The 57,671-nt window shown below is 38.3% G+C and carries 54 protein-coding genes and 8 tRNA genes; 19 read left to right on the top strand and 43 right to left on the bottom strand.

Annotated elements, in window-relative coordinates; translation table 11 throughout:
* Positions 1-152 precede the first annotated feature (152 nt).
* From I2E21_RS06395 to I2E21_RS06345, 11 genes are all read right to left on the bottom strand, one after another.
* Entirely contained in the window at positions 153-479 is a 327-nt protein-coding gene (locus I2E21_RS06395) for a rhodanese-like domain-containing protein (protein WP_195410749.1), read from the bottom strand.
* 6 nt (positions 480-485) lie between these two features.
* Positions 486-1,751 (bottom strand): phosphoribosylamine--glycine ligase, encoded by a 1,266-nt coding sequence (gene purD / locus I2E21_RS06390; RefSeq protein WP_022234220.1) that lies wholly within the window; start codon positions 1,749-1,751, stop codon positions 486-488.
* A 16-nt stretch (positions 1,752-1,767) separates the two neighbouring features.
* Entirely contained in the window at positions 1,768-2,943 is a 1,176-nt protein-coding gene (locus tag I2E21_RS06385; RefSeq protein ID WP_022234219.1) for a phosphoribosylaminoimidazolecarboxamide formyltransferase, read from the bottom strand.
* A gap of 25 nt (positions 2,944-2,968) precedes the next feature.
* Positions 2,969-3,685 carry an IMP cyclohydrolase gene (locus I2E21_RS06380; RefSeq protein ID WP_022234218.1) on the bottom strand — a complete coding sequence of 239 codons (717 nt, stop codon included), beginning with the start codon at positions 3,683-3,685 and terminating at the stop codon, positions 2,969-2,971.
* A 14-nt stretch (positions 3,686-3,699) separates the two neighbouring features.
* On the bottom strand, positions 3,700-4,326 hold the full coding sequence (purN, locus tag I2E21_RS06375) for a phosphoribosylglycinamide formyltransferase (RefSeq protein WP_022234217.1): 627 nt from the start codon (positions 4,324-4,326) through the stop codon (positions 3,700-3,702).
* The gene (gene purM, locus I2E21_RS06370) at positions 4,326-5,360 is read right to left on the bottom strand and encodes a phosphoribosylformylglycinamidine cyclo-ligase (protein WP_195410748.1); all 1,035 of its coding nucleotides are present in this window, start codon (positions 5,358-5,360) and stop codon (positions 4,326-4,328) included. The genes purN and purM overlap by 1 nt, the downstream gene beginning before the upstream one ends.
* Positions 5,361-5,376: 16 nt before the next feature.
* Positions 5,377-6,828, bottom strand: a complete 1,452-nt coding sequence (gene purF, locus I2E21_RS06365) for an amidophosphoribosyltransferase (RefSeq protein WP_178587339.1) — start codon at positions 6,826-6,828, stop codon at positions 5,377-5,379.
* Positions 6,825-7,322 carry a 5-(carboxyamino)imidazole ribonucleotide mutase gene (gene purE, locus I2E21_RS06360; RefSeq protein WP_022234214.1) on the bottom strand — a complete coding sequence of 166 codons (498 nt, stop codon included), beginning with the start codon at positions 7,320-7,322 and terminating at the stop codon, positions 6,825-6,827. The genes purF and purE overlap by 4 nt, the downstream gene beginning before the upstream one ends.
* 333 nt (positions 7,323-7,655) lie before the next feature.
* The gene (locus tag I2E21_RS06355; RefSeq protein ID WP_195410747.1) at positions 7,656-9,050 is read right to left on the bottom strand and encodes a putative ABC transporter permease; all 1,395 of its coding nucleotides are present in this window, start codon (positions 9,048-9,050) and stop codon (positions 7,656-7,658) included.
* Between the two features lie 85 nt (positions 9,051-9,135).
* Complete coding sequence (locus I2E21_RS06350; protein WP_186935246.1) at positions 9,136-10,041, bottom strand: SPFH domain-containing protein; 906 nt, start codon at positions 10,039-10,041, stop codon at positions 9,136-9,138.
* A gap of 21 nt (positions 10,042-10,062) precedes the next feature.
* The gene (locus I2E21_RS06345; RefSeq protein WP_117705451.1) at positions 10,063-10,509 is read right to left on the bottom strand and encodes an NfeD family protein; all 447 of its coding nucleotides are present in this window, start codon (positions 10,507-10,509) and stop codon (positions 10,063-10,065) included.
* Between the two features lie 345 nt (positions 10,510-10,854).
* Between I2E21_RS06345 and I2E21_RS06340 the strand changes: the two genes are divergently transcribed.
* Complete coding sequence (locus I2E21_RS06340; protein ID WP_022234210.1) at positions 10,855-11,448, top strand: DUF4364 family protein; 594 nt, start codon at positions 10,855-10,857, stop codon at positions 11,446-11,448.
* A gap of 333 nt (positions 11,449-11,781) precedes the next feature.
* Here I2E21_RS06340 and I2E21_RS06335 read toward each other — a convergent pair whose 3' ends face one another.
* From I2E21_RS06335 to pyrE, 7 genes are all read right to left on the bottom strand, one after another.
* Positions 11,782-12,042, bottom strand: coding sequence for a pro-sigmaK processing inhibitor BofA family protein (locus tag I2E21_RS06335; protein ID WP_186935249.1), 261 nt, complete (start codon positions 12,040-12,042; stop codon positions 11,782-11,784).
* A 249-nt stretch (positions 12,043-12,291) separates the two neighbouring features.
* Positions 12,292-12,549: a preprotein translocase subunit SecG gene (gene secG, locus I2E21_RS06330; protein WP_022234208.1), complete on the bottom strand. Its 258-nt coding sequence runs from the start codon at positions 12,547-12,549 to the stop codon at positions 12,292-12,294.
* A gap of 151 nt (positions 12,550-12,700) precedes the next feature.
* Entirely contained in the window at positions 12,701-14,938 is a 2,238-nt protein-coding gene (locus I2E21_RS06325) for a DNA gyrase subunit A (protein ID WP_195410746.1), read from the bottom strand.
* Positions 14,939-14,954: 16 nt separating this feature from the next.
* A complete protein-coding gene (locus I2E21_RS06320; protein ID WP_195410745.1) occupies positions 14,955-16,940 on the bottom strand; it encodes a toprim domain-containing protein in 1,986 nt (661 codons plus the stop codon).
* Positions 16,941-16,951: 11 nt separating this feature from the next.
* A complete protein-coding gene (gene uvrB / locus I2E21_RS06315) occupies positions 16,952-18,910 on the bottom strand; it encodes an excinuclease ABC subunit UvrB (protein WP_195410744.1) in 1,959 nt (652 codons plus the stop codon).
* 14 nt (positions 18,911-18,924) lie between these two features.
* Entirely contained in the window at positions 18,925-19,614 is a 690-nt protein-coding gene (locus I2E21_RS12545) for a JAB domain-containing protein (protein WP_117705464.1), read from the bottom strand.
* A 32-nt stretch (positions 19,615-19,646) separates the two neighbouring features.
* The gene (pyrE, locus tag I2E21_RS06305; protein WP_195410743.1) at positions 19,647-20,324 is read right to left on the bottom strand and encodes an orotate phosphoribosyltransferase; all 678 of its coding nucleotides are present in this window, start codon (positions 20,322-20,324) and stop codon (positions 19,647-19,649) included.
* Positions 20,325-20,715: 391 nt separating this feature from the next.
* Between pyrE and I2E21_RS12255 the strand changes: the two genes are divergently transcribed.
* From I2E21_RS12255 to I2E21_RS06250, 11 genes are all read left to right on the top strand, one after another.
* A complete protein-coding gene (locus tag I2E21_RS12255; RefSeq protein WP_243240600.1) occupies positions 20,716-21,279 on the top strand; it encodes a prepilin-type N-terminal cleavage/methylation domain-containing protein in 564 nt (187 codons plus the stop codon).
* Positions 21,280-21,495: 216 nt separating this feature from the next.
* Positions 21,496-21,987: a prepilin-type N-terminal cleavage/methylation domain-containing protein gene (locus tag I2E21_RS06295; RefSeq protein WP_195410742.1), complete on the top strand. Its 492-nt coding sequence runs from the start codon at positions 21,496-21,498 to the stop codon at positions 21,985-21,987.
* A gap of 288 nt (positions 21,988-22,275) precedes the next feature.
* Positions 22,276-24,009, top strand: coding sequence for a hypothetical protein (locus I2E21_RS06290; RefSeq protein WP_195410741.1), 1,734 nt, complete (start codon positions 22,276-22,278; stop codon positions 24,007-24,009).
* Between the two features lie 14 nt (positions 24,010-24,023).
* Complete coding sequence (locus tag I2E21_RS06285) at positions 24,024-24,623, top strand: hypothetical protein (protein ID WP_022234200.1); 600 nt, start codon at positions 24,024-24,026, stop codon at positions 24,621-24,623.
* A gap of 16 nt (positions 24,624-24,639) precedes the next feature.
* The gene (locus tag I2E21_RS06280; protein WP_195410740.1) at positions 24,640-25,425 is read left to right on the top strand and encodes an A24 family peptidase; all 786 of its coding nucleotides are present in this window, start codon (positions 24,640-24,642) and stop codon (positions 25,423-25,425) included.
* 32 nt (positions 25,426-25,457) lie between these two features.
* Positions 25,458-27,164 carry a GspE/PulE family protein gene (locus I2E21_RS06275; protein WP_195410739.1) on the top strand — a complete coding sequence of 569 codons (1,707 nt, stop codon included), beginning with the start codon at positions 25,458-25,460 and terminating at the stop codon, positions 27,162-27,164.
* A 12-nt stretch (positions 27,165-27,176) separates the two neighbouring features.
* Positions 27,177-28,358: a PilT/PilU family type 4a pilus ATPase gene (locus I2E21_RS06270; protein WP_195410738.1), complete on the top strand. Its 1,182-nt coding sequence runs from the start codon at positions 27,177-27,179 to the stop codon at positions 28,356-28,358.
* Between the two features lie 5 nt (positions 28,359-28,363).
* Complete coding sequence (locus I2E21_RS06265; protein WP_022234196.1) at positions 28,364-29,605, top strand: type II secretion system F family protein; 1,242 nt, start codon at positions 28,364-28,366, stop codon at positions 29,603-29,605.
* Between the two features lie 32 nt (positions 29,606-29,637).
* On the top strand, positions 29,638-32,250 hold the full coding sequence (locus tag I2E21_RS06260) for a hypothetical protein (protein WP_195410737.1): 2,613 nt from the start codon (positions 29,638-29,640) through the stop codon (positions 32,248-32,250).
* On the top strand, positions 32,251-32,832 hold the full coding sequence (locus I2E21_RS06255; protein ID WP_195410736.1) for a type II secretion system protein: 582 nt from the start codon (positions 32,251-32,253) through the stop codon (positions 32,830-32,832).
* Between the two features lie 12 nt (positions 32,833-32,844).
* The gene (locus tag I2E21_RS06250) at positions 32,845-33,600 is read left to right on the top strand and encodes a hypothetical protein (RefSeq protein ID WP_195410735.1); all 756 of its coding nucleotides are present in this window, start codon (positions 32,845-32,847) and stop codon (positions 33,598-33,600) included.
* Positions 33,601-34,059: 459 nt separating this feature from the next.
* On the opposite strand, the gene I2E21_RS06245 is transcribed toward I2E21_RS06250, so the two are convergent.
* The 6 genes from I2E21_RS06245 to I2E21_RS06220 all read right to left on the bottom strand — a co-directional run bounded on the left by I2E21_RS06245 (position 34,060) and on the right by I2E21_RS06220 (position 40,304).
* Entirely contained in the window at positions 34,060-34,734 is a 675-nt protein-coding gene (locus I2E21_RS06245) for a TIGR00266 family protein (protein WP_195410734.1), read from the bottom strand.
* 120 nt (positions 34,735-34,854) lie between these two features.
* Entirely contained in the window at positions 34,855-35,406 is a 552-nt protein-coding gene (locus tag I2E21_RS06240; protein ID WP_207735312.1) for a prolyl-tRNA synthetase associated domain-containing protein, read from the bottom strand.
* 96 nt (positions 35,407-35,502) lie between these two features.
* The gene (locus I2E21_RS06235; protein ID WP_195410732.1) at positions 35,503-37,689 is read right to left on the bottom strand and encodes an ABC transporter permease; all 2,187 of its coding nucleotides are present in this window, start codon (positions 37,687-37,689) and stop codon (positions 35,503-35,505) included.
* Complete coding sequence (locus I2E21_RS06230; protein ID WP_022234189.1) at positions 37,667-38,566, bottom strand: ABC transporter ATP-binding protein; 900 nt, start codon at positions 38,564-38,566, stop codon at positions 37,667-37,669. The genes I2E21_RS06235 and I2E21_RS06230 overlap by 23 nt, the downstream gene beginning before the upstream one ends.
* Positions 38,559-38,936 (bottom strand): GntR family transcriptional regulator, encoded by a 378-nt coding sequence (locus I2E21_RS06225; RefSeq protein WP_186935263.1) that lies wholly within the window; start codon positions 38,934-38,936, stop codon positions 38,559-38,561. The genes I2E21_RS06230 and I2E21_RS06225 overlap by 8 nt, the downstream gene beginning before the upstream one ends.
* Before the next feature lie 429 nt (positions 38,937-39,365).
* On the bottom strand, positions 39,366-40,304 hold the full coding sequence (locus tag I2E21_RS06220) for an AEC family transporter (protein ID WP_022234187.1): 939 nt from the start codon (positions 40,302-40,304) through the stop codon (positions 39,366-39,368).
* Positions 40,305-40,429: 125 nt separating this feature from the next.
* Here I2E21_RS06220 and I2E21_RS06215 point away from each other — a divergent pair, with 125 nt between their 5' ends.
* The 4 genes from I2E21_RS06215 (at position 40,430) to I2E21_RS06200 (ending at position 41,853) form a co-directional block, all read left to right on the top strand.
* A complete protein-coding gene (locus tag I2E21_RS06215; RefSeq protein ID WP_195410731.1) occupies positions 40,430-40,801 on the top strand; it encodes a type II toxin-antitoxin system RelE/ParE family toxin in 372 nt (123 codons plus the stop codon).
* On the top strand, positions 40,801-41,076 hold the full coding sequence (locus tag I2E21_RS06210) for a helix-turn-helix transcriptional regulator (RefSeq protein ID WP_195410730.1): 276 nt from the start codon (positions 40,801-40,803) through the stop codon (positions 41,074-41,076). Before I2E21_RS06215 ends, I2E21_RS06210 begins: the two co-directional genes overlap by 1 nt.
* 101 nt (positions 41,077-41,177) lie before the next feature.
* Entirely contained in the window at positions 41,178-41,570 is a 393-nt protein-coding gene (locus I2E21_RS06205) for a hypothetical protein (RefSeq protein WP_022234186.1), read from the top strand.
* Positions 41,571-41,631: 61 nt separating this feature from the next.
* Positions 41,632-41,853, top strand: a complete 222-nt coding sequence (locus I2E21_RS06200) for a DUF378 domain-containing protein (protein WP_022234185.1) — start codon at positions 41,632-41,634, stop codon at positions 41,851-41,853.
* Between the two features lie 56 nt (positions 41,854-41,909).
* On the opposite strand, the gene I2E21_RS06195 is transcribed toward I2E21_RS06200, so the two are convergent.
* Positions 41,910-43,118: an acetate kinase gene (locus I2E21_RS06195; RefSeq protein WP_022234184.1), complete on the bottom strand. Its 1,209-nt coding sequence runs from the start codon at positions 43,116-43,118 to the stop codon at positions 41,910-41,912.
* A 180-nt stretch (positions 43,119-43,298) separates the two neighbouring features.
* Between I2E21_RS06195 and I2E21_RS06190 the strand changes: the two genes are divergently transcribed.
* The gene (locus tag I2E21_RS06190; protein ID WP_195410729.1) at positions 43,299-44,432 is read left to right on the top strand and encodes a nucleotidyltransferase family protein; all 1,134 of its coding nucleotides are present in this window, start codon (positions 43,299-43,301) and stop codon (positions 44,430-44,432) included.
* Positions 44,433-44,977: 545 nt separating this feature from the next.
* On the opposite strand, the gene I2E21_RS06185 is transcribed toward I2E21_RS06190, so the two are convergent.
* The 12 genes from I2E21_RS06185 to gap form a co-directional block, all read right to left on the bottom strand.
* A tRNA-Gly gene (locus I2E21_RS06185) sits at positions 44,978-45,053 on the bottom strand.
* A 5-nt stretch (positions 45,054-45,058) separates the two neighbouring features.
* A tRNA-Phe gene (locus tag I2E21_RS06180) sits at positions 45,059-45,134 on the bottom strand.
* A 7-nt stretch (positions 45,135-45,141) separates the two neighbouring features.
* Positions 45,142-45,218, bottom strand: a tRNA-Asp gene (locus I2E21_RS06175).
* A 5-nt stretch (positions 45,219-45,223) separates the two neighbouring features.
* A tRNA-Val gene (locus tag I2E21_RS06170) sits at positions 45,224-45,299 on the bottom strand.
* Positions 45,300-45,405: 106 nt separating this feature from the next.
* Positions 45,406-45,481: transfer RNA gene (locus tag I2E21_RS06165), tRNA-Gly, on the bottom strand.
* Positions 45,482-45,487: 6 nt separating this feature from the next.
* Positions 45,488-45,563, bottom strand: a tRNA-Phe gene (locus I2E21_RS06160).
* Between the two features lie 6 nt (positions 45,564-45,569).
* Positions 45,570-45,646: transfer RNA gene (locus I2E21_RS06155), tRNA-Asp, on the bottom strand.
* A 3-nt stretch (positions 45,647-45,649) separates the two neighbouring features.
* Positions 45,650-45,725, bottom strand: a tRNA-Val gene (locus I2E21_RS06150).
* A gap of 146 nt (positions 45,726-45,871) precedes the next feature.
* Positions 45,872-46,792: an Hsp33 family molecular chaperone HslO gene (gene hslO / locus I2E21_RS06145; RefSeq protein ID WP_022233852.1), complete on the bottom strand. Its 921-nt coding sequence runs from the start codon at positions 46,790-46,792 to the stop codon at positions 45,872-45,874.
* A 12-nt stretch (positions 46,793-46,804) separates the two neighbouring features.
* The gene (locus tag I2E21_RS06140; protein ID WP_195410728.1) at positions 46,805-47,563 is read right to left on the bottom strand and encodes a methyltransferase domain-containing protein; all 759 of its coding nucleotides are present in this window, start codon (positions 47,561-47,563) and stop codon (positions 46,805-46,807) included.
* Positions 47,560-47,862 (bottom strand): YerC/YecD family TrpR-related protein, encoded by a 303-nt coding sequence (locus I2E21_RS06135; RefSeq protein WP_022233850.1) that lies wholly within the window; start codon positions 47,860-47,862, stop codon positions 47,560-47,562. The genes I2E21_RS06140 and I2E21_RS06135 overlap by 4 nt, the downstream gene beginning before the upstream one ends.
* Before the next feature lie 164 nt (positions 47,863-48,026).
* Positions 48,027-49,064: a type I glyceraldehyde-3-phosphate dehydrogenase gene (gap, locus tag I2E21_RS06130; protein WP_022233849.1), complete on the bottom strand. Its 1,038-nt coding sequence runs from the start codon at positions 49,062-49,064 to the stop codon at positions 48,027-48,029.
* A gap of 542 nt (positions 49,065-49,606) precedes the next feature.
* Between gap and rny the strand changes: the two genes are divergently transcribed.
* A complete protein-coding gene (gene rny, locus I2E21_RS06125) occupies positions 49,607-51,157 on the top strand; it encodes a ribonuclease Y (protein WP_022234350.1) in 1,551 nt (516 codons plus the stop codon).
* A gap of 424 nt (positions 51,158-51,581) precedes the next feature.
* Complete coding sequence (gene sigG, locus I2E21_RS06120; RefSeq protein WP_186935268.1) at positions 51,582-52,367, top strand: RNA polymerase sporulation sigma factor SigG; 786 nt, start codon at positions 51,582-51,584, stop codon at positions 52,365-52,367.
* Between the two features lie 113 nt (positions 52,368-52,480).
* Here the strand turns inward: sigG and I2E21_RS06115 are convergent, their stop codons facing one another.
* The 6 genes from I2E21_RS06115 to I2E21_RS06090 all read right to left on the bottom strand — a co-directional run bounded on the left by I2E21_RS06115 (position 52,481) and on the right by I2E21_RS06090 (position 57,352).
* Positions 52,481-53,224 carry a hypothetical protein gene (locus I2E21_RS06115; RefSeq protein ID WP_207735311.1) on the bottom strand — a complete coding sequence of 248 codons (744 nt, stop codon included), beginning with the start codon at positions 53,222-53,224 and terminating at the stop codon, positions 52,481-52,483.
* Positions 53,225-53,403: 179 nt separating this feature from the next.
* A complete protein-coding gene (locus tag I2E21_RS06110; RefSeq protein ID WP_195410726.1) occupies positions 53,404-53,958 on the bottom strand; it encodes a hypothetical protein in 555 nt (184 codons plus the stop codon).
* 64 nt (positions 53,959-54,022) lie between these two features.
* Positions 54,023-54,508, bottom strand: a complete 486-nt coding sequence (locus I2E21_RS06105; protein ID WP_195410725.1) for a hypothetical protein — start codon at positions 54,506-54,508, stop codon at positions 54,023-54,025.
* 79 nt (positions 54,509-54,587) lie between these two features.
* Positions 54,588-55,094 (bottom strand): hypothetical protein, encoded by a 507-nt coding sequence (locus I2E21_RS06100; RefSeq protein WP_195410724.1) that lies wholly within the window; start codon positions 55,092-55,094, stop codon positions 54,588-54,590.
* Positions 55,095-55,127: 33 nt separating this feature from the next.
* Entirely contained in the window at positions 55,128-55,982 is an 855-nt protein-coding gene (locus I2E21_RS06095) for a hypothetical protein (RefSeq protein WP_195410723.1), read from the bottom strand.
* Positions 55,979-57,352 carry a hypothetical protein gene (locus I2E21_RS06090; protein WP_195410722.1) on the bottom strand — a complete coding sequence of 458 codons (1,374 nt, stop codon included), beginning with the start codon at positions 57,350-57,352 and terminating at the stop codon, positions 55,979-55,981. Before I2E21_RS06090 ends, I2E21_RS06095 begins: the two co-directional genes overlap by 4 nt.
* Positions 57,353-57,671 lie beyond the last annotated feature (319 nt).

The raw sequence follows: 57,671 nt of genomic DNA, 5'->3' as shown, positions 1-57,671 counted from the left end.
AACATTTCCTTTGTGCTGTCTGTGAGTCTCATCATTTAAAATATTACCGGGTAAAATTCACCAGTATGTCGATAATACTATACGCAAAAATGCGTACCGATTACTCCCTCTTAACATTAAAATCAGGAATATTTATACAATAAATTGTAATTTTAAAGTCCCATAATCAAGCCGTAAGGCCAGGCAATCAATCCACCTATATCATAAATATCTGTGTAGCCGAGTCTGCAGAGAGCTTCTGCCGCCATTCTGCTGCGACTGCCTGTTCTGCAATAAACCACAAGCATATAATCCTTACTCGGTATAACTTCTTTTGCCGATTCGGCGGTAATATCATCAACAGGAAAAAGCACTGCGTCTTTCACATGTCCCGTTGCATACTCCTCTTCCTCACGCACATCAAGAATTATACAATTCGGATTTTCGTCTATGAGTTTTTTTGCATCCTCAAAGTTGTTTACAGTATGAATTATACACATTAATAATCACTTAGTTTTTCCAATATCGTGGCGGAAGTGCATACCCTCAAAGCTGATTTTATCAACCGCAGCATATGCTTTTGCAAGTGCCTCATCAAGTGTAGGAGCAGTTGCAGTCACACCGAGAACTCGACCGCCGTTTGTGTAGAATTTACCGTTTTCATACTTTGTACCTGCATGATAAACAGTAGCGCCCTCTACCTGACCGTTTTCGTCCATACCGAACATTTCAATGCCCTTTTTATATGCAACAGGATAGCCGCCGCTTGCCATAACTACGCAGGCAGCTGCGCCGTTGTCCCATTCAATGTCGAGGTCAGCAAGTTTTTCGTCAATAACTGCCTCGCAAATATCGACAAGGTCTGTTTTAAGTCTTGGAAGAACTACTTGCGCCTCAGGGTCACCGAAACGAGCGTTATACTCAATTACCTTAGGGCCGTTCGGAGTAATCATAAGTCCGAAATAAAGACAACCCTTGAAAGGTCTGCCCTCTGCTACCATAGCGTTGATTGTAGGAATAAAGATTGTGTCCATACATTCCTTTGCAATCTCGTCTGTATAGTAAGGATTCGGGCTGATTGTACCCATACCGCCTGTGTTAAGTCCCTCATCATTATCGTAAGCTCTCTTGTGGTCTTTTGAACTTACCATAGGCTTTACGCACTTGCCGTCTGTAAATGCAAGTACAGAAACCTCCGGACCTGTCAAAAATTCTTCAATAACAATTCTGTTGCCGGATTCGCCAAACTGCTTATCTTCCATAATAGACTTAACGGCATCAACAGCCTCGTCAACAGTCTGTGCAATAATAACACCCTTACCGAGTGCAAGACCGTCAGCCTTGACTACGATAGGAGCAGTATTCTCTGCCTTTAAATATTCAATAGCATTTTCTGCGTTATCAAAGGTTTCGTATTTAGCGGTAGGAATACCGTATTTTTTCATTAAATCCTTTGAAAATACCTTTGATGCCTCAATTACAGCCGCATTTGCATTAGGGCCGAAAGCTCTGATACCGGCAGCCTGAAAAGCGTCAACAAGACCTGCCGCAAGCGGATCATCCGGAGCTACAAAAGCAAGGTCAATATTCTTTTCTTTTGCGAAAGCGACAAGTGCCTCTTTATCCATAACACCGATATTTACGGTTTCGGCATCTCTTGAAATACCGCCGTTACCGGGGGCACAGTAAAGTTTTGTGCACTTTGGGCTTTCAAGAAGTTTTTTGATAAGTGCGTGCTCTCTTCCGCCTGAACCAATCATTAAAATATTCATATCTTCACCCCGCAGATTAATGGTGGAAAAGTCTGATGCCTGTAAATGACATAGTCATTCCGTACTTATTGCAGGTATCAATTACATTGTCATCTCTGATTGAACCGCCGGGCTGTGCAACATACTGTACGCCCGAACGCTTAGCTCTTTCAATGTTGTCGCCGAATGGGAAAAATGCGTCTGAACCGAGTGAAACGCCGCTGAATGTTGCGAGCCACTCTTTCTTCTCTTCTCGTGTAAGAGGCTCCGGCTTAGTTTTAAAGAACTGCTCCCAAACGCCGTCTGCAAGTACATCCTCATAATCGTCGGAAATGTAAACATCAATAGTGTTATCTCTGTCAGGTCTGCGGATATTGTCAACAAACGGGAGGTTAAGAACCTTCGGATGCTGTCTTAAGAACCAAATGTCAGCCTTGTTGCCTGCAAGACGGGTACAGTGAATTCTTGACTGCTGACCTGCGCCGACACCGATAGCCTGACCGCCCTTTGCATAGCAAACAGAGTTTGACTGTGTATATTTGAGTGTGATAAGAGCAATAAGAAGATCACGCTTAGCCTCTTCCGTAAGCTCTTTGTTCTCTGTAACAATGTTCTGCATAAGCATAGCTTCGTCAATTTTAAGCTCGTTTCTGCCCTGCTCAAAAGTTACACCGAATACATCCTTATGCTCAATCGGAGCAGGAACATAGTTCGGGTCGATTTTTACAATGTTATATGTGCCTCTGCGCTTTGTCTTAAGCACTTCAAGAGCCTCTTCTGTATAATCCGGAGCGATAATACCGTCAGAAACTTCTCTCTGCAAAAGTTTAGCGGTCTGAACATCGCAAGTATCGGAAAGTGCAACCCAGTCACCGTATGATGACATTCTGTCTGCACCTCTTGCTGCCGCATATGCAGAGGCGATTGGTGAAAGCTCCAAATCGTCAACAAAATAAATTTTCTTTAATGTATCCGAAAGCTCGGTAGCTACCGCAGCACCCGCAGGGCTTACATGCTTGAAAGACGCAGCTGACGGCAAGCCTGTTGCCGCCTTAAGCTCACGCACAAGCTGCCATGAGTTGAATGCATCAAGAAAATTAATGTAACCCGGTTTGCCGTTGAGTACCTCAACAGGAAGTTCGCCCTCGTTCATATAAATTCTTGAAGGCTTCTGATTAGGGTTACAACCGTATTTAAGTGCAAGTTCCTTCATTGGAGTTCATCCTTTCATAATCAGATTATTTATTCTTATTAATAATTCTTGACTCTGCCGTATCTGAAGCAATGTCAATGTAGCGAACAAAAAGTGATACCTTGTTGTCCTCGTCAAGTGCATTCCATACTTTTTCAGCAAAAGTATCAATGTCATCGTTGCCAATCTCTACAAGTGTAGGCTCCCCCTCAAAACTTGGGAGTGGAGTGCCGTCACCCATATAAGTGTGAATATATCTGCCAAGGCCCTGTAAAGGTGTGGAATACATAAATGTATATCTCTGACAGCTGTCAGGAATACCGTCTGCACTCTTAAGGATTGACATAGCATATTCCATAACACCGCCGCTGCACTTTACAATACCTGAAATACGAGGTGTGTAGTTAGGGCCGTCAGGCTCAAACTCTCTTGTGCGGAGTGACTCTTCAAAGGTTTCGCCCTCGTTCATAAGCTCATAAATTGTATCTGTCTGGTCACCGTTTGTAACGATTGTCTTGTTGTCAAGTTTTCTGACAGGTGAGTAAATGATAAGTGACGGATCAATAAGCTTTGATTCGTCAAAAGCCTGTGTCTTTATGCCGTCCTCGGTTTCAACGAAAATTCTGTTTCTGCTGTTTTCGCTTCTGCCCATAATAAAGTAAGCAATTACAGCCTTTGTGCCGTCAGCACTTCTGCCTATAACAATTCCTCTGCCCGGATAAGTAACAGAAGAGATTTCTTTTTCAAGTGAAATTGGTTTCATTGTTTACCTCCGAATTATTCGGCAATTACTGTAACATTGCCGTTTACCTTTATTTTATCTTCGCAGAAAAGCGAAACAGCCTTAGGAAGAATTTTCCATTCCGCCTGTTCCATAACTCTTTTCTGTAAAATTTCGGGTGTGTCGCCGTTTTGAATTTCAACAGCTTTCTGAATGATGATAGGACCGCCGTCACATACCTCATTTACAAAATGTGCTGTTGCACCTGTCACCTTTACTCCCCTTGCAAGAGCCTGCTCGTGAACCTTAAGTCCGTAAAAGCCCTCGCCGCAGAAAGACGGAATAAGTGACGGATGAATATTTATAATTCTGTTTTCAAACGCTCTGATTACACCTGTACCGAGGATTGTCATAAATCCCGCAAGCACAACCAAATCCGCATTTTTTGACTTTAAAAGCTCGGTTAATGCCTTATCGTATTCGTCAAGGCTTGCATAATCCTTTCTGCGGATTATGTCGGTAGCAATATTGTGATTCTTGGCTCTCTCAAGTGCATAAGCATTCGGATTTGAAGAAATAACGCAGGTGATTTTACCGCCCTTTATCTCCCCTCTTTCCGATGCATCTATAAGAGCCTGTAAATTAGTACCGCCACCGGATACAAGAACAACAATATTTTTCATTATTCAATTACAACTCCGTCATTGCCCTCTACTACTTCACCGATGATTACAGCATCCTCACCGTTTGCCTTGAGAACCTCAATAGCCTTATCCGCATCGTTTTTGTCAACTGCAACGAGCATACCTACACCCATATTGAATGTATTAAACATATCGTGCTCTGAAATACCGCCGACTCTCTGAATAAGGTCAAAGATCGGAAGAACAGGAACTGCGCTCTTGTTAATCTTAGCAGAAAGACCGTCATTTAACATACGGGGAATATTCTCGTAGAAACCGCCGCCTGTAATGTGAGATACAGCCTTTACTTCAACTTCTTTCATAAGAGCAAAGAGTGGTTTTACATATATTTTTGTAGGAGTGAGGAGAGTTTCGCCTAAAGTTTTGTCAAGCTCAGGGTATGTATTATTGATTGTGTTTTCGTTAATATCAAAAACTTTTCTTACAAGTGAAAAACCGTTTGAGTGAACGCCCGAAGAACGGAGTGCAACCAAAACATCGCCTGCCTTGAGCTTAGAGCCGTCAATCATCTTTGGCTTGTCTGCAAGGCCTACGCAGAAACCTGCAACATCGTATTCGTCAACAGGCATAAGACCCGGATGCTCGGCTGTTTCGCCGCCGATAAGTGCACATTCTGACATAACACAGCCGTCTGCAACACCCTTAACGATTTCCGCAACCTTTTCAGGATAGTTCTTTCCGATTGCAATATAGTCAAGGAAGAATAACGGCTTTGCACCGCAGCAAATTACATCGTTTACACACATTGCAACTGCATCAATACCGATAGTATCGTGCTTATCCATAAGAAAAGCAAGTTTGATTTTTGTACCTACTCCGTCAGTACCGCTGACAAGTACAGGCTCTGTCATACCGCTTACATTTGGGGCAAAAAGACCGCCAAAACCGCCGATACCCGAAACAACGCCGTCAATTTTTGTGCGTGCAACATGCTGTTTCATAAGTTCAACCGACTTATAACCTGCTGTTACATCAACACCTGCTGCCTTGTAGCTCTCTGAAAAACTCTTCATCTTCAATCACTCCAGATTATTTTTTATTAATTTTCTTTGCGAATTTATCAACAAATATAGTTCTCGGAATTTCCGCAGGATACTCTCCTGTAAAGCAACCGTTGCAAAATCCGACATCTGCACCCTCGGCAATTTGATTAAGACCCGAAACGCTGAGATAGCCGAGCGAATCCGCACCGATTTTATTGCATATCTCTTCTTGTGAAAACCTATTTGCAATAAGCGACTCCTTGTTGTGAATATCCATACCGAAATAGCACGGACATACAAAAGGCGGAGAGCTTATAAGCATATGAACCTCTTTTGCACCTGCGTCACGCAAAAGTTTTACAATATGATTTGCGGTTTCGCCGCGCACAATAGAGTCGTCAACAATAATAATTCTCTTTCCGCTTACATTTGCCTTAAGGGCAGTAAGTCTTGTTTTGAGAAGTCTTTTCTTTTTATCTTTTCCCGTACCTACGGTTCTGCCAATGTATTTATTCTTAACAAAACCTGTACCGTACGGAATACCCGACGCCTTAGCATAGCCTTGTGCGGCAATAATTCCCGAATCGGGAACGCCGCATACCATATCGGCATCAATCGGATGTTCATTATAAAGCAGTTCACCTGCCTTAAATCTCGCATTATGAACACTTACACCGTCAATAACACTGTCGGGACGGGCAACATAAACATATTCAAAAATACACATAGATGTATTATATGCCTTAATTCTCGACTTGTAACTGTGAAAACCCGTTTCATCAATTACAACCATTTCTCCGGGCTCAACATCACGCAAAAATTCACCGCCAAGACTGTCAATTACACAGCTCTCGGAAGTAATAATATAGCTGTTGTTAAGTTTTCCGATGCAAAGCGGACGGAAGCCGTTTTTATCACGAAAACCGATAAGTCTTGACGGACCGCAAAGGACTGCGGAATATGCGCCCTCAAGTTTATCCATAGCAAACAAAACCGCTGTTTCAAGGTCGTCCGTGGTACAGCGTTCGGTTGCGATTACATAAGACATAATCTCAACATTTGAGTTAGACTGAAAGATTGCGCCGCCATGCTCAAGCTGTTGGCGAATTTCGGCAAAATTAGTAATCGCACCGTTGCTTGCAATAGCAAGCGAACCGGCAATATATCTCATAACAAGGGGCTGATTTGCCGCTCTGTCAAGGCTTTCGTGCGCACTGTAACGCACATGACCGACTGCAATGTTTCCGTCGCCGAGTTTATCTATAGCCTTATCGTTAAAGACCTCTGACACCATACCGAATTCTTTTACGGTAGTAAAATTTTCATTGTTATTTACAGTAATGCCTGCACTTACCTGTCCCCTGTGTTGAAGTCCGTACAAAGCCTCACGGGTAAGGGATGCAATATTGAAATCATCACTGCTGTCTTTATAAACGCCGAACACGCCGCATTCATCGTTTACCTTGTCTTTGTCATATATATCAACATACTTAATCAAAGTTCTGCCACCTTAAGCTGCATAGCCTCATCCTTTTTGGCTACGCCCTCTTCCATATCTGCTTTCATTTTCTCGAGCTTTTCTGCAAGTGTATCGTCAGAAAGAGCGAGCATTTCGATTGCAAGAATTGCAGCATTCGCAGCGCCGTCAACAGCAACTGTAGCTACAGGAATACCTGTCGGCATCATAACTGTTGCAAGTAAAGCATCCATACCGTCAAAAGCGGCTGATTTGCAAGGAATACCGATTACAGGCAAAGTTGTTTTTGCCGCAAGCACACCTGCAAGGTGAGCAGCCATACCTGCTGCTGCAATGATTACTCCAAAGCCGTTTTTCTTTGCGCTGCCTGAAAATTCAATAGCAGCATCAGGAGTTCTGTGAGCACTCATAACATGCACTTCATATGGAACACCAAATTCCTTAAGCTTTGTGACAGCCTTTGAAACTACAGGGAAATCACTGTCAGAACCCATAATAATAGCAACCTTTTTCATCATTACACTCCTTAACTTTTAACGGCACCGTAAAAACGGTGGCAAAATTGTTTAGACAAAGTTTCTGCAAAGGCAAAAATTCATTGCCCTAAAATCACTTTAATTACCATTATATAAAAAATCAGAATAAAATGCAATATGTGACAGGAATTATTTTGAAATTCATAAGCTAATTTACAGTTTAAACGCAGTTTTGATTAAAAATTTTATAATTGACACAGAAGTCGATGTTTTTTAAACTTTCACAACAAACAATGCGCTAAACCATAAATTAACGGGCAGCAGATATATTTACCTGCTGCCCGAGTTGAACTCTGAATTTTCAATTAACTGCTAATCTTTTTCCGGTGCTTTCATATTCGGAAACAGAAATTCCATTTTCTCATCGTCAAAATGATAATCTATATACTGTATAAAAGCGTTATCCGTTTTTGGGTGTTCTGCCCTGTCCTGCCATCTGTAAACCGCCGCACAAGACATAAATGCATTAAATACCATAAATATTATGAGTACCGCCGTCATTACTCCGCCTGCACGCTTTGGAATTTTCTCAATAAGTCTTGCCATCCACGGATAAACAAAGCGTACCCATACAAGTCCCAGAAAGCCCCAGATAAGCGCATACATAAGGTTTGTTCGTCCGTTAAAATTCAGCGGAGTATCGCTGTAATCCCATGATACCGTACCAAAAACAGTTTCCTGAAACCATGAGCAAAAATACTCAAAACTTGCACCAACCACTGCGCTGATTACAAAAATAAGCGTATCGTTAAGTTTATACAGCTTATAAAGCACAACAGTCAAAAAGCACGCTCCGCCGCCGTAAACGGGAATGAACGGTCCGTACACAAGTCCCACTCTCACCTGAAAATTACCGTCAATCATAAACGCCCACAAAGTTTCAAGTATCGTGCCAAAAAACGAGCCTATCACAAACAGATAAAACAACTTTGTAAAACAAAGTCCGAACGCAAAAGGTCGTTCTTCTTTATTCTCAAAAACAGCCGTATATTCGGTCATATTTTTATCCTTGACCTCGCCCACTTTATCTGAAATCATACCGAGATAAACGCTTGTTTTAAGGTCAGGAAATGCATTTGCAAGTCTTCTTCTTAAAATATTTTCCGTAAAAAGTCTGTTACAGTTTTCGCCTATAAGTTTTATTTTTTCCTCGTCTGCATCATCTCCGAGCAATTCTTCAATATTGCTTAAATATTTTATTCTGCGTTTTAATCTTATAACCGTAATCACAGAAAAAATATAGTCAAGCAAAATTATTGCAAGCAGAGCAAACAAAATTATATAGCTGACTGTAGTCGGAATAAGCATAACAAGTGCGTCGGATACGGGCATAAATACTTTTATAAAACCAAATCCGAAAAGTCCTGCCAACAATGCATAAGGCAAAGATATATAACTGCCGATGCTAAGTTTTGACTGCGAATAATCCCATACTTTAAATCCGAGGATTTTTTCAAACAAAAATCCCGAAAGAACTATTACGGCGGTTGTAAGTGCAATCGAAGCAGCAAGCAAAAGCCACGGATAATTTGCAAGCGGAGTCAAAACCACTCTGCAAATAACAGCCGTAAGTCCGTACATAGGGAAAAACGGAGAAGTCAGAAAGCCGTTATTTTTAAACCTTTTATATACCGCAAGGTTTCGTATAACATTACCGACCCAGCCTAAAAACGAAAATATAACAAATGTCCAAAGAATAAGAACCATTAATTCACTTCCTATAAAAAAGCACCTAAGGGTGCAGATAAAAACTGCACCCTTATGCCATATTTTGATTTAGAATTATACTGTATTACTTCTTTGCAGGCTCATCTTTCCAGATTTCCTTAATTGCGGCAACATTTCCTGCAATTGACTGGAGCTCCGACGGAATAATAATCTTTGTAGCCTTACCGTCAGCTGCTTTTGCAAACGCCTCGAGAGATTTAAGCTGAATGATTCTGTCTGTAGGAGCAGCCTCATTGAGCATACGAAGAGCGTCGGCATTAGCTCTCTGTACTGTAAGAATAGCCTCTGCCTCACCGGCAGCCTCTCTGATTTTCTGTTCCTTAACAGCGTCAGCTTTTAGAATAGCAGACTCTTTAAGACCTTCCGCAATAAGAATCTGACTGCGCTTTTCACCTTCGGCGTCAAGAATCTTAGCTCTTCTTTCACGCTCTGCCTTCATCTGCTTTTCCATTGCGTCCTGAATTTCACGAGGCGGAAGAATGTTCTTAAGCTCAACACGCTTTACTCTGATACCCCATGCGTCTGTAGCCTCATCAAGGATAATTCTGATTTTATCGTTGATAGTGTCACGGGAAGTAAGTGTGCTGTCGAGTTCGAGTTCACCGATTATGTTACGAAGTGTGGTTGCTGTAAGATTTTCAATAGCGTTAAGCGGACGCTCAACACCGTAGCTGTAAAGCTTAGGGTCTGTAATTTCAAAATAAACTACGGTATCAATCTGCATAGTAACATTATCTCTTGTGATAACAGGCTGAGGCGGGAAGTCAACTACCTGCTCTTTTAAAGATACTTTTCTTGAAACTTTGTCGATAAAAGGAATTTTTACATGCAAGCCCGTACCCCAAGTTGAGTGATAAGCACCGAGTCTTTCAACTACATAAGCGTGCGCCTGCGGTACGATTTTAACATTGCTGATTATAGCAATTAAAATGATTAATAAAATAATTGCAATTACAATTAACGGTCCCATTCTGATTTCTCCATTCAATAATTATTCTCCCTGCCAAGGTTCAACTATCATTTTTACACCCTCAATGGCAAGGATTTTGACTTTGTCGTCTTTCTTTACAGGTGTAGGATTTTTCAGCTTTGCGGTCCAGACTTCACCGCTCACCTTTACCTGACCCACTGCTTCCAAAGTGTCAATATCGGTAAGCATTACACCTGTTTGCCCAATAAATCTGTCGGAATTTGTTTTTACCTCCTTATGACCTTTTTTATACTTATCCACAAGCGGTTTTGTAGCAATGAGCGTACCGCAGGTAACTACGATAAACACTATAACCTGAACAAGCACAGACGAAGTAATAAGAGAGGATACGGCAGCGCAAAGTGCACCTACGACAAACCATATTGAAACAAGCTGATTTGTTGCGGCTTCGCCCACAGCCATAACCACTGCAATACCAATCCAGACAAAAGGCATATACTCTTCCATATTCACATCTCCTTTCACAACAACATTCTACCATAAGAACAATATACAGTCAATTATTTTTTCAAATTATACTATAATTTTTAAAATATTTTTAACATTTAGGTTACTATATTATTAAAATATTTTTATTTGCGAAATTTTATGTGTGTTTATTTATAATATTTTCTCCATATCGGCAATTTTTTAAATATGAAAATTCAGCCTTAATTACTGTTAAATTAAAACATAATTAACCGCAAAAGCAATACATATCGGAATATTTTTTCGGTTATTATAAAATTTCTCTACACATTTATATTTTTATATGATATAATTAAATAAATTAAACTGAAATTAGGTGAAACTATGGCTTTTGATACATTTGACGAGGGTATTGTCCCGGGCGGAATGAGGAGCAAATACGAAATTCGTATTCTTATATGCTATCTTTTAAATTCAATTAAAGAACCCGTCAGCAAAGAAATTATTGTTGACTCAATATGTGAGGAAAGCCTTGCAAATTACTTTGAAACAAGTTCATGCTTTGACGATCTTATTGAAAAAGGAAATATAATTGAAGAAGGCTCCGACGGAGATATAAAGACATATACCGTCAGCGAAAACGGAGTTATGATTGCAAATCAGCTCGACACCATACTTGCCTACACCGTAAAAGAAAAAGCGTATGACTGCGCAATAAACCTGCTTGCGCAAAAGAAAAAAGAGCGTGAAAACAGCGTAGAAATCGTTAAAACCGATATGGGTTACAATGTAAACTGCAAAATTTCGGGCGGAAATCTTGATTTGCTGAGTTTTTCGATTTTTGCTCCGGATATGCCGCAGGCACAAATAATCAAAAAGAATTTTTACGAAAACCCAACAACTTTTTATAAAGTAATCCTCGCCATGCTCACACAAAACAAAGAAAGCGTAGGCGAAGCACTCGAAAGTCTTTTATGATTATAAAAGCAATTGATAAGATTAATATTAAGAAACAAGATACCGACTTGCAATTTTAATGCGAGTCGGTATTTTGTTATATCGATTATTCTATAAAAAGCACTTAAAATATAATGAAATCAAGCGATTAAAATATTTTTATTTTGAAATATTTTTTCAACTCGGTAACATCTCTTACAACAATAATGCCGTCTTTGTTTAAATCAGCCATTTTTAAGCCCTTATAATCAAATGAGCCGTTTTCTTTGAAAATAAAAACATTAAGTGCAGAAAAAAGCCTTGCTAATTGATTTTGCAAGGCTTTTGGATAAAATAAAATAAACAGAAATTGATTTAAAAAAATAAATTTAATCCAAGCATCAGCGTTACTCCGGGCACTCCGCCAAATGCGGCACAACACACCGACACAAGGCTTACAGGCAGGTACACACCTGTAAAAGAGCCTGTCAGATTTACCGCAATCAGCGTTAAAATTCCTATAGCCATTGAAAGCAGACTTCTTTTAAACGGATGTCTGCTTTTACTTATGTAATGAGCAAATGCAAACAGCAAAAATGCACCGAAAAACATTAATCCTATTCCCCACAAAGGCATAATTAACAGCTCCTTTAGCATAAACAATACTGTAAAACAGAGTCTTTTATATATGTAGGATAAATTGGTTTTGCTCTAAATGTTAGACAAAATAATTTAAAAATTTAGGTCAAACCTTTTTAAAGGTCGACCAAACTTTTATAATTAATTTGCAAATCAATTTGCTAAACCATAAAAAGAAAAATAGACCGCAGGACTAACCTACGGTCTATAATTATGTTTGAAATTTTAAAAATATTACAAGCTTAATCAGAAACTTTTTCCGACAAAATAAGCAAGTACATTAAGTGCAATTACGATAATTACGAAAATTGCTGCAAAAAACTTTGTAAAACGAGCAAGCTTTGCATCAATCGAGCGAGCCTTATTTTTTGAGAAATAAGAGTCAGCAGCACCGGAAACAACGCCGATACCCTGCTGGTTGCCCTGCTGAAGAATAATTACGATGATAATTGCAATGGCTGCTACGATAAGCACTGAACCAAGAACAATACCCCAAACGCCCATATTATACCGTTCCTTTCTGTAATATAAATGTATAATAAGTTCCAAATACAAAAACTAACTAATTTATATTAACATAAAATTATAGATTTTGCAAGATTTTTTTGAAAAAATTTAAATTTTTTCGGTATATTTCCAAAAGTGAAATATACAGTTAAATCAGCGTAAGCTGTTCGTCGGTTGAATCTTCATTTGCAGGCATAGCGCCGAGAGTAGGAAGTGTTTTCGTTCTGTATCTCTGCGGCTTTGCAAATGTTCCCTCAACATACTCCGAAATTTCAAACAGTCTGTGACCTTTTTTGAGTTTCATAACCGCCACGCCCTGTGTCGAACGGGTTGTTTTCAGATTAATTGCACCCGAATGAATAAGCAACATTCTGCCTGATGACGCTTTCAACAAAAATTCTTTATCCTCTGTAAAGAATACCATTCCCGCAAGCGGTGATTTATCGGAATAAGCGCCCGTTAGTTTTTTGCGGTTTGTCTTTGTTTGATAAGCCTCAAGCGGAACTTTAGCGAGCTTGCCGTTTTCAAAAGCAAACAGCAGCATTCCCTTGTAATCCTTTGTGGCTACCATATACACTGCGTTTTCGCCCTCGTCCATACCCAACTTTGCCGGTACATACTCGCCGAGAGCGCTTGCCTTTGTATCGGTGAAATCCGCCGCCTTTGCTTTGTAAACCTGACATTTGTCGGTAAAGAACAGCAATTCACCGTTATTTGAAAATTCGCAGGTCTGGGCAATCTCATCGCCGTCCTTGAGCTTATGGTTGCTGCTCATTCTAAGCGACTGCGGAGTAATCTTCTTGAAATAGCCTTCCTTTGTAAAGAAAAGATTTACGGGGTAATCAGGAACATCGTCCTTTTCCTCCGTATAACTTACGATATCTTCGTAAATTATAATGCTCTTTCGTGGCTGACCGTATTTTTCGGCAATCTCTTTGAGCTCCTTTACAATTATGGTTTTAATTCTTGTCTTGCTCTTGAGAATTTCGTCAAGTTCGGCAATTTCCTTTTCAAGTGCCTCAATTTCTGCCGTACGCTTTAAAATATATTCACGGTTCAGATGACGAAGTTTTATTTCTGCAACATACTCTGCCTGAACCTCGTCAATACCAAATCCGATCATAAGGTTTGGTACAACCTCTGCCTCTTCGTCTGTTTCTCTTACAATTTTAACCGCTTTGTCAATATCAAGCAAAATAGCCTCAAGGCCCTTTAAAAGGTGGAGTTTTTCGGCTTTTTTGTTTCTGTCAAAATATGTTCTTCGTCTTACACATTCAATTCTGAATGCAATCCATTCTTCAAGCAAAGCCTTAACACCGAGCACCCTCGGCACTCCGCCGATAAGTACATTAAAGTTGCAGGAGAATGAATCTTCAAGCGTTGTAAAACGGTAAAGTTTTGCCATAAGTCGGTCGGGATCAACACCGCGCTTAAGGTCAATTGTTATCTTAAGACCGTCAATACCCGTTTCATCTCGAACATCGGCAATATCCTTTATTTTTCCTGCTTTTACAAGGTCAATAATCTTTTCAATAATAACTTCACAAGTGGTTGTGCTCGGAATTGAAAGTACATCAATACAGTTTGCCGATTTATCGTACTGGTACCTTGCCCTTAGTTTTATTCCGCCCTTACCCGTTTCATAAACCTGTCTTAAGGCGTTTTCGTCATAAATAATCTGACAGCCGCCGATAAAATCAGGTGCAGGCAATGTCTGCATAACATCGTGGTTCGGGTCACGAATAAGCGCCGCCGTGGTTTCGCAAATTTCCTTCAAATTGAAAGAACAGATATTTGACGCCATACCTACCGCAATACCTGTGTTTGTATTTACAAGTACAGACGGAAAAGCAACCGGCAAAAGTGACGGCTCTTTCATTGTATTATCGTAGTTATCAACAAAGTCTACGGTATCTTTATCTATATCACGAAAAAGCTCGTTACAGATTTTGTCAAGTTTTGCCTCTGTATATCTTGATGCCGCCCATGCCATATCACGGCTGTAGAATTTACCGAAGTTACCTTTTGAATCCACATAAGGATGTAAAAGTGCTTCGTAGCCTCTCGAAAGTCGCACCATAGTGTCATAAATCGCCGAATCGCCGTGCGGATTAAGTTTCATAGTTGCACCGACAATATTAGCGGATTTTGTTCTTGCACCGTTTAAAAGTCCCATTTTATACATTGTATAAAGCAGCTTTCTGTGCGACGGTTTAAATCCGTCAATCTCCGGAATAGCACGGGAAAGAATAACGCTCATTGCGTAAGGCATATAGTTTTCTCTGATTGTAGAGTCAATGTTCTGTTCTACAACTTCACCCGCACCGTTGATAACACCGTGTGTTTTTCCCGTTGCGGCAGGCTGTGTTCTTCTTCTTTTTGCCATAAATTCGCACCTCCCGTCAGCTTACATCAAGATTGTCAATGTACTCATTACCGTGAGCCACAATGTAATCTTTTCTGCCCTGAAGATTGTCACCGAGCAGAATATCAAAAATTTCCGCTGTTTTTTCAGCGTCTGTCGGCATAACCTTTATAAGTCTGCGAGTAGCAGGATTCATAGTTGTAAGGTTCATCATATCAGGCTCGTTTTCACCAAGACCTTTTGAACGCTGAATTGTGAACTTCTCTTTGCCGATTTCCGCAATAAACTTATCTTTCTCCGCCTCGTCATACGCAAAATACACATCATTTTTAGCTGTAATCTCATAAAGCGGTGATTCCGCAATAAAGACTTTTCCCTCGTTTATTAGCGTAGGAGTAAGTCTGTACAGCATTGTCAAAAGCAATGTTCTGATCTGAAATCCGTCAACATCGGCATCGGTACAGAGAATAACTTTATTCCAACGCAGTGCGTTAAGGTCAAATTCGCTCAAGTTTTTATTGGCCTTTGACTTTACCTCAACACCGCAACCGAGCACTCTAAGCAAATCCGTAATTATTTCGCTCTTAAAAATTTTGTCATAATCAGCCTTAAGGCAGTTAAGTATTTTACCTCTGATTGGCATAATCGCCTGAAAATCAGGGTTTCTTGCCTGCTTACAAGCACCGAGAGCAGAGTCGCCCTCTACTATAAAAAGCTCTCTTTCCTCGGCATTTTTGCTGCGGCAGTCAACAAACTTAGCTACACGGTTTGTCATATCAAGACTGCCCGAAAGCTTTTTCTTTATGTTAAGTCTTGTTTTTTCGGCATTCTCTCTGCTACGCTTGTTTACAAGCACCTGCTGTGCGATTTTGTCTGCCTCAAGCGGATTTTCGATAAAATAAACTTCAAGGCTCTGCTTTAAGAAAGCAGTCATTGCGTCCTGAATACCCTTGTTGGTAACTGACTTTTTAGTCTGGTTTTCATACGAAGATACGCTCGAAAACGAAGAAATTACACACACAAGGCAGTCTTCAATATCATCAAATTTTATCTTGCTTTCCGATTTATTGTATTTATTATTTGTCTTTAAGTAATTGTCTATCTGATAAAGAAAAGCAGTTCTCACCGCTTTATCCGGAGCACCGCCGTGCTCAAGCCAGCTTGAGTTGTGGTAATACTCGGTAAGTCTTGTCTGATTTGAAAAAGCAACCGCAACATCAATTTTACATTTATATTCAGGCTTATCGTCACGGTCACGGGTTTTTACCTCCGTTGTCCAATGCTGAACCGAAGTAAAACCGTTTTCGCCGATGACCTCCGCAACATGATCCTCAATACCGTTTACATAGCAATAAGTTGTGGTGTCAAAGCTCTTACCGTTCTGATTTCTGAACACAAATTCAACGCCCGCATTGACAATAGCCTGTCTTTTCATTATGTCAAGAAAATATTCAGGCTGAATGTCTATATCGGTAAATACCTCAAGGTCAGGTTTCCAACGGATTTTTGTACCTGTATCTTTTTTATTGTACGGCTCTTTTTTTAAGCCGCCGACATTCTCGCCCTTTTCAAAATGCAAAGTATAGCGGGTACCGCCACGGCGAATATCAACATCCATATATTCGGAGCTATACTGTGTTGAGCAAAGTCCGAGACCGTTCATACCGAGTGAAAACTCATAGTTTTCTCCCTCGTTGTTGTTATATTTACCGCCTGCATACATTTCGCAGAATACAAGTTTCCAGTTAAACTCATTTTCTTTTTCGTTAAAGTCAACGGGAATACCTCTGCCGTGGTCTTCTACCTCGATAGAACCGTCGGAAAACCTTGTTACGGTAATTTTTTTGCCGTAGCCCTCTCTTGCCTCGTCAATAGAGTTAGAAAGAATTTCAAAAACTGAATGTTGACAGCCGTCAATACCGTCAGAGCCAAAAATAACCGCCGGTCTTTTTCGCACTCTGTCTGCGCCTTTAAGGGCAGAAATACTTGAATCACCGTATTCAACTGCTTTGGTTTTAGCCATTTAATCAATCCTCATTTATCGCCACGGAGCTTTTTGATTTTGTCACGCAGATATGCGGCGTGTTCAAATTCAAGCAGCTTTGCGGCAGCTTTCATTTCCTTAGTAAGGCTCTCGATAAGCTGTTGCTTTTGAGCCTTGTTCAGCTTTTTAGCCGATTTAAATTCATCATCTGTATGTGTAGAAATTTCAAGAATTTCACTGACTTTTTTAACAATAGTGGTTGGCGTAATGCCGTGTTCCTTGTTGTATGCCTGCTGAATTTTTCTTCTGCGTTCGGTTTCGGTAATCGCCTTGCGCATAGAATCGGTTACACTGTCGGCATACATTATTACAGTGCCCTCGCTGTTTCGTGCGGCACGACCGCAAATCTGGATAAGTGAACGCTCACTGCGCAAAAAACCCTCTTTGTCGGCGTCAAGCACGGCAACCAGCGATACTTCCGGAATATCAAGACCTTCTCGCAAAAGGTTGATTCCGACAAGCACATCAAATTCGCCGAGGCGCAAATCTCTGACAATTTCCATACGCTCTACGGTGTCTATATCGTGGTGCATATAGCGCACCTTGATACCCATTGTTTCAAGGTATGCTGTCAAATCCTCCGCCATTTTCTTGGTAAGAGTGGTAATAAGCACTCTCTGCTTTTTGCTCACCCTTATATTAATTTCAGAAACCAAATCATCAAGCTGTCCCTCGGTAGGTCTTACCGAAATTTCAGGGTCAAGAAGTCCTGTAGGTCTGATAATCTGCTCTGCTATTGTCTGTGATTTTTCAAGTTCAAGGTCGCCCGGAGTTGCACTTACAAACACAACCTGATTTATTCTGTCGTAAAATTCGTCAAAATTAAGCGGTCTGTTGTCAAATGCAGACGGCAGGCGGAAACCGTAATCAATAAGATTTTTCTTTCGTGCATGGTCGCCTGCGTACATTCCTCTTACCTGCGGCAAAGTGACATGCGACTCATCAACAAACAACAGAAAATCCTTGGGAAAATAGTCAAGCAAAGTAAACGGCGAAGAACCGGGTTTTCTGCCCGACAAAATTCTAGAATAGTTCTCAATACCCGTACAAAATCCGATTTCCTGCAGCATCTCCATATCATAGCGTGTGCGCTGTTCAATTCTCTGTGCCTCAAGCAATTTTCCGTTCTCACGAAAATACGCAAGTCTTTCTTCAAGTTCACGGTCAATTTCTTTGAGTGCGGTTGCCATTTTATCCTTAGAAACAATGTAGTGTGACGCAGGATAAATTGCCGCATGACGCAAAACCGCCTTTAGTTCTCCCGTAAGTGGGTTAATCTCGGATATACGGTCAATTTCATCGCCGAAAAATTCTACTCTTATTATAGAATCGTTAGATGCGGCAGGAAAAATTTCGACCACATCTCCCCTTACTCTGAACTTATTTCTTATAAAATTAACATCGTTGCGCTCATATTGCAGTTCAACGAGTTTTTTCACAAGGTCATCTCGGCTTTTTTCCATACCGGGGCGTAAAGATATTACCATATTTCGGTAATCAATAGGGTCGCCCAAGCTGTAAATACAGGAAACCGAAGCAACTATAATTACATCTCGTCTTTCAGAAAGCGCAAGAGTAGCGCTGTGCCTGAGTTTGTCTATTTCATCATTTACAGCGCTGTCCTTTTCTATATAAGTATCCGTGTTGGCAATGTATGCCTCCGGCTGATAGTAATCGTAATAAGACACAAAGTATTCTACCGCATTGTCGGGGAAAAACTCCTTAAACTCGCTGCAAAGCTGTGCCGCAAGAGTTTTGTTGTGCGCAAGCACCAGGGTAGGTCTTTGCGTTCTTTCTATTATATTAGCCATAGTAAATGTTTTACCCGAACCCGTTACGCCGAGCAAAGTCTGCTCTCTGTTGCCCGATTCAATGCTGTTTACAAGCTCATCAATTGCAGCAGGTTGGTCACCCGTAGGCTTATATTTAGATTTCAGTTTAAATTCCATAAAATCAAACCTTATTACAATAAAAAAATACTTCCCGACATTTCACTTTCACGCAGGGAAACATAGTCAAACTCCGTCACAATATAATGGTCAACAAGGTTTACTCCTATGCTGTCAAGAGTTCGTCTTATGATTTTTGTAGAAGTCAGATCGCTTTGCGAGGGCAATGCCGAGCCGCTCGGATGATTGTGTCCTAAAAAAGCGGTCTTTGCGTTGTGCCTTAGCGCAAGGTCAACGATTTTCCTAAGCGGAACATCCGACGAACTTAGCGAACCTTTGGCAATAATGTCAAAGAAAATCATTCTGCCCTTTGCATCTCCGAGCATAAGCGCAACTGCCTCGTTTGTTCTGCCTATAAACTTATTTATAAACATTTCTCCGAGATGTTCAAGCTCGATGACATTATGATTTTCCGTTTTTGATTCTTTATACACTCTCGAAAACTCGGGAAGCATTTTCAGAAAAACCGCACAAGACTGCGAAAGTGAAAATTCACGCATAAGCTCGTCAACAGGTGCATCGCACACACCCGCAACGGTTAAATACCTGTCGAGCAAACGGTGTGCAAGCGCATTTGTATCTTTTCTGGGAATGGCATAGAAAAGGCACATTTCAAGCACCTCGTGCGGCTCAAAGCCGTCAAATCCGTTTTCAAGAAACTTTTTGCGAACACGGTCACGGTGTCCTGTATGCTCATTTGCCACGCCATTCACCTCCGATTATTTTTAAATTAAAATTATTCCTTTACGCCGTACTGCTCATAGTAAGCGTCAATGGCAGTCTTGAGCTTGTCGTCAATAATGACTTTGCCCTTGTATTCCTTATTGTAAAGGTGCTCAACAACCTCTGCCATGGTAACGATTGCGGTTGTTTTCAAGCCGTATTTCTCTTCAATTTCAGAAAGCGCACTCTTTGTGCCCTTACCTCTCTCCATTCTGTCAACAGATACAACAAGACCGATAGGGTCAACATTGCCCTGCGCCTTGATAATCGGGAGAGTTTCCTCGATAGAAGTACCGGCTGTAGTAACATCTTCGATAATAACTACCTTGTCGCCGTCATTTATAGGACTGCCGAGTAAAATACCCTTATCGCCGTGGTCCTTAACCTCTTTACGGTTTGAGCAGTAGCGAATATCTGTATCGTACTTTTCGCTGATTGCAACAGTAGCCGCAACAGAAAGCGGAATACCCTTGTATGCAGGTCCGAAGAGAACATCAAAATCAAGACCGAATTTCTCTTTGATAGCCTCCGCATAGTAGCCGCCAAGCTTTCTAAGCTGTGCGCCTGTTCTGTAAAAGCCTGTGTTTACAAAGAAAGGTGTCTTTCTGCCGCTTTTTGTTACGAAATCGCCAAATTTAAGCACCTGGCAATCAACCATAAATTCAATAAATTCCTTTTTATAAGCGTCCATAGTAAAATCCTCCGATAAAAATACATAATTTAACATTTAACATCATACCACATATGTTCGGTTTTGTAAATGATAAAACGAAAATTTAACCGTTATTTAACCGTTAAAAAAATCCCTATATAAATTGTATAGAGAATTTTTACGAAAATCCGTGTTTAATATATAATTAAATTAAACTGACTTTTAAGCAATATATCAACAAAAATATTAAAAAAGTTTTACAATCGGTACTGTTTTTTAATAAATCAAGGGCATTATTATTTTCAACAAATTAATAAAAAAAACGGCATAAAAACTATAAAAATGCACTTGCATTATTTTTACTTTCGGTGTACAATATTTGCTGTAATAATATTTTGCAAAATATTATATTTTGAATGAGGGAGAAAAAATGAAAGAAAAAAGAACACCAAATTCACGCACAAGCGTGCGATTTAAATCGTTAGGTCTTGCAAAAAAAGTCAAAAGCAAAAAAGGCTTTACATTGGTAGAACTCGTAGTGGTAATTGCAATACTTGCAATACTCAGTGCAATAGCCATTCCAGTGGTTGCGGCAACCACAAGGTCATCTGTTGTAAGCAAGGCAAAAACCAACGCAAGCACCATAGAATATGCCTTTAAAGAAGCCGATTCGGCTGTTGCGGGTGCAGATAACACAAAATATATCCATGCAAGCACAAATACTATACAAATTTCTGAAGTTATAGCCGCTAATAAACTTGAGCATATTATTCAGCCCGAACATCTTTTTGGCACACCGTATTATCCTGTTATCTGTAAAAGCAAGGTGTATTTTGCAGTTGATTCAAATAATGACGGCAAATTTGATGCAAACGACAAAACCATTGACGGTACAAAATTACCCGATGAGGCTATTGCTCTTTACGACCAAACAAAAGGGTGTATAATAGACGGAAATATTACAACGCTAAATCTTTCAAACAGAAAAAATTAATGGCACTTTTAACAATTTAACGCAGTAAAGTTTGTGCAATGTTATAAAAATGCGTTTTATTAACTTTTTTTGGTAAAAATATATTGCAAGACTTGCAAAAATGTTATATAATAAACTTGTTTCAAGGGAACGGTAACGCAAAATCATATCAGCAAAAGCTGTTACAGTTTCCGCAAAACGGCTCACAAATTATTATTAAAAAGAGAGGTAAAAACAATGAACGAAATTCAGGCAGTAAAAACTGCAAAAATCGAAGAAGTTAAGAAGAACAGCAAAAAAGGCTTTACACTCGTAGAGCTCGTAGTAGTTATTGCAATCCTTGCAGTACTCGCAGCTATCGCTATTCCGGTTGTATCATCAACAATCGCATCTTCACAGAGAAGTGCTGCTCTTTCAGACGCACAGACACTTGAGCTTGCTCTTAAAGAAGCTCACGCTCAGATTATTGCTAAAGATACATCTGTTTATCAGGCAAGTGCAACAGTAAAAGATGTTGTTGATAAGAAGTCACTCCAGAGCATCGGTCTTGGCACTGCTGCTGATACACGCACAATTGGCGGTACACAATATACTCTTTCTTGGGATGCAAATGATGATAAATGCTATTGGTTGGATAGTAGCGGTAAAAACCTCGATAGTTCAATCACTCCTGGTGGTTCAAGTCAAGCAGCTATTCTTACCTCTGATGGTGTTTCAGGTTTATTCTGATTTTGATAACAAATACGCAATCTCGGTTTTGCTGATGACCGACAACATACAAGCAAAAGGCTCGCCGAGTGCGAGCCTTTTGAAATGTATATAGGTTTTTCGGTGTATTAAACTCAATTTTTGTGTATTGTTAATAACTTTTAGGGGATATGCCCTGATTTGCCCTGTTTGATTATAAAATTATTTTAATTTATTCTTTAAAGTAATTTTATAATCAAATCAGTTTAAAATTTTTTAACGGTTTTGATAAGCTTAAACAAGCATAAAATTTCAGGTGGTGTATTAAATATGAATTATGTACTGGTGCAGATTGCCAAAAGATACCTTTGCATAACAGCCTGCGAAACTGTAGGCGAGGCAGCTGCTAACGGCACTGCAAATAAAGGTAACAGTAAAAAACAGGCTGACCCTAACGAAAAGAAAGCCTACTCTTTCTCCTCCCCTCTTATTATTCCTGTTGACAAGGCTGTATTAAAAGACAAAAGCTCCGTATGGGAAGACCCTGCTTTACTCGCCCGCCTTGTAAAAGACGGACTAAGCACAATGAACCACAGTGAGGTTCGTGATGTTATTCTTATGGTAGAAAGCTACGACCTTACCTGTCAGGAGTATCAGCATATCAGAGGTGCCAAAAGAATAATTGAAGGACTTGCAATTGACAGAATCAGAGATTTTGTCGGCGAGGCGGTTTCCGACTTCTCGGTAATCTACAAGGATTACTCTACATACAAAACAAAGGAAGTAAACGAAGAAATTACTTCTAAGGCTTTTGCAATGCCAAAGGCACTTGCGGATGACCTTGTAGCAGGTTTTAAGTCTTTCTCTCTTAATCTTATCCAGATTATTCCGTCAGAGGCGGCAATGATTTATGCTGCTCAAAAGACAATCTACAGCTTTAACAAAACCGTAGCTCTCATCAGTATGGACTATTCGGCAGTCAGAGTTTTTATCGCCAAAAACGGTGTGCCTCTCTACTGTCACGAATTTACATCCCCTGTAGATGAAATTTTACAGGTAATTGAAGAAGACAGAGATTTAAGCACGGCTGCCGCTATTGATTACCTGCGTACCGCCGGATACGGATTTAAAAATGAATGCAGAAATGCGTCTTCAAAAAGAAAGATTGACGATATTGCAGAAAACCTTATAGATGATATCGTCCGCAATGTTCGCCTTGTTACAATGTCGCTCAACATCAGCATTGACCAGATATTCTTAAGTGACTTCTTGGCTTACATTCCTCACATCCGCAACTATTTTGTAGGTTTTGGACTTGCAGGCGAGGTTATGCTTGTATCTGATACATTCAATACAGGCTCTGTAGTTCCGGAACCGTCACTTAAGGCAAGAGATGACTTCTACAAAAACGGTTCATACTTCCTTATGAATGAACTTATGAACTGCGGTACAGTATTTGAGAACAACCTTATTTACGGACTAAAGGCTCAACAGGCTAAAACACTTGATGACAGTGCAAAGGCTGCAAAAGTCGGTTGTGTCGGTCTTGGCATACTCTGTGTTGCGGGACTTGCTTTCTTTGGTTTCTACTTTGGCAGAAGCGTTGTAGATGATATGATTTATAACAATACAAAGTACGACTATGCAAAAACTCTTATTCAACAGAGAGATGACATTACCCAGTCTTTGGCAAATCAGTCACAGGATGCCGAGCTTTTACCGAGAACACAGCTTTATTGTGAAGATGTAATTAATCAGCTTGACACACAGGTTGTTAAGAAAATGAAAAGCTTTGGCAGTTACAATATTACTCATACTACTGACGGTGATGAAAGCTACTCTATTCCGATCAGCGGTACAATCAAAGACTTCCCTGCCTTTATTGATTTACAGAACAGCATCAAAGAGGACGGATATTTTATAATGAATGAAACCTTCTCGGTTTCAGATGATCCGGATTCAGGTCTTTATCAGCTTTCTGCACAAATTACAACAGACAAAACAACTGTTGAAGCAAGAAACGCTGCTAATGAATCAACCAATAACAGCAATGCTGAAAATTAAGGGAGGGAAAAATAATGAAGAAAAATAAAATTCCGGGTTCAATTATCGCCTTTTTAGTACTTCTCATTGTTTTTGTAATTATATTGGTTGCACTTGTAGTACCAACTATTACAAAGCTTCCAAAATACAATGAAGATCATGCTACAATTTCAGCTCAAATTGCCGACTGCGACGATGTACTTGCAAATCAGACAAGTGTCGAAGCCAAAATTGACGAAATGACTCAGCAGTACAACGAGAATCAAGAAGCACTTTATATTGACGCAAAATCATCTGTTGAGGATTTACAGTCTATCTTTGCTGACCTCGGCATTGATATGTCATCACTTAACCGTGGTGAAAGTATTCAGGATGACCAGGGCAGAACATCAAAGGGCGGTGTTCCGCTTTTTAAAACAAATCTTTCTTTCAGCTACAACGGCTCAGAAGAGAACACACTCAAACTTGTTCATTACCTTGAACAGGAATCAAAGGGTTGTTACTTTATTAATTCACTCATAATGTCACCAATGGAAGACAGCAGTGATTACTCGACCTCATTCGATGTAACATTGTACTATTTTGACTCAACAAAGCAGGTTGCAACTACTGCACCAACAGAACCAACTACATAATTATAAGGACTTTACTATGGCTAATTTACTTCCAATCGACTTTTCACAAATTTCAACCTATATAACTCTCGCAGTAATTTTAATACTGTCAGTTGTACTCTGTATGCTCGCATACAGGCTTATGAATGTCGTGCCTGCAAAATGGCTGTGCGACTATGATGAAGAGCCGGACGAAAGTCTTTTTGGCACAAGGTATATTTTCAAACAAAGCGGAATTTACACTTCCGCTTTGTTTGCTATATTTAACTTAGGCATCTTTGCGTTTTTCGGCTATTCTTATTACACGATTTTCTTTTTATTAATTTCGATTACAATGCTCCTCATAGCTATGAGTGACTTTAAATATACAATTATTCCCGACCAATTCACAATTGCACTTGCAGTGCTTTGTGTTGCGCTTGCAATAACCGACCTTTTCACGCAGCAAATCTTTATTAAAGAATGGTGGAGTATTCCGCTTGGTGCTGTATGCGGCGGCGGTTCGCTTATGCTTATAAATTTATTTTCTATTGTAATTCTCAAAAAGAACGGAATGGGCTTCGGCGATGTAAAACTTATGCTTGCACTTGGTGCTTGCCTTGGGTTTCCTATGGTATTTTCAGGACTTTTAATCGCCGTATTTATAGCTTTCCTTTATATAATATTTTTGCTTTTCAAAAAAATATTTTCAAAAAACGAAGTTTCAAGCTATTTCCCCTTTGGCCCGTTTCTCTGCATCGGTTCACTTTGCAACTTGTTCTTAGTCAATGTAATTAACTACGGTTTAGACCTTTACTTCGGTCTTTTCAGCCTTAGCTATTAATCTTGTCAATTCCCGTGAAAGGATGATCATATATGAAAAACTCTGTTTTTAACTTGAGTGACTATCTCGTTAAAAGCGGTACAGTAAGTTTAAAAACATTAAAGCGTGTTGAAATGCTTTATATGGAAGACAATACTCTTACTCTTGAACAAGCGTTGATAAAAGAAGGCGTTGTCACAGAGGAGCAGATTTATGACCTTATGGCAAAGAAAATGCATTTGCCGCTTGTTGACCTTACTTCCTACTACATATCAGACGATGTAGCCCAGCTCATTCCGGAGCAGATGATGGAAGACCTCGGCGTTATGCCGCTTACGATTGAAGGCAATTATCTCTTGATTGCCATGACAAATCCGCTTGATTATAAAGCAATTTATACTCTCAACAACTATACAAAAAGAAAAATAAAAACCGCTATATGTACTCCTACACAACTTAAAATCAAACTTGACGAAATTTTCAGTGTGTCGGACAAAGAAGCGGTAATAGACGAGGCTCAGGAATTTGTTCAGAGCCAGATGAAAAAAACTGAGGACACAGTATCCACCGAAGATCAAGAGGATATTGAAGATCAGCCTATCATTAAATTTGTAAACAATATGATAGCCGAGGCTGTAAGACAGCGTGTATCCGATATTCACCTTGAGCCTCAGGAAAAGAAATTGGTAATTCGTTTCCGTATTGACGGTAAACTTATTAAATATATGGACTCAAGCAAGGAGCTTGCTCCCTCTGTAACGAGCCGTATTAAATTTATCAGCGGTATGAACATTGCGGAAAAAAGAATTCCGCAGGACGGTAGAATTCACTATAATATCAATAATCAAAAAATTGATATGCGTGTATCTTCTCTTCCTTGTGTTTATGGCGAAAAAATCGTAATCAGAATTACAACCGCACTCGGTATGAAGCTTGATAAAAAGAACATCGGTTTTCTCCCCGAAAACCTTGAGAAATTCGACCAGCTTTTGACATCAAGCCGTGGTATCATTCTTCTTTCGGGTGCAACAGGTTCAGGTAAGTCAACCACACTTTACGCTGCTCTTTCATCTCTTAACACCGAAGACAAAAACATTGTAACAGTTGAAAACCCTGTCGAAATGGTTTTGCCGGGTGCTACACAGGTTAATATCAATGAAAAAGCAGGACTTACATTTGCAAGCGTTCTTCGTTCTATCCTCCGTCAGGACCCTGATATTATTATGATCGGTGAGATTCGTGACCAGGAAACCGCAGATATCGCAGCAAGAGCCGCTATCACAGGTCACCTTGTACTTTCAACAATCCATACATATAACGCAGCCAGCTCGGTTGTCCGACTTATTGATATGGGTGTTGAACCTTATATGGTATCTTCTTCTATGCTCGGCGTTATTGCCCAAAAGCTTGTAAGAAGACTTTGCCCGGAGTGTAAGCAAGCATATGATGCAACAGATGACGAGCTTAGACTTCTCGGACTCCCTATCACCAAACAGCTCACACTTTACAAACCGGGTCAGTGCCCTGCTTGTAACAACATAGGTTATAAGGGAAGAATTGCCGTTCACGAGGTTATGCCTGTTTCAAGATCTATTAAAAATGCCATTCATCTCGGTAAAACCACAGATGAAATTGACACAATAGCAAGAGAAGAGGGTATGATTTCACTTCGTGATAACCTTAAAAAGCTGTTGTATGACGGTATTATATCATTTGATACATTCATTGACACTGTATCAGAAATCTATCAGGAAGATTAAGGAGTAAGTTTTATGGAATTTGAAGAGATGGTCAGATTTGCCGTTGAAAACGGTGCGTCTGATATTCACCTTGCGAGCAATAACTTGCCTTCTTACCGTAAAAACGGTAAAATTATGAACTACAAAGGCACAGAGATTCTTGACGAGGACACAGTTATGAAGTATATTGACGAGGTTCTTGAGCCTGCCGATTACCTTAAGTTCTGCAACACAGGCGATATCGACTCGGCTTATCAGTTTGGAAACCTCGCACGATTCAGAGTTAATGCATTCAAGCAGCGCCACGGTGCGACGCTTGTAATGCGTGTAATCAAATTGAATCCTCCAAAACTCGGCGATTTAAATTTGCCGCGGTCTATTGCAAAAATTCTTAACCTGCAGGAAGGTCTTGTACTTGTAACAGGTCCTACCGGTAGCGGTAAGTCAACAACACTTGCAGCTCTTATCAATGAAATTAACCATCGAGAAGAACTGCACATTATCACAATTGAAGACCCTGTTGAGTATATGCACTCCCCTGCAAAATGTATTATTAACCAGAGAGAAGTCGGCCAAGACAGTGAAACTTACTCGTCAGCACTTAAATCGGCACTTCGTGAAGACCCTGATATTATCCTCATGGGTGAGATTCGTGACCTTGAGTCAATGTCAATCGCTCTTCGTGCAGCAGAAACAGGCCACCTTGTTTTTTCAACACTTCATACAGAGAGTGCCGCAAAAACAATCGACCGTCTTATAGATATGTTCCCTGTTGAAAGGCAGAAACAGGCACTCAACCAGCTTTCAACCACACTTAAGGCAGTAATTTCACAGCGTTTGCTTCCAAGATCAGACCGTCCGGGTCGTATCGGCGCTTTTGAAATTATGTTTGTTAATTCTGCTATCGCTAACCTTATCCGTGAAGATAAGATTCCGCAGATTGAACAGATGATTTCTTTGAACCAGCAGACAGGTATGATTACAAGAAAGTTAAGTATCGAAAACCTCCTCAAAAGAGGACTTATTTCAAAAGAAACTGCCGACAAGTACAGTTACGATGTGGCTGATAACGCAATACTTACAGGCGGCAACAATTCTCCGCAGCCGAGCGTACCGGGAATACCACAGCAACCACCACAGCAGTTGACCGCTCCAATGCCACAGTATTCTAATCTCCCGCAAAACAGCACAAACGCTTATCTTAACAGGAGGTAAAAATAATGGAATTTTCTTATGTAGCAGTAAACGAAAAAAATCGTAAATATCGTAACCGTATGACAGCAAACACCAAGGAAGAGGTTAAGCGAAAGCTTGAACAGCGTGGTCTTATCGCTATTTCCATTAATGAAGTAAAAAAAGGTTCGCAGGAAGATATTCCGATCTGGCAGCGTGATCTTGGCGGTTCAAAAGATGTGCATACATTAAAAATCAGTAACAAGCGACTTCTTACATTTATGCACCAGATGGCATTGATGATTCGTTCGGGTATTTCGCTTTCGGTTGCAATGGCCGTAATGTGTGACACTGAAAAAGATAAGAATATGTTGAGAATTTTACAGGAAATAACCGCAAACCTCTACAACGGTATTACTCTTTCGCAGTCGCTAAGCTCATTTAAAACTTTCCCAACTGTTTATGTAAACATTATTCAAACAGGTGAGGCAAACGGTCGACTTGATGAAGCATTTGATAAGTGCGTTAGTCTTCTCAAAAAGGAAATCACACTTAAGAACAAGATCAAGGGTGCAATGATTTACCCTATCTTCCTCCTCATTCTTACAATCGGACTTATCATAGTAATGAGTGTAGTTGTACTTCCGTCATTTAAAGGATTGTTTGAAAGTTTTGACTCCGAACTTCCGATAATGACGCAGATTACAATGGGTATTTCAGATGTACTTATTCATTACGGCTGGCTCATTATTCTTATTATCGTTGCAATTGTAGTTACAATCAGAATTCTTTACAAAAAGAACTATTCATTCTGTATGTGGTGGTCAACATTCCAGCTTAAAATCCCGATTATCGGCGAAGTTTTAAGACTTAACCAGCTTACAAGATTTGCAAATATGATGGCAACACTTACTTCTTCCGGTGTAAACATTCTTTACGCACTTGAACTTTCAAGAGATGTAGTAGGCAACAAATTTATGTCCGACTGTCTTAACCAGGTAATTGAAGATGTAAGAATCGGTACACCGATCAATATTTCCCTTTCAAGATACCCAAAAGCTTTCGATCCGCTCTTTGTATCAATGATAAGAGTCGGTGAGGAAAGCGGTATGCTCAGCGATTCCCTTAACAAAATGGCAGATATGTACGAAGAACAGGCAACCGACGCTACACAGCGTATGACAGATGCAATGACACCTGCAATGACAATCATTATCGCCGGTATCGTAGGTTTCGTTGTAATTTCTATCGTACAGGCAATGTTCGGTATGTATTCAGTTATTAACTAATTGTATTTCAATAATCGAAAGGAGTTTTTTTTATGAAGAAATTCACTACAAAGAAGAGAAAGATTAACAGCAAAAAGGGTTTTTCTATGGTGCTTGCCATTGCCTTGGTTGCAGTCCTTTTCTTAACAACAACCTCTTTTTTATCTATTGCAATGCTCCAGCAAAAAGAAACCGGTACATCAATGAATTCTCGTCAGGCATATGTTTCCTCAAAAAGTGCTCTTGATATAGCTGAGGATTTCTTGAATGACGGCAAGCTTAACTTACCTACAAATATCGATGATTCAAAATATTATGTTTTCTACTATGATGCATCCGGTAATGTTCAGGTAAAGGATTTTTCAAATGCATCTGACGCACAGAATTTTATTGATAGCACAGACTTTACAGTTATTGGCAACGCTTATGTTAAAATAACAAAGACTTCAGACACTGAATATACTATTACAGCTGTAGGTTCAGAAAGCAAGTACAACAACACAAACGGTGGCAACACAGGTGATATTTCAGCTAAATTTGAAGTTACCCAGCATTGGGAAAAGAAAGAAGTAAGCACATCACTCAGAATGTCTGAAAAGAAATTTTCTACTCCACCTGCCGCAAGTAGCACAGGTTTCCTTACGCTCGGTGACCAGACAGCTTTCTCTCTTTTAAGATCTCAAATTAAATCTACTTTAAATGAAGAAAGAGATTTCCGTACAATTCAAGGTATGGAAGATAAAGGCGGTTTGGCATATATTCTTCGTAATGAAGCAGAAAAAACACCAATTTCATCATTTTTCCCACTTGTTTTTGATAAGGCAGTAAAAATCACAAGTAGCTCAGGAAGCCGTTGCAGAGCTATTGCATATAACAACGGTATCTATCTTCTTGGTAATTATTCAGGTACTGATGTAAAATCAAGTACAGGTGTAGACTTACAGGATATTTGTTACTATCCTAATTCTGATGCATCATATGGCTGTACTTTGGAGTGCAAATTTCTTGTAATCGGCGGTAATATGGCTTGTAAAACCTCAGCCGGTCAAAAAGGTGCTGCTGTAAAATATGCTGGTAGTGACTTTGCTACAGACAAAGGTGTAGTAATTTACTTTACCAAGGATAATATTATATGTAAAAATCCTAACTATAAAGAGGCAGCCGTATATAATAAAGGATACTATTTTTTACCTATTGACAACGAAACTATAAATCAAACAGGTATTGATTTATTTGATCCGCAAACGCCAAATAAACTTAAGAAAATCACAGATTTAAGTACTGACAGCCACTATAAAAATCTCAACGGTATTGACAAATATAGTTCCTTGCTCGATTCAAATGGTAATCTCAAAAATATGCACTCAGCATATGAAGAAAAAACTGACTCTGGCAAAAAAACTGTATGTTTTCTTGAGAAAAACGGAACTTTCAAGACAAAAGATAATCCACTTGTATGTACAAATATTCCTAAAAGCAACTACTATACAGGTTGGGAGGATTATTATACTTATTGTGCACCATCTGCAATGCCTACAGCGTCAAACAAAAGCTATATAGACCTGTATGCCGGCACAGAGTTCAATTATCTTTGGTATAATGTTAATCAAATGGATTTAAATTCAAATGTTAATATTAATATTAGAAGCCGTAGTGTCGTTTTAAGTATTGGACCTGAACAGGGAGAGGAATTATACTATAACCGAAACAAGATGTATCCTTATAACTTTAATCAAACCAATCTTCCTACAAGTGATTTTGCTACTGATAGTGGCACTAAAAAAACCACTATTACCTCTTCAGGAGCAAATAAAATCAAGCAAAATGATGCTACAGCTTCATTCAATGTAATGCCATACTGGGGTGAAAGCTCATTTACACTGACAGTAATCAATGACTTTACTGTAGAAACAGCAAACGGAACCACTTACACAGTAAAGGCAGGCAAATACACAGATATACCGCAAGAAGGACTTAATCTTTTCGACGATAACGCAAAAGACTACTTTGATAGCCACTCAACAGAACAGGAAGATTCTGATTCTTCAGGTATTGACTGGGTACAAAGCGGAACTATAAACACTTCCGTTGCCGACAGCAAGCTTAATCAGAGCAGTTCTGTAATTAAGTTTGAAGCTTCAAACGGCGGCACTCTTAAAAACGGTGCATACACAGCAAAAGCAATTTACTGTGACTTTGGCAATACAGTCAAGGGAAACAACGCTACACTCAAGGGCGATGCTATTTCAATAGGTGCAAATAAATTGGATGGCAGTGGTGCTAATAATGGTTTGTTCATTAATACCTACGGTGGCTATTCAGACTCAATATGTGAGCTTATTACAAAAACTACTATAACAAAAACTGACGGTACAACCGAAATTCAGACTAATAAAACACCTAAAGACGGATCTTTGCTCCATATCACCCGTGATACTGAACTTGTGCTTGATGACGGACTGACATATTCACTTAATGAAGGCTACTACTACTTCCCTGAGGAAAAGTCAGACTTCAACATCTTAAGCAGTGCTTTCTGGCAGAAATGGACTGCAACAAATCCTTACTACTATGCAAAGGAAATAAACAAAGACGACACTATAAGCTACAGCATTCACAACGATTTAAAAACAGACAAAGTAAGCTTTGAAGGGAAGTATTTCTAAATGAAGAGGAAAAAACCGATATTGAAAAAACACTTTAAAAGTAAAAAAGGCTTTTCTCTTCTTGAACTTATTTGCGCAATTATGATCATGGCAATAGCCGTTTCGGCTACTGCCACCGGTCTTGCAATCAGCTATGAATCAATTACCAAAAACAGCCTTATGAACAAGGCTTCGGCAAAAGCTCAGATGTATTGTGACATTGTTATGACATATGTTGAAAAGACACCTTCTCACAATCCAACATCAGTATGGGATTCAAGCTTAGACTTATCTAAAAACAAGCTTTTTGCCAATCAGCCAAATACAGGTCTGAAATTTGACTCAATAATTCAAACAAGTATTAATGATGATGTAAACGCTCTTGACAATTCAATGACTGCTAAGCAGTATGATACAGCGTCAATCGGCTCAAGAGATTTTGACATATCTGAAATGGCATATGTTGTTGAATTTCAAGGTAAATATGTAAATAGCGAAGGCAAGGAAATGGTATCTTACAAGATAACAACCTATGTTGACTATGGCACAAACGGAACAACAACCTGCGAGGGTGTTGTTACCAAGCCGGAATTTGCAGAGTAAGGAGGATATGCAATGAAAACCAAAAATATCAAAAAATATCTCTCCAAACGCTCTATAAAGGCAAAAGCAGGTGCTACGCTTGTTGAGCTTGTAGCAGTTGTTTGTATCCTTGCTATTATGTCTACAACCTGTATAAGCGGTATGTTTGCTATGGCAGATGTAGCTAAACGAGGTTATGATTTATCATACTGTGAACGCACAAGCGATATGATTTCAAAACAGCTTTCTGTTTATGGTAATTCAGGCAGTGATGTTCAGGGATATGTAAATATGCCAACAGTAAGTGCTTACAACGAAACATCAAATCCCGGCGGTTTTATGGATGTAGAAAATCCGTCAGGTGGCTATGGCAATAAAAACGATTATTTCCTCTATGCTGACCCTAATGTAGAATACAGACTAATTCTTGCAAGATTTGACACAACAACAAGCCCTTATCAGTTTAAGACCGTTACTACTATTGATAATGTAAAGTCAATTACTTTTAATGTTCAAAAGCTGAATATGAGTGCAGAACGCAAATATATTCTTCAATATACTGTAACAACAGTTGGCACAAACATCTGGGATCAGGCTACTAAGAAGCGTGTTGAATACACAATGTCGAGCGGTGTTGTTCTTAACAACACAAACAGCTCTACACCTGCTATTTCAGCATTAACACCCGGTAGTAATGACACAATCACAATGAAAAGTCCTTCAACTGTTGCAAGCAGTACATGTATCCGCATTCGTACTTCAAGCAGAAGTGATGTAGATATTACTTAATCTAAACCCAATTTAAAAGGTGCTGTAAAAACAGCATATCAAAAAAGCCGAGATTCACGAAAAAGTGAGTCTCGGTGATTTTTTTCTTATATTCTTGAAATTGTATAAAAATATGAAGAATATTGAATACTTATGGTCTGTGCTTTATACTGCTTTTCTTCCATACCCGGCTGTATTTATTTGCATTGGCAGTTATCTTTGTTTTGTCAAGGTGTTATTTAGATCAATATGACGAAAAACCTCGTTAAATGTATATACCGGATCAGAAATTTCTATTATTTTTTCAATTTCCGGTGATAATTTTAATTGATACGGTGTATAATATACCTTGTTTATATGGTTTTTCATTACAAATAAATTATATCACAAAAATGACTGCATTCCTACCTTTCGGTTAGAATGCAGTCGTTTTTTATCTGGGTTGTTTTTTACAGCTCCATAAATTATGTAGCTATTAACTTAGTTTGTTGTAATAAAAGGACGGATAGCTGCCGCTACTGTAGAAATTGGGTGCGACTGCAAGAACACTCTGCCCGGTCCTGTAATAACTGTATTAAACAAACCCTCTCCGCCGAGGAACATATTCTTAACACCCTTAATACGCTGGATGTCCATTTGACAAGATGCATCCATTGCAGCAAGGTTGCCTGTATCAACAACAATCTGCTGACCGGGTGCAAGGTTATACTGCTTGCAGTAGCCGTCAATCTCAACAAAAGCAGTTCCGTAACCCGATAACTTTTGAAGTATGAAGCCTTCGCCTCCAAAAAAGCCTGCACCCGCTTTTTTATTAAAATGTACAGAGAGGTCAACAGTTGCAGAACTTGCAAGGAAACCCGATTTCTGAACGATTATAGGCATATTAGGCTGAATCTCAAATGGAATGATTGAACCCGGGAAAGATGAAGCAAGAGTAATGAAGCCCGGACCGCCCATAGCTGTGTAGCGGTTCTGCATAATAGACTCTCCCGACATCATTTTGCCGAACATCTTGCCTACGCCGCCGCCTGAAGTTTCCATATTAAGGTTAGGTGACATCCATACCATTCCGCCGCCCTGTGTAATAATTGATTCTCCGTTTTCAAGAGATACCTCCACTATCGGAAGTGAACCTCCCTCAATTTTGTATTGCATAGATAAACCTCCATAAATGTTTATTATCAGCATTATATCATATATCAAATGCAATGTAAATAAAATTTTACATATATACATCAAAAGACTTCCATTTGCAGAAGTCTTTTTTACTTATGTTTATTCACCTGTCAAATGTACAACTGTTGCCGTATGCCCTACTGCTTTTAAAAACTTATCAAAAACATCTGTTGTTTTTATTTTAAGGCTCGATGTATTCACGCATGGGTGACAGCCTACATACTCGCCCTTTAGCACATCTTCGTCAACAAGAAGATTAACGGCATTTTTCTTGTCATTCATAAGTCCCATAACGCTTACAGACCCCGGCAAAATATCAAGGTACTCTTCCATAGCCTCGGCAGACGCAAAAGAAAGTCTTGCCGAATTAATTTGACTTGAAAGTTCCTTTGTTTTAAAAGGCTTGTCCCCCGGCATCATTAAAAGATAAAATTTAGTTTTCTGCCTGTTGCACAAAAACAGATTTTTACAAATAAGTACATCAAGTACCTTGTCAATTTCATTGCACGCCTCCATAGTATCGGCATGGCTGTGATCTGTTCGCAGATACTCTATGCCAAGGCTGTCGAGCAAATCATATACTCTGACTTCCCTGTCAAGTCTTCCCTCAATATTCTGCGGTCTGCCTTTGTATAATTCCACCGCTGTCATCTCCTAACATTTTTACTACTAATATAATAATGGATTACTCTCCCTTTGTCAAAGAAAAACAGAGCGACTGCACAACACAATCGCTCTGTAATTTATTTATCTTTCATATACTGTGTCGTAATCACCATATTCAGGAACATTAAAATACTCAGAGTTTTTATTAAGTGTATAGTCAGCTTTAAGTAAGCCGTACTTTTTGAGTACCTCAATGGTATTTGTATATGACTTCGGTACAAAGTAATACTCAGAATCTGTACTGTTAGTACCGAAAATAAATTTTTTAGCTTTTTCAGGATCATAATTAGTATATTGTAATTGAATTTTGCAGACATAATCCTTAGAATACTTCTCTCTGATATATTTAAGAGAATCAAAGCTGAAAACCGAATCATCGTCATTAGAAGAATCATAATAAATATCATCATTGTAAAGAAGTGCAAACGGATCATACAAAACACCGTTAAGATAAGCAGTGTCAGCCTCAAGGTCTTTTTTAAATGCTGCGTTTATATCATTCATAATACTCTTCTTTGCAGCAATTTCTTTTGGATCTTTTTCTTTTTCATCATATGAATACTCGCCATAGTTTTCTATGGTCGACGAATATACACTGTCCTCGGAATATGTTTTGGTCAAAGCATAAACAGTCACACTGCTTACTTGGAAATCTTCGTTCAGACCGGCATTTGCCACACCAGAGTATTTCATAATATACGGCTTTGATGAAAGCACAGGTTTGGCGGCAGTGTAAATTTGTGTAAATCCAGATGAACTATAACCGTAATCAACATCATATGTATCATCGGTATAATCAATCGGCTCATAACCAAATGTCGCAGCCATTTCAAGCAGATTCTTAGAATAGTATCTTGTCACGGTTCTTCCGCTGTTTAACTTGTAGGCAACGGTAATTATCTCGTCGCTTGCATATTCTCTGAGGGTATTGTAAAGCATACTGCCCCACACACTTGAAAATTTAGCCTTAGAAGTTGTATTCGTCTTTTTCTTGGTGAGAATTTCATTGTGAACATTAATAATAGATTTAATGTCAGCTTCGTCTGTAAAATCGCCCGCACTCTTTGTGTAATATTTCGATATATTCTTGCCGACAGTGCTATACTCTGAACTAATCAAACCCGCACTCTTTACATCTTCTGATTTAGGCACATAATTATTGTAGCCTAACACATCAAGATTAATAAGAACCACACCGACAATTACCACAACAGCAAGACCTGCATAAATCGGAATAGTTCTTACAATCTGCTTTAAGCCTTTGTAGAAAATCATATGAACGATAAGGAATGTCGGCGCACTTGCAAGAATAAAACCAAAAACAAAACCGCCTACGCCATTGCCAAAAACATTTATAGCGCCGAACATAGTTCCGAGAAACATACCTGCAAGGAATGAAACTATAACTTTTATTATATGGCAAGGAATGTAATAAGCAAATGAAGTCTGGGCTCTTTCGGATCTTCTCTTCATAATCAGCAATGTACCCAAAGCAATGCAGACTATACTGAAAATTATCCAATAAATAAGATTGTTGCCAAAGTAAGCAGAAATAGGATTGAGTGCATTTGTTATAAAACTGTCAGAAAAATTACCCGTGTATGAGCCTGTAAAGAAAGCGTCGATATAAGCCCTTACAAAAACCATAGATAACGGATAGCAGGCACAAACCGCAATAAACATAATAACAGTATTAAATGTAGTACCACAGCAAGCAGACAGAAAACCGTATGCGCTTATGCAGGCAAGAGTACCCACAATAAAATTAACATACATATTTGTTACCTGCGGAAGTAAAAGCGTACCCGTACAAACAGACGCAATAGCAATAATGCCCATAAACACAAGCATAGGAATGATAGAGAACAAATAAGCTGCACCGTACTTGGCGAGGAAAAGTCTTGCTCTGCTTATAGGAAGCGAACCGTAAAAATCGACTTTACGCTTGTTGTGCATATACGAGAATATCTGCACAGTATAAATAATAGCAAAAATAAGTGTAAGAAAACCGATAATGGCAGATGAAATAACCTGAAAAACCTGCATTTTTTCGCTTAGAGATATTTTCGGTGAACTTTCAGTTGAAAACAAAGGCGAAAATGAGGTTTGATCTGCCGTAAGCACAAAAACAAGTGTAAAAATTATAACAGTAAATACCGACGCCAAAATCGTATATACCATCAACGAGCCTTTACAGCCTTTCAAATCCCATAGAATAACTGAAAAAATCTGCTTGAGCTTATCTTTAAAGGATACTGTGGATGTCATATCCTGCCGCCCCCATTTCACTAATAAATATTTCCTCCAAAGTAAGAGGTATTGCAGAAACAAAAGCAGGATTGAGTGCCTTAAGCTTTGGCATAAACTCCTCTTCCGTTCCCTTTATTGTAAGATTAAATATATTGCCGTTGCGGGTTATATTAATTGCATTAATACCCTCAAATATATTCGGCTTATACGGCAACTCCGTAAATGCCACCTGTACCTTGCGCAAACCGTGCCTTAAATCGTCAATACCACGCTCAAGCATCATATGTCCCCTATGCATAAGGCAAAGTCTGTCGCACAAATCTTCAAGCTCTCTCAAGTTATGAGAGGCAATTACAACGGTTGTATTATTGTCTGCCACCTTTTCAGCAAGCAGGCTTTTGAGCATATGTCTTACTACAGGGTCAAGACCGTCAAATATTTCGTCAAGGAATAAATATTTCGGACAGGTTGAAAGCGCCAAAATAAGCGCCGCCTGTCTTTGCATACCCTTTGACATATTAATAATAGGTGCGTTTATGTTAATCGGGAAAATCGAACAAAGTCTGTTATATTCCTGTTCGCTCCAATTCGGATAAAGTCGTCTGTAAAGAAAAGCCGTACTCTCTACCGTACTTGTATTGTAAAAATACGGGAAGTCAGGTATAAAAAAGCATTCTCCTTTAGTTACGGGATTATCAAAATGCTGTATGCCGTCAACTTTTACAGTTCCTCCGTCAGGTGCATATACTCCCGCAAGCATACGCAAAAGTGTTGATTTACCGCTGCCGTTACTGCCTACAAGACCTACAACCGCACCGTTTGGAATATTCACGGTCATATTATCTACAGCATTAACCTTGCCGAACCTCTTGGTAAGTCCGCAAATTTCAATCATCAATGCCACCTCCGTTATAAATATTTTCAATAATTCTATTAAGCTCTGCCTTGTCAACGCTCAGTAAATTTGCTATTTTTGTGCTCTGTTTAAAATCATCGAGCGCCATGGCTCTTTCGGCACAATCCTTTGTCAGTTTATCGGATACATAACTTCCCCGTCCGACATTGGATACAATATACCCGTCATTTTCAAGCAATTTATATGCTTTTGCTACGGTATTAGGGTTAATGCCAAGCTCAGATGCAAGACTTCTTACAGGCAACAATTTATCACCCGGCTTCAATACTCCCGCTGATGCAAGACGAATTATATTGGTACAAATTTGTTCATAAATCGGTACTCTTGATGTCAAGTCAATCTGAATCATTATTCTACCTCCAATCTTATAAATTGCACTCATTGGATTTATTGTATTAATTTAAATAGTACATCTTAAATATATACTATTTAATTATTTTTGTCAATACTTTTTATCATTTTAGTAAATTTTATTCGATTGTCATTTTTTATTCTGAATATGTAATCTATTATACAACAATATTATATGTGCAAAAAACACAGAAAAAGAAAAAAGCAAGACAAAGTCTTGCTCTTTTCTATGCTCACAAAAATTAAAAGAAAGAAATAACTATAAACTTTTTCAAAACATATAATTGAAAATTTGTTATAATTTATCTTATGGCTTTATTATAGCACATAATACTTCAAAATCAAGCATATTTTTTAATTTCATTCAAAATCAGCCATTTATATATGTTGTATAAGCTTTGTATGTGATATTTGTGCAGTTTGTACATCAGAAGAAATTTAACTCTTTTAAAAAATAAATCCAGCCGAATAAAGTAAAACACGAAAGCATAGTTGTAAAAACTACGGTACCTGCCGATAATTCATAATCGCTGTCCATTTGCCTTGCCATGGTATAAGAAGACACAGCGCAGGGCGATGCAAAAATTCCGATAAGCGAAACTAAATCAATTCCCCTGAAACCAATCATAATAGCTACGGAAAGACTGATTGCAGGCACAATAATAAGTCTTGCAAAAATAACCGCAATAAGGTTTTTCTTGTATCTTTTTATGCTTGCAAATTCAAAAGATGCTCCGAGTACAATCAACGCAAGCGGTGTTGCCGCCGACGCCATATCAGAAATAACGCTCTCTGCAATTTCAGGTAATTTAATACCGAAAACCGCAAACAAAATACCTGCAACCGAGCCGATAATCAGCGGATTTGTAACTATGCCTTTGAGTATTTTTGTAATTTTTATACTCTCTCCCCTGAATACTTCAAGTGTTATTACAGCCAGAATATTATACATCGGAACAATAACCGTGACAAGCATAGATGTCATACCAAGTCTGCCGCTGCCAAAGATATTACCTACAATCGGCAAACCCATAAGCACAAAATTACTCCTGTAAATCGCCTGGATTAGGGCACCACGACTTTTATTTGATTTTTCAAAAATTAAAGCAAAACCAACCGACAAACCGTAAATAACCGCTACGGCAACAACCGCATACAAAAGAAGTGATGCATTAAAATCTGCCGACAAATCAAAAGCATATATATTGTTAAACATCAAGAACGGAAAGAAAACATTAAAAACGATTTTGTTAAGCACAGGCAAATGAGCCTCTTCAATCACCTTCATTTTTCGCACAGTAAAACCTATAGCAAGCATTATAAACATAGGCAGTACCGCATACAGAGCCACAAAAAAATTAGACATTCTACCATCTCCTCAAAGAAAGCATAGCATATATTTTTTATAAATACAATATAATTTACATATATTGACTTATGATAGCTTTTGTGCTATCATAATCATATACTAAATATACAAAGGTACAATATATGTATAGAATTGAATTTTACGAAAACGCAAACTGTGAATCAGAACTTTGGAATTTTCTTGAAAAACTAAGAAAACAGTCCAAAACAAATAAAGATGCAAGAATACAATATAAACAAATTATTTTTTACATTGAATTACTGCAAAACAACGGTACTAAACTAAATGAAAACATTACCAAACATCTTGACGAAGATATATGGGAGCTTCGCCCGGGTAATAACAGAATTTTTTATTTCTTTGTTAAAAATGATACTTTTGTCTTACTGCATCATTTCAGAAAAAAATCTCAAAAAACTCCTCGTAGGGAAATTGAAAAAGCAAAATCAGAAAGAAATGATTATCTGAACAGAAATAAGGGAGGTAACTCATAATGAAAAGTTGGAATGATTACAAAAACTTTGTTAAAAATGAAGACAGCACCGCAAAACAAGACATAGAAGAAATGGAAGAGCTTGCAGGAATTGTCGGCGCAATTATTGAAAAAAGAAATTCACTGGGTCTAAGCCAGCGTGAGTTAGCTGATATTTGCGGTATTCCTCAATCATCTGTAGCAAGAATCGAAACATTTAAAACCATCCCAAAAATTGATACTTTATTAAAAATTATGCAGCATTTAGGACTTAAGCTGACTGTGTCAGCTGTATAAAATTATAAACATCTTTCCCATTCCATTCACTTAAATATCATTGAAAAAAGCGGTGTAATGTGTTAGAATAGTTTATAATATAAGTGAAAGGTTCTGAAAACTTGAAAAAATGTGATTATTGCGCAAAAGAAATATCCTATTTTGAACAATATTGCAGTGAGGAATGTCACGGCAATGCAAATAAATATTACGAAACTACCGAAAAGTACGGTAAATTGTTCAGCATTATAAATATGATTTGCTTTTTCGGTATTCCTATCGGAATTTTTCTTTTTGCGTTTTTGCGAACTGCCGGAATGATAATTACGGTTGCAAGCTGCGATATTCTCGGCGTAATGCTTATTTTACTTCCGTTTCCCACCGAAAATATGATTTCAAAGTACAAGCTGAAAAAAGCAACGAAAATTACCCGTATTATCGGACTTGCCGTAATCGGCCTCGGATTTATGTTTTTAATCTTTATGTTATTGTTCCCGATTATTTTCCCTGATTAACTGAATATTTATTTTAAAAGCGTCAATAATATTTTTACAATTATAATTAAGGAGGATTATTATGATTGATAAAATTGCCCTGACGCTTTTAATTATAGGCGGACTTAACTGGGGCTGTGTAGGTATTTTTCAGTTTGACCTTGTCGCCTGGATTTGCGGCGGTCAGACAGGAATTATAAGCCGAATTGTTTACATTCTCGTTGCGCTCGCCGCAATTTGGTGTATTTCACTTTTATTCAGAGATACCGACTCCGATACTGCGGTTAATAATGATTCCGTGTAACGCAAAAGGTGGCTGTCCGCTACGAACAGCCACCTTATTTTTATATGTAGTTTTAATTAAAGAGCCTCTACAATTTCCTTTGTATCTCTTGCAATAACAAGTTCTTCGTTAGTAGCAATAAGCTCAACTCTGATTTTTGAGTTTGGAGTTGAAAGTGTGCCTGTAACGCCGCACTTTGCTTTCTTGTTAAATTCCTTGTCCATCTCTACACCAAGGCAAGAAATGTAATCGCAAACAGTTTCACGGAGCTGTGGCTGATTTTCGCCGATACCGGCTGTAAATACAATAGCGTCACAACCGCCGAGTGCAACATAATAAGAACCGATTGTCTTTGCAATCTGATAATAAAGCATCTCGTGTGCGAGGTGTGCTCTGTGGTTGCCCTGCTGTTCTGCAGCGCAAACATCACGGTCATCGGAAGATACACCCGATACACCCAAAAGACCTGATTCCTTATTAAGAATCTTAAGCATTTCTTCTGCAGAAACATTCTCTTTTTCTGCAATAAATGTAATTACGGATGGGTCAAGAGAACCTGAACGAGTACCCATCATAAAGCCACCGAGCGGAGTAAGACCCATTGATGTATCAATTACCTTGCCGCCCTTGATAGCTGTGATTGATGAACCGTTGCCGATGTGACAAGTAATGATTTTTGTATCTTCAATATTCTTGCCCATAAGTTCAGCCATTTTCTGTGATACATAACGGTGAGAAGTACCGTGGAAGCCGTAACGGCGGATACCGTACTTTTCATAGTATTTATATGGAATAGCAAACATATAAGCCTTTTCCGGCATTGTCTGATGGAAAGCGGTATCAAATACTACAACCTGAGGAACATCTTTGCCGAATACCTTTGTACAAGCATTGATACCCTGAATGTGAGCGGGGTTGTGGAGAGGAGCAAGAGGAGCGAGCTCTTCAATCTTCTTGATAACATCGTCTGTTACGAGAACCGACTTATTAAAATAGCTGCCGCCCTGCACTACTCTGTGACCGATTGCGCTAACCTCTGACAAATCCTTGATTGCACCATACTGCGGATCAAGAAGTGCGTCCTTAACAGCCTCAAAAGCCTGTGTATGATTAACCATCTCTGTTTTGCGTTCAATTTTTGTGCCGTCAGGAGCTTTAAAACCGATAAATGCACCCTCCTGACCGATTCTTTCACAGTTTCCTTTTGCAAGTACCTTTTCGCTGTCCATATCAATAAGCTGATATTTAAGTGATGAGCTGCCTGCGTTAATAACGAGAACCTTCATTATTATTCATCCTTTCAACTATATTAGTTGTCCTAAAGCGATTTTTGATATATAATATATCTGAGGACAATTAAAAGTCACTCTGTGAGTGTTACATTATAATGATAAAACTTTTTATAATAGTTTTCAAGTGATTTTTTAATATCTGACAATAATTTTTTGCTTTTTCGAGGTAATGCTATGGCAATCGGCATAATTTGCGAATTTAACCCTTTTCATAACGGACATAAATATTTAATACAAAAGGCAAAAAGCCTTGTAAACGAGCCTGTTGCGGTTGTAATGAGCACAAGCTTTACACAGCGTGGCGAAATCGCAATTACAGACAAATTCACAAGGGCAAAGTCTGCCCTGCTCGGCGGCGCTGACCTTGTAATAGAACTGCCTGTCGCCTATGCCGTATCAAATGCCGAAGTATTTGCAAAAAGCGGAGTTAAAATTCTCTCATCTTTTTCACGACTCACACATCTTGCATTCGGTTGTGAAAACAGTAATATTGAACTTTTGAAACAGACAGCCGACGCACATAAAAATACTGCCGTACAATCGCTTGTGGCAAAGGAAATGCAAAACGGTTCGTATTATCCGAAAGCAATTGAATCTGCCGTGCGTGCAATATACGGCGATAAAACAGCCGAAATCCTTGCCACACCAAACAATGTGCTTGCCGTTGAATATCTTAAAGCATTGCCGAGCAACATATCACCACTGCCAATCCGTCGTGAGGGAGTTGAACACGACAGCGAAAACACTGAAAACGGTTTTGCCTCCGCATCATATATAAGAGAACAATTAAAGCAAGGCAAAAATATTGCGGAGTTTGCTCCTTTTGAACCGACAGAGCTTGCTCTGCCCGATAATTTGGAAACCGCCTTGCTGTATAAATTGCGCTCCATGTCTGTTCATCAGCTTGCCGATTTACCCGATGTAACCGAGGGACTTGAAAACAGAATTTACACGGCAGTGCACGAATATAATTCTGTTAATGAAATATTGTTTGCCGTAAAATCAAAGCGTTACACACTTGCAAGACTACGCAGAATTTTAATATGCGCACTTTTGAATATAACAAAAGAAATTCAAAACACCGAACCGTGCTATGCAAGAGTGCTCGGCTTTACAAATGACGGTGCAAAAATCCTGAAAAGCTGTACTCTCCCCGTTATAACCTCTGTAAAAAAAGGTTTGTCACTCGGAGGCAATACAGAAAAATTACTTAAAACAGAAATTTTCGCAACAGATGTTTTTTCACTCGCTGTAAATCCGCCTAAAAAGTGCGGAGCAGACTTCACAACGCCGATAATAAAAATATAAAATCAGTTACCGCAAAATAAATATCTGCTATAACATGCAAATTTTATTTTGTGGTAATATATATGTATGCAGTTAGTTTAGACTAACTTATATGTTGAAAAGAGGTAATTCTATGACAAAGAAAAAATCAATTATAATGCTCTTATGCGGTATTTTAGGTTGCATATGTTTCGGATGCGGCAACTGTCTTTTATAAAAGAAATGATTAACTTTTCATTATATATCGAATGGCTTTCTTGTTGCTATCGCACTTTTAAAGGCTAATGCCGTTGTGTTCAAGCCGCCAAACAGCGAGCTGTTTGGCTATCGTTAGATTGCATAAACGGAAAGTATTTGTGGGCTTTGCCCACACCCACGACCTTTGAAAAGGTCGACCAAACTTTTATAATTACCTGTCGAAAGAATTTGCTAAACAATAATTTATTATTGTTATGTCAACATTCAGAACAGAACCTTTATTTACCCCATAATGCGTAAGCATTACTTTTTTGCATACTTAATTTTCAAAAAGTAAAAGCACCTGTCTGCTGACAAGTGCTTTCTTTTGGAGCGGATGACGGGGCTCGAACCCGCTACCTCCACCTTGGCAAGGTGGCGCTCTACCAGATGAGCTACATCCGCATTTTTGGTGCCTCCGGACGGAATCGAACCATCGACACGGGGATTTTCAGTCCCCTGCTCTACCGACTGAGCTACAGAGGCAAAAAATTGGCGACCCGGAACGGGTTCGAACCGTCGACCTCTAGCGTGACAGGCTAGCGTTCTAACCAACTGAACTACCGGGCCAAATGTGGTGGGAACAATAGGACTCGAACCTATGACCCTCTGCTTGTAAGGCAGATGCTCTCCCAGCTGAGCTATGCTCCCATTTGGTAATTGTTGCCTTTGTTTCGGTCTGTAAAGACTCAAAAATACATATTAAATTATCAATTTGTTGAGAATAAAAAAGCACTTGACTTACAAGTGTTTTTATTGGAGCGGATGACGGGGCTCGAACCCGCTACCTCCACCTTGGCAAGGTGGCGCTCTACCAGATGAGCTACATCCGCATTTTTTGGTGCCTCCGGACGGAATCGAACCATCGACACGGGGATTTTCAGTCCCCTGCTCTACCGACTGAGCTACAGAGGCAAAATTTGGCGACCCGGAACGGGTTCGAACCGTCGACCTCTAGCGTGACAGGCTAGCGTTCTAACCAACTGAACTACCGGGCCAAATGGTGGGAACAATAGGACTCGAACCTATGACCCTCTGCTTGTAAGGCAGATGCTCTCCCAGCTGAGCTATGCTCCCATTGCCTTTGTCGCTTCGCTTTCGTTTGTCGTATCTCTTAGCGACAGGTATTATAATACACCATATCGGCTCAAATGTCAACACTTTTTTGAATTTTTTTCAAAAAAACTTTACAAAAGCAAAGCAACACGATATTTTACGACAATTTACTCTTTTGACTTTTTGTCTTTGGAAGTGTTATCCTTGGAATTTTTCTCTTTAATAATCTTCTCAAGGTCTTCTTTATTAAAGATATACTTCTTGTTACAGAAATGACAATTAGCCACTACTCTGCCGTTTTCATCAGGCATTGCACGAATTTCATCGTCGCTCATTGTACAGAAAAGTCTTTCGAGTTTTTCTCTTGAACAAGTGCAAACATACTTTACAGGGTACTCGTCAAGCACTTCCACCTCAAAGCCTGCAAGAGCGGTTTTGCATATATCAAGAATACTCATTCCCTTTGCAAGCATAGTTGTAACAGGCTCGAGAGTTTCGAGATTCTTTTCAAGTTTTTCAATTGTATCTTCAAAAGCACCCGGCAAAAGCTGAATAAGCAATCCGCCTGCGAGCATCACTTCGCCGTCCTCTTTATTAATAAGAACGCCAAGCGCACATACTGTGGGAATCTGCTCACTTGTTGCAAAATAATTGGTAATATCCTCGGCAATCTCTCCGCTTACAAGCTCAACCTGACCGATATACGGGTCGCCTGAACCGTAATCACGCATTACATTAAGCACACCGTTTTTACCTACTGCTTTTGAAACATTGATTTTGCCGTTGTTATAGTATTCGGTAGGGCAATTTGCGTTTCCTACATATCCACGAACATTACCCTTACTGTCCGCAACCGCTATTACGGGTCCGAGTTCTCCGTCACCCGATACTCTAAGGTTAATTGATGCGTCTTTCTGCTTGAGCATTGCACCCATCATAGAAGTCGCACACAACAGTCTGCCGAGTGCCGCAGTAGCGCTTCTTGAAAGTCCGTGAATTTTCTGTGCCTTAAAAACAATATCGGACGCATCAATAGCCGATGCCATTACTGCGCCGTCCGATGTTATACATCTTATAATTTTATCCATATTATTCTCCCGTTAACATTCCTTATTGATTGGATTTTTCATTCTTGCCACAAAAACAAGCCTTTGTTCGTCGGCTTTCGGTTCGTCAAAACTCATATCTCCATATACAGCCTCAAGTTCAAAACCCGCATTTACAAGCATTTCCGTCAGTTTTTCTCTTGAATATCCACGCTCCGAAAAGCTCTCGCTTGTTCTATAATAAATGCCGTTTTCTTCTTCAAAAAAGTCAAGGTCAATATCCGTCACGCAGTTTTCCCGTAAAGTATTCTGCCACACGCAAAATACCTTATCGGTTTCATATACAAATGTATTATTTGCAAGCACCTGTTCGTGTTTATAAACGGTATTGACATCAAATACAAACAAACCGTCTTTATCCATAAAGAAAGCTACACGCTCAAAAGCCTTTGTCACATCTTCTTCTTTTGTAATGTGATTTATGCTGTCCAGCGTACAAATACAAGTATCTATAGTGCCGTAAAGGTTAAGATTCTGCATTTTCTGCTTTAAATATAAAATATTAAGCCCTTTTTCGCTCGACTTTTGCATTGCCTCGCTAAGCATTTCCGCACTTGCGTCAATTCCGTAAACATCTATGCCCTTAAGCGCCAACTCCGTAGTAAGACTGCCCGTACCGCAGGCAAGGTCAAGTGTAATGCCAAATTCGTGATTATGCCTTTTCATAAGCTCACAAATGTAGTCGCTTCGCTCTTTGTAGCCGACATTTTGCATTAATACATCATAATAATCGGCAAAAATATTGTAACTCATTTGTTTTCCTCTTTGGCGATTTTATCGAGTACAAGTGTGTAACCGTAGGTATCGTTATCAAAAAGAGCACGCTTTACACGACTGATTGTTGCGGTTGACGCACCCGTTTCTTTTACAATTTCAGAATAAACCTTTTTTTCTGTAAGCATTTTTGCTACAACAAGTCTTTGTGACATAGCCTTAAGTTCAGGACTTGTGCATAAATCTTCAAAAAAGCGATAACACTCCTCTTCGTTTTCAAGAGAAAGAATTGCTTTAAAAAGAAAATCAGTATCACTGTTTTTTAACTTAGAGTTCATAATTTCCGTTCTCCTTTGCAAAACATTGCAAATATTTTTATACACTAAAATTTTAACATACAAAAGTATAAAAGTAAATATCAACAGAAAAATTTTTATAAAAACAAAAAGCTGCCTCAAAAGAGACAGCTTAAAGTTTATACCTGATAAATTATAGGTTAATATTAGCCTAATTCAGCAAAGTACTTAATTGTTCTAACCATCTGGCTTGTGTATGAGTTCTCGTTGTCATACCAAGAAACAACCTGTACCTCATAGAGATCGTCAGCAATCTTTGATACCATTGTCTGTGTAGCATCGAAGAGTGAACCGAATCTCATACCGATTACGTCTGAAGAAACGATTGGATCTTCGTTGTAACCGAATGACTCAGAAGCAGCAGCCTTCATAGCAGCGTTAATGCCCTCAACTGTTACATCCTTACCCTTAACAACAGCTGTAAGAATTGTTGTTGAACCTGTTGGAACAGGAACACGCTGTGCAGAACCGATGAGCTTACCGTTGAGCTCAGGAATAACAAGACCGATAGCCTTAGCAGCGCCTGTTGAGTTAGGAACGATGTTAGCAGCACCTGCTCTTGCTCTTCTGAGGTCACCCTTTCTGTGAGGACCGTCGAGGATCATCTGATCGCCTGTGTAAGCGTGGATTGTTGACATAATACCGCTCTGGATCTCAGCATACTTGTTAAGTGTGTTAGCCATAGGAGCGAGACAGTTTGTTGTACATGAAGCAGCAGAAATGATTGTATCATCAGCTGTAAGTGTACCCTCGTTTACGCTGTAAACGATTGTCTTAAGATCATTGCCTGCAGGAGCAGAAATAACAACCTTCTTAGCGCCGGCATCAATGTGAGCCTGGCTCTTTGCCTTTGATGTGTAGAAACCTGTGCACTCAAGAACTACATCTACGCCGATCTCACCCCATGGGAGTTCAGCAGCGTTAGCCTTAGCATAGATTGTAAGAGTCTTGCCGTCAACTGTGATTGTGTTGTTCTCGTCATCAGCCTCTACTGTGTGAAGGTTCTCACCGATTTTACCGCAGTAACCGCCCTGTGCTGTATCATACTTGAGAAGATCTGCGAGCATTGATGGTTTTGTAAGGTCGTTGATAGCAACTACCTCATAGCCCTCTGCACCAAACATCTGTCTGAATGCAAGACGACCGATACGGCCGAAACCGTTAATTGCAACTTTTACTGACATTTTAAATTCCTCCTAATTTATAAGGTAGTTTAATTATATTACATTTTTTGCTGTTATTCAAGTGTTTGATAAAATTTTAACAAATTTCTTATGAATTTTACATAAAAACGAAAATTTTACAAAATTTCTGCATCTTTTACTGCAATTTGACGAACGCTATTGTCAAATTGTCCTGTGAATGTTTCACTTTTTAATTATTTATTTGCAAAATTGCCATTAATATTCTTGACATTTTTATTAAATTAGGATAAAATACTTATAATACCGTTAGTGCGGTTAAATAGGATTAATGCAAATTTACCTATTTTTTATTAATCAGACTCGTTCAGAGCCGTTATTTATAGATATTTTTTATTTAGTTTTTATAACTTATTAATCGTTATAATATACCTTTGTTGCAAACCACAGCATATAAAAAATATTAAAATTAAATTATTTTTATAAAAATGAAAATTGAATATCTTTACTAACGGCACCGACAAGGCTGTTTGATTGAACTTAAACTTATTATCTAATTAAAAATCAAACAAGGAGGTGTCAGAATGTCGTTATTAGCAATAATATTAATTATTGTTGCGTTGCTTCTCGGTGCGGGCATAGGCATTTTTGCAGGTATAAGCTATCGTAAAAATGTTGCCGAAAAGGAAATCGGAAGTGCAGAAGAAGAGGCAAGAAAAATCGTGTCGGAAGCTATGAAAACAGCCGAAGCCAAAAAGAAAGAGGTCGTTTTAGAAGGCAAGGACGAGGTTCATCGTTTCAGAACCGAGAGCGAAAAAGAAATTGCCGACCGCCGCAAAGAAGTTCAACGCCAGGAAAGACGCATTCAGCAAAAGGAAGAAACCCTCGACAAAAAGCTTGACAACATGGAGCTTAAGGACGAAAAGCTTTCTCGTAAGTTAAAAGACGCTGATGCAAAGCTTGAGGAAATCGAAACACTCAAGAAAAGTCAGTTTGAAATGCTTGAGAAAATTTCCGGCTATACAGCCGAGCAGGCAAAGAGTTACCTGCTTTCACAACTTGAGGACGAGCTTGCTCATGAGAAATCCGTTAAGATTATGGAATATACGGAGCAGCTTAAGGATGAGGCGGACGAAAAAGCAAGAAATATTATTTCTCTTGCAATTCAGCGACTTGCCGCAGAGCAGGTTGCAGAGGCTACAATTTCCGTAGTTCCTCTTCCGAATGACGAAATGAAGGGCAGAATTATCGGTCGTGAGGGCAGAAACATCAGAGCCATTGAAACACTCACAGGTGTTGATCTTATCATTGACGATACACCGGAAGCAATCACTCTTTCAAGCTTTGAGCCTGTAAGAAGAGAAGTTGCAAGGATTGCTCTTGAAAAACTTATTTCAGACGGCAGAATTCATCCGGCAAGAATCGAAGAAATGATTGAAAAAGCAAGACGAGAAGTTGACGCTACAATCAAGCACGACGGCGAAAGAGCAGTGCTTGAGGCAGGCGTACACAACATTCATCCGGAGCTTGTCAGGTTACTCGGCAGACTTCGTTATCGTACCAGCTACGGTCAGAATGTACTTAATCATTCACTTGAAGTTTCATATCTTGCAGGTATGATGGCAAGCGAGCTTGGTATGGATCCGACAATTGCAAAGCGTGCGGGTCTTTTACACGATATCGGTAAGTCAATTGACCACGAGGTCGAAGGAACTCATGTTCAGATCGGTGTAGATTTGGCAAGAAAATACAAAGAACACGATGCGGTTATTCACGCTATTCAGGCTCACCACGGTGATGTTGAGGCAAAGACGGTTGTAGCTTGTCTTGTACAGGCTGCCGACGCACTCTCTGCCGCAAGACCGGGTGCAAGAAGAGAAAATGTAGAAAACTACATCAAGCGTCTTGAAAAGCTTGAAGAAGTTGCATCTTCATTTGAGGGTGTTGAAAGCTCATATGCTATTCAGGCAGGCCGTGAGGTTCGTATTATGGTTAAACCCGAAGTCATAAATGACGAGCGTATGCTTCCGCTTGCAAGAGAAATCTGCAAGAAGATTGAAGAAGAGCTTGAATATCCGGGACAGATTAAGGTTAATATCATAAGAGAGAGCCGAGCTGTCAATTACGCAAAATAATTAAATCAAGAGATACCTTTCGTGGGTATCTCTTTTTTGTTGCGTTGAGTTAAAACGAGTTGAATTATGGTTTAGCAAATTGATTTGCAAATTAATTATAAAAGTTTGGTCGACCTTTTCAAAGGTCGTGGGTGTTGGCAAAGCCCACAAATATTTTCCGTTTACGCAATCTAACGATAGCCAAACAGCGTTGCTGTTTGCGCCTGATAAATTTTTGTATCGGAAGATTTTATGGGCGCTGCCCAAACCCGCAATTTTTGAAAAAATTGAGTAAACTTTTTTGTTCTTTTGCTGATAATTTAGCGTTAGCTAATTTTCAATGCCCGACCGACACTCCGCTAAACCAAACCTTTTTTATTATAACTGTATTAATCTCCCCTATTATGGCAATACTTATTGTAAGAAATTGCTTGGGGGTAATTTTTTGCAGTATGGTAAAGTTGAAATTTGCGGAGTAAACACATCTAAGCTTAAAGTCCTAAGTGAAAAAGAAAAGAAAGCACTGCTCAACACAATAAAGAACGGCAGTGAACAAGAGCGTAAAAAAGCAAGGGACGCAATGATAAACGGCAACCTGCGCCTTGTACTTTCGGTAATTCAGCGCTTTACAAACCGTGGTGAAAATCCCGATGATTTATTTCAAGTCGGTGTAATCGGACTTATCAAAGCAATTGATAATTTCGACCCGTCACTCGATGTGCGTTTCAGCACCTACGGAGTACCTATGATTATCGGCGAGGTACGAAGATACCTGCGAGATAATAACGCTATCAGAGTATCACGCTCAATGCGTGACACCGCCTATAAGGCTATGCAAATCAAAGAACAACTCACCAATAAAGAAAACCGAGAGCCGACAGTTGAAGAAATCGCAAAAATAATGGGAGTGCCAAAACACGATGTTGTGCTTGCACTCGAGGCAATAATTGAACCTGTTTCATTGTACGAGCCTGTTTTTTCGGACGGCAATGACACCATTTATGTTATGGACCAAATTGGTGACAAAAACGACGACACAACCTGGCTTGAAGAAATTGCGGTAAAAGAAGCAATCGCAAACCTTTCCGACCGTGAAAAAAGGATATTGACAATGCGGTTTTTCCGAGGCAAAACTCAAATGGAGGTTGCAAGCGAAATAGGCATTTCACAGGCACAAGTCAGCAGAATAGAAAAAGGCGCACTTGACAGAATAAAGAAAAATATTTTTTAAGCCGTTCAACAAAGATACTCCGCCATCGTTGTAAAGTGGCGGAGTATTACTTAATTATTCTCTTTTTAACACGCAAATCACAAAAAAGTGACCTGAATTTTAATTATTCCAAGCTAAACCATAGCGTTTACATTTTCTTTATTACTAACTTTTTTTACAAAGTTAATAAACAAAACACCGAGTAATGTCAATGAAACCGCACTGATAACATAGAACGAATAAGATATAAAATTATACATAAAATTATTTTCTGACATCATATTATCAAAAATTTCATAATTCTTCAAAGCAAGGCCTATCATATAATTCTCCGAAGCAAGGCCTTTCATAATAATATAATACACAAAGAAGATAATATTTGTAATCAGAAATATTACAGCAAAAAATATTGCACTTTTTCTCGCCTTGACATTGGTTTTAATCTCCTTTAATGATATGTTTGCACAATTTTTTAGTATTACCACAAACATAACAACCGCAAACGATGAATTTATTAAATACGAAAAATCAATGTAGGTTTCACTTAAACATGTCACTGATGCGTTAAGCAAATAATATAAAATATCAAAACCTGTTCTTACGGCAAACAAAATACCGATATTTTTAAACACCTTTTTCGCCATAAATTGTGTATCGGTAACCAATATCACCACATAATTATATGCCAGCAGATACACAAACACAAAAGCCGCATTAAATATTAGCATTGGTATTGCAAATTTGAATCCTCCCATAGCAAGTATTCCTATGCACTTCATCCGCAAAAAGCTATGTTCCTCATTATAAAAAATCAGCGATATTAATTCGAGTGCAACCACAATTATAAAAGGTAAGCATTTTTTCAATTTACTGTTCATATTATTCTCCCTCATTCTTATATTTTTTTATATTTTTTCGTTCAAGCCTAAAGCAAGAAAAATTTTTAATCTCTGCTTTTCTGAATCACGAACGCTCGTCATAACCGGAAACTCGCCAAACATTATCTTCCAATACCCATTGTACCGTACAATTAGAACGATTAGCAATGTAGCGACTGTTATCGGTATTTACCACCCCTGACATAAGAATCAGAGGTGGTTTTGTCAAAATAATAATTTTCTCCCAAAATACCGTTTACATCACATTCAACCCATGCAACTCTGTTGCTGTTATAATAATTAGCCAAATAACTGCCATCTCTGTGCCATGTATGTTTCATATCCCATTTTTCTGTCCAATACACAGGAAATCTCCAACTCGGTTTCATAAAATCTATATAAATTTTATCCGTACCGCAGTTTTCCATTTCATTTTTGTAATTATATGTATTTAAAAATTCATAAATTAATGCTTTGGTTTTCTCCTCATTATCGGGACAATTTTGTATTATAAATGCCCTAATCGATTCAGAATTATATTGAAGATCTTTTTCGGTACCGTACGGTGTTAATTTCCTGTCATGAGAATAATCCTCTATTTCAAATATTCTTTCCTTATTAGGATCATTTGTTCTGTGATAAAGCTCAACACTATATGACAAAAATCCTATAATCGCCAAAACAGAACAAACAGATAATACGATTATTTTTGTTTTAGATTTTTTTATTTTCATTGTAATTCACCTGAAAATTAAGTTTTGTAATTTTATTTTTATCCATATCTATATTTCTTTTTAATTAATATTCCATAGGATTTTGTTCGTAATATTCTTCGGCGGCTTTGAATACATCAATTATTGCATTTCCTATTTCTTCCGCCGTAGCATTGGCAGGCAAGTTTATTGACTTTATGCAGCCATAATATCCGCCCTTTTTTTCTCTAAATTTTTCAGTTGCACAAACTCTATAACTTCCATCTTCATACAATTCTATACATGATAAAAGATTATGTTTCCAAAAGGTTATATAGCCCTTATACTTAGAACCCTTTTTCCAAAAATCATTTGGTTTTCCTATATACAACGGACTGTCCCCAATAGATTTTAACCCTAAAAGAGCTTCATTTCCTAACTTAGTTACAAGATTATCTTCTGTTTCATTAATTGTTACTAACTTATCAGCACATGTATTGTAACCGGCCCTATGTTCAACTTCTGCAACAATTAAAAATCTTCCCTCTCCTTTATATATTCTTACTGTCCACGGATAAGGTTGTACACTCATCTTTCTCCTCCTCTGTTTTTCCATTGATTATCAAATGGTACCTTACCAACCCTGACATAACAATCAGAGGTGGTTTTGTCTAAAAATACTTTTCAAATCTAATTCCGTTAGCATCGCACCGCAAATACGCAACTCTGTTACTTTCAAAATAATTTGCCAAATAACTGCCATCTCTGTGCCATGTATGTTTCATATCCCATTCTTCTGTCCAATACACAGGAAATCTCCAACTTGGTTTCATAAAATTAACTACAAATTTATCGGTATTATACTTTTTCATTTCATTTTTATAGTCATAGGCGTCTAAAAATTCATAAATTAAATTTTTAGTATCTTCTTCATTATTTGGGCAATCTTGTATCATAAAAACACGCACTGATTCAGCATTATAAGGAAGTTCTTTTTCATAATCGTATAATTTTAATTTCCTGTTACGAGCGCAATCCTCTATTTCAAATATTCTTTCCTTATTAGGATCATTTGTTCTGTGATAAAGCTCAACACGATATGATAAAAATCCTATAATTGCCAAAACAGAAAAAACAGACAATACGATTATTTTTGTTTTAGATTTTTTTATTTTCATTGTAATTCACCTAAAAATTAAGTTTTCCTTTTATCACAAATCCCCGTCAAAATCAGACACTCGCCAAACATTATTATCATCCGATTTCCATTGCACCGTATAAGAAAGATCCTTAGCAATATAACTGTCATACTCATTATTCAGTTGATATCTAAAATAACAGCTATAGTTTACTTCCGCAGATTTTAAAGACAATATCTGCGGTTCAATACTCGTAAACTTTGACTCAAAAATTTCTAAATTGTTTTTGTCTGTACAATTCTCCACATACAGATAATTCATATTTTTATAAATTTGCTCCGATACTATATCCTGATATTTGCTTTTTGAGTAATCTCCGTAATTATCGCAAGACTCCTGTACTATGTCATAAGTTAGGTCGGTAAGATTATTTTCTATATTTTTCCGATGATTAATACAAACCCCAATTCCGACAAAAGCAAGAACAAATGCTGTTATTACCGCTGCAACCTTTATCTTTCCCTTTTTATCCAGTGCTTTTAATTTTCTGAAACTGTTTAATAAATCATCAAGAGGGGTACTGTTATATGGAACTATTGTTGAAAAAGGACCAACCACTAAAACTTCCCAAAATAATTTGAAGCAAATATAAAGCAGCAATAATAAGCTACACAATTGCGGTATATTAATAAACAAGAAAATATACCATATCAAAAAAAACAGATCAATCAACCTATTTACCCATATTATTTTGCCTTTAAGTTTTAAAGTTGCTTTGCAATTGGGGCATTCTTTTTCTTTCCAAAAATTGGTATAAAAACCTTTTTTATACCAACTGATACATTCTTCTCCGCAAACAGGACATTTAGTTTTTTTAGATAATAAATCTATAATTTTATCTTCCAACATATCCATCTCTTTTTTCATTTAATTTCAAGCATTTTTTGAGCAAAATTCGTCATATATTCAGTATTGATTTCACGATTTTCATTAATCTCATCTTCCGTAAAATTGCCATTTGCATATCTTTCTATATACGGCTTTATAAAATCCGAATCATACTTTTTAAGATAATCACAACCGTACTCAAAGTAATCCCAATATCCACAAGTAATCATATACTCTAAAAAATTTGTTATAACCTCATTCTCATTTTGATTTTTAATATCATCAAAGGCTATGACATAAGGGGTATCGTTTTTTGCATAAGCTATATATTGATTTGAAAAGAATACCACTTCTTGATCTTGTATTTTAATTGATGCACCTGAATTTGAATTATTTATGTTATTCTGCTCTTTATTTATGTATTCATAATCAAAAAAATTATTTAGCTTAAAATCGAGTAATTCTTCGTCATGATATTTTATTTTAACATCTGTATTTTCGTATGATAATATCTGCGATGAATTACCTTTTACCCTATATATTTGTTTATAGACAAAGCTATTAGAAATTAAATTCGGTAATCCAATGTAGCAATCAGATGATCTTTCCGGTGTTTTTGCAATAGTACCGACATTTGAGATACAAATTTTAATAAACAATAATACAAATATTGCTATAAAAGCTACTATTGTTCGTGCAATAATATTTAAAAATATTTTTGACCAATATAAATCTGCGTCAAAATTATTTGCATATAGATTATTAAGTATTATTACAAGAAGTATTTGTAAAATGATTGCCGTAAACATTCTTAACAACTGTGAATTAAAGTTATAATTCATACTTTTAAAAAGATAAAATGACGAATCAATTGTATATTTTTCTGCATACATTTGCAAATTTATAAATATATAGACTAAATAAGAAACAACTATAGCCACAACTAAAACATAAAATAATAATATAACTACTATAGATTTTTCTTTGCCCTTAATTTTACCATATATATCTTTTAATAAATTTCTGCCGGTATAAGCAAATGTAATAATTTGGAATATAATTACAAAAAATACGCAATCCGTTAATAAGCTATATATAGATTTAATCTCTGTACTTTTAAAAATATAACAGCCAATATCAAGTATAACTCTTATGAATAAAAGAGCAAAAAAGGATATTACTATTTGCTTTTTATACAGTAAAAAAGTTTTCTTAGCAAAGCCAAATATAACAAATGCACTGAATGAAAAAAAGAATACCGTAAATAAAACAATTGACCATATTAAATTATTTAAAGGATAAACCGGTAAAATCGATTTTGAGTAAGGTGTCGATAAGAATACAGCTAATTCAAGCAGAGTAATTAATATCCCCATAAAGCAAATATTTTTATTTATTATTTTTCGCATAACTATACACACCATTTCAAATTATTATCAGTTATAAAATCATCAAAAAAAAGCACGATGTTTATTAGAAACTTTGCAAGTAGTATTGAATTGTTATCTGTACCGTAATTAAAAAACTGAACACTTTACACTCTTTGTTTTTCTGTTAATTACCACCCCTGACATAATAATCAGAGGTGGTAGTTCTATACACCTAATCAATATTCCATAGGATTTTGTTCATAATATACTTCGGCGGCTTTGAATACATCAATTATTGCATTTCCTATTTCTTCCGCCGTAGCATTGGCAGGCAAGTTTATTGACTTTATGCAGCCAT

Origin of the sequence: Ruminococcus sp. BSD2780120874_150323_B10 (assembly GCF_015553695.1) — a bacterium.
GTDB lineage: Bacteria > Bacillota > Clostridia > Oscillospirales > Acutalibacteraceae > Ruminococcoides > Ruminococcoides intestinale_A.
Note: the sequence above shows the minus strand (reverse complement) of the source record. Positions and strands in the feature narration are given on the sequence as shown.

Coding starts and splice junctions, on each gene's coding strand:
- I2E21_RS06110 (WP_195410726.1), bottom strand. CDS start 53,958: ATGAAAATAAAAAAATCTAAAACAAAAATAATCGTATTATCTGTTTGT.
- I2E21_RS06220 (WP_022234187.1), bottom strand. CDS start 40,304: ATGTCTAATTTTTTTGTGGCTCTGTATGCGGTACTGCCTATGTTTATA.
- secG (WP_022234208.1), bottom strand. CDS start 12,549: ATGGGCGTTTGGGGTATTGTTCTTGGTTCAGTGCTTATCGTAGCAGCC.
- pyrE (WP_195410743.1), bottom strand. CDS start 20,324: ATGGACGCTTATAAAAAGGAATTTATTGAATTTATGGTTGATTGCCAG.
- I2E21_RS06240 (WP_207735312.1), bottom strand. CDS start 35,406: ATGACAGCGGTGGAATTATACAAAGGCAGACCGCAGAATATTGAGGGA.
- I2E21_RS06095 (WP_195410723.1), bottom strand. CDS start 55,982: ATGAAAAAAGAGATGGATATGTTGGAAGATAAAATTATAGATTTATTA.
- I2E21_RS06140 (WP_195410728.1), bottom strand. CDS start 47,563: ATGAGTTACAATATTTTTGCCGATTATTATGATGTATTAATGCAAAAT.
- purE (WP_022234214.1), bottom strand. CDS start 7,322: ATGAAAAAGGTTGCTATTATTATGGGTTCTGACAGTGATTTCCCTGTA.
- I2E21_RS06395 (WP_195410749.1), bottom strand. CDS start 479: ATGTGTATAATTCATACTGTAAACAACTTTGAGGATGCAAAAAAACTC.
- I2E21_RS06210 (WP_195410730.1), top strand. CDS start 40,801: ATGAAAAGTTGGAATGATTACAAAAACTTTGTTAAAAATGAAGACAGC.
- uvrB (WP_195410744.1), bottom strand. CDS start 18,910: ATGGAATTTAAACTGAAATCTAAATATAAGCCTACGGGTGACCAACCT.
- I2E21_RS06345 (WP_117705451.1), bottom strand. CDS start 10,509: ATGGAAGAGTATATGCCTTTTGTCTGGATTGGTATTGCAGTGGTTATG.
- gap (WP_022233849.1), bottom strand. CDS start 49,064: ATGTCAGTAAAAGTTGCAATTAACGGTTTCGGCCGTATCGGTCGTCTT.
- I2E21_RS06335 (WP_186935249.1), bottom strand. CDS start 12,042: ATGCCTTTGTGGGGAATAGGATTAATGTTTTTCGGTGCATTTTTGCTG.
- I2E21_RS06290 (WP_195410741.1), top strand. CDS start 22,276: ATGAATTATGTACTGGTGCAGATTGCCAAAAGATACCTTTGCATAACA.
- I2E21_RS06385 (WP_022234219.1), bottom strand. CDS start 2,943: ATGAAGGAACTTGCACTTAAATACGGTTGTAACCCTAATCAGAAGCCT.
- I2E21_RS06135 (WP_022233850.1), bottom strand. CDS start 47,862: ATGAACTCTAAGTTAAAAAACAGTGATACTGATTTTCTTTTTAAAGCA.
- I2E21_RS06250 (WP_195410735.1), top strand. CDS start 32,845: ATGAAAACCAAAAATATCAAAAAATATCTCTCCAAACGCTCTATAAAG.
- I2E21_RS06195 (WP_022234184.1), bottom strand. CDS start 43,118: ATGAAGGTTCTCGTTATTAACGCAGGCAGCTCATCACTTAAATATCAG.
- I2E21_RS06355 (WP_195410747.1), bottom strand. CDS start 9,050: ATGGTTCTTATTCTTTGGACATTTGTTATATTTTCGTTTTTAGGCTGG.
- rny (WP_022234350.1), top strand. CDS start 49,607: ATGTCGTTATTAGCAATAATATTAATTATTGTTGCGTTGCTTCTCGGT.
- hslO (WP_022233852.1), bottom strand. CDS start 46,792: ATGGATAAAATTATAAGATGTATAACATCGGACGGCGCAGTAATGGCA.
- I2E21_RS06350 (WP_186935246.1), bottom strand. CDS start 10,041: ATGGGACCGTTAATTGTAATTGCAATTATTTTATTAATCATTTTAATT.
- I2E21_RS06285 (WP_022234200.1), top strand. CDS start 24,024: ATGAAGAAAAATAAAATTCCGGGTTCAATTATCGCCTTTTTAGTACTT.
- I2E21_RS06320 (WP_195410745.1), bottom strand. CDS start 16,940: ATGGCTAAAACCAAAGCAGTTGAATACGGTGATTCAAGTATTTCTGCC.
- I2E21_RS06295 (WP_195410742.1), top strand. CDS start 21,496: ATGAACGAAATTCAGGCAGTAAAAACTGCAAAAATCGAAGAAGTTAAG.
- I2E21_RS06265 (WP_022234196.1), top strand. CDS start 28,364: ATGGAATTTTCTTATGTAGCAGTAAACGAAAAAAATCGTAAATATCGT.
- I2E21_RS06280 (WP_195410740.1), top strand. CDS start 24,640: ATGGCTAATTTACTTCCAATCGACTTTTCACAAATTTCAACCTATATA.
- I2E21_RS06115 (WP_207735311.1), bottom strand. CDS start 53,224: ATGAACAGTAAATTGAAAAAATGCTTACCTTTTATAATTGTGGTTGCA.
- I2E21_RS06090 (WP_195410722.1), bottom strand. CDS start 57,352: ATGCGAAAAATAATAAATAAAAATATTTGCTTTATGGGGATATTAATT.
- I2E21_RS06100 (WP_195410724.1), bottom strand. CDS start 55,094: ATGAAAATAAAAAAATCTAAAACAAAAATAATCGTATTGTCTGTTTTT.
- I2E21_RS06255 (WP_195410736.1), top strand. CDS start 32,251: ATGAAGAGGAAAAAACCGATATTGAAAAAACACTTTAAAAGTAAAAAA.
- purN (WP_022234217.1), bottom strand. CDS start 4,326: ATGAAAAATATTGTTGTTCTTGTATCCGGTGGCGGTACTAATTTACAG.
- I2E21_RS06105 (WP_195410725.1), bottom strand. CDS start 54,508: ATGAGTGTACAACCTTATCCGTGGACAGTAAGAATATATAAAGGAGAG.
- purM (WP_195410748.1), bottom strand. CDS start 5,360: ATGAAGAGTTTTTCAGAGAGCTACAAGGCAGCAGGTGTTGATGTAACA.
- I2E21_RS06190 (WP_195410729.1), top strand. CDS start 43,299: ATGGCAATCGGCATAATTTGCGAATTTAACCCTTTTCATAACGGACAT.
- I2E21_RS06245 (WP_195410734.1), bottom strand. CDS start 34,734: ATGCAATACAAAATTGAGGGAGGTTCACTTCCGATAGTGGAGGTATCT.
- I2E21_RS06270 (WP_195410738.1), top strand. CDS start 27,177: ATGGAATTTGAAGAGATGGTCAGATTTGCCGTTGAAAACGGTGCGTCT.
- I2E21_RS06215 (WP_195410731.1), top strand. CDS start 40,430: ATGTATAGAATTGAATTTTACGAAAACGCAAACTGTGAATCAGAACTT.
- I2E21_RS06200 (WP_022234185.1), top strand. CDS start 41,632: ATGATTGATAAAATTGCCCTGACGCTTTTAATTATAGGCGGACTTAAC.
- I2E21_RS12255 (WP_243240600.1), top strand. CDS start 20,716: ATGAAAGAAAAAAGAACACCAAATTCACGCACAAGCGTGCGATTTAAA.
- I2E21_RS06340 (WP_022234210.1), top strand. CDS start 10,855: ATGGCTTTTGATACATTTGACGAGGGTATTGTCCCGGGCGGAATGAGG.
- I2E21_RS06260 (WP_195410737.1), top strand. CDS start 29,638: ATGAAGAAATTCACTACAAAGAAGAGAAAGATTAACAGCAAAAAGGGT.
- I2E21_RS06275 (WP_195410739.1), top strand. CDS start 25,458: ATGAAAAACTCTGTTTTTAACTTGAGTGACTATCTCGTTAAAAGCGGT.
- I2E21_RS06325 (WP_195410746.1), bottom strand. CDS start 14,938: ATGGCAAAAAGAAGAAGAACACAGCCTGCCGCAACGGGAAAAACACAC.
- I2E21_RS06225 (WP_186935263.1), bottom strand. CDS start 38,936: ATGATTCAGATTGACTTGACATCAAGAGTACCGATTTATGAACAAATT.
- I2E21_RS06230 (WP_022234189.1), bottom strand. CDS start 38,566: ATGATTGAAATTTGCGGACTTACCAAGAGGTTCGGCAAGGTTAATGCT.
- purD (WP_022234220.1), bottom strand. CDS start 1,751: ATGAATATTTTAATGATTGGTTCAGGCGGAAGAGAGCACGCACTTATC.
- I2E21_RS06380 (WP_022234218.1), bottom strand. CDS start 3,685: ATGAAACCAATTTCACTTGAAAAAGAAATCTCTTCTGTTACTTATCCG.
- I2E21_RS06235 (WP_195410732.1), bottom strand. CDS start 37,689: ATGACATCCACAGTATCCTTTAAAGATAAGCTCAAGCAGATTTTTTCA.